At 67.9% G+C, this 41,338-nt stretch carries 41 protein-coding genes and 2 pseudogenes (1 of these 43 cut by a window edge); 16 read left to right on the plus strand and 27 right to left on the minus strand.

The features are described 5' to 3' along the window. Together SKC42_RS01760 and SKC42_RS01765 are read right to left on the minus strand one after the other, a co-directional pair. Window positions 1–707: the 5' portion of an ABC transporter permease gene (locus SKC42_RS01760; RefSeq protein ID WP_330962588.1), read on the minus strand. The gene continues 82 nt to the left of window position 1, outside the view; only the first 707 of its 789 coding nucleotides appear in the window; the start codon lies at window positions 705–707; its stop codon lies beyond the left edge, outside the window. Then, window positions 704–1,375 (minus strand): ABC transporter ATP-binding protein, encoded by a 672-nt coding sequence (locus tag SKC42_RS01765; RefSeq protein WP_330962589.1) that lies wholly within the window; start codon window positions 1,373–1,375, stop codon window positions 704–706. Before SKC42_RS01765 ends, SKC42_RS01760 begins: the two co-directional genes overlap by 4 nt. Before the next feature lie 108 nt (window positions 1,376–1,483). On the opposite strand from SKC42_RS01765, the gene SKC42_RS01770 reads away from it, so the two are divergent. From SKC42_RS01770 to SKC42_RS01780, 3 genes are all read left to right on the plus strand, one after another. Then, complete coding sequence (locus SKC42_RS01770) at window positions 1,484–1,648, plus strand: hypothetical protein (RefSeq protein WP_142280413.1); 165 nt, start codon at window positions 1,484–1,486, stop codon at window positions 1,646–1,648. Then, window positions 1,649–3,142: an alpha,alpha-trehalose-phosphate synthase (UDP-forming) gene (locus SKC42_RS01775; protein ID WP_330962590.1), complete on the plus strand. Its 1,494-nt coding sequence runs from the start codon at window positions 1,649–1,651 to the stop codon at window positions 3,140–3,142. It abuts the gene before it with no gap. Window positions 3,143–3,208: 66 nt separating this feature from the next. Next, window positions 3,209–3,784 (plus strand): hypothetical protein, encoded by a 576-nt coding sequence (locus tag SKC42_RS01780; RefSeq protein WP_330962591.1) that lies wholly within the window; start codon window positions 3,209–3,211, stop codon window positions 3,782–3,784. A gap of 7 nt (window positions 3,785–3,791) precedes the next feature. Here SKC42_RS01780 and SKC42_RS01785 read toward each other — a convergent pair whose 3' ends face one another. The 12 genes from SKC42_RS01785 to SKC42_RS01840 form a co-directional block, all read right to left on the minus strand. Next, the gene (locus SKC42_RS01785) at window positions 3,792–4,283 is read right to left on the minus strand and encodes a mammalian cell entry protein (protein ID WP_330962592.1); all 492 of its coding nucleotides are present in this window, start codon (window positions 4,281–4,283) and stop codon (window positions 3,792–3,794) included. After that, a complete protein-coding gene (locus SKC42_RS01790) occupies window positions 4,283–4,999 on the minus strand; it encodes a mammalian cell entry protein (RefSeq protein ID WP_330962593.1) in 717 nt (238 codons plus the stop codon). Before SKC42_RS01790 ends, SKC42_RS01785 begins: the two co-directional genes overlap by 1 nt. Beyond that, entirely contained in the window at window positions 4,999–6,720 is a 1,722-nt protein-coding gene (locus tag SKC42_RS01795; protein ID WP_330962594.1) for a virulence factor Mce family protein, read from the minus strand. Before SKC42_RS01795 ends, SKC42_RS01790 begins: the two co-directional genes overlap by 1 nt. After that, on the minus strand, window positions 6,717–7,901 hold the full coding sequence (locus tag SKC42_RS01800) for a virulence factor Mce family protein (protein ID WP_330962595.1): 1,185 nt from the start codon (window positions 7,899–7,901) through the stop codon (window positions 6,717–6,719). Before SKC42_RS01800 ends, SKC42_RS01795 begins: the two co-directional genes overlap by 4 nt. Continuing rightward, window positions 7,898–9,325: a virulence factor Mce family protein gene (locus SKC42_RS01805; protein WP_330962649.1), complete on the minus strand. Its 1,428-nt coding sequence runs from the start codon at window positions 9,323–9,325 to the stop codon at window positions 7,898–7,900. The genes SKC42_RS01800 and SKC42_RS01805 overlap by 4 nt, the downstream gene beginning before the upstream one ends. Beyond that, the gene (locus SKC42_RS01810) at window positions 9,322–10,386 is read right to left on the minus strand and encodes a virulence factor Mce family protein (protein ID WP_330962596.1); all 1,065 of its coding nucleotides are present in this window, start codon (window positions 10,384–10,386) and stop codon (window positions 9,322–9,324) included. The genes SKC42_RS01805 and SKC42_RS01810 overlap by 4 nt, the downstream gene beginning before the upstream one ends. Continuing rightward, complete coding sequence (locus SKC42_RS01815; RefSeq protein ID WP_330962597.1) at window positions 10,376–11,428, minus strand: MCE family protein; 1,053 nt, start codon at window positions 11,426–11,428, stop codon at window positions 10,376–10,378. The genes SKC42_RS01810 and SKC42_RS01815 overlap by 11 nt, the downstream gene beginning before the upstream one ends. After that, window positions 11,428–12,630, minus strand: coding sequence for an MCE family protein (locus SKC42_RS01820; RefSeq protein WP_330962598.1), 1,203 nt, complete (start codon window positions 12,628–12,630; stop codon window positions 11,428–11,430). Before SKC42_RS01820 ends, SKC42_RS01815 begins: the two co-directional genes overlap by 1 nt. Before the next feature lie 20 nt (window positions 12,631–12,650). Continuing rightward, window positions 12,651–13,493, minus strand: coding sequence for an MlaE family ABC transporter permease (locus SKC42_RS01825; protein ID WP_085253863.1), 843 nt, complete (start codon window positions 13,491–13,493; stop codon window positions 12,651–12,653). 17 nt (window positions 13,494–13,510) lie between these two features. Then, the gene (locus SKC42_RS01830) at window positions 13,511–14,275 is read right to left on the minus strand and encodes an MlaE family ABC transporter permease (protein WP_085253862.1); all 765 of its coding nucleotides are present in this window, start codon (window positions 14,273–14,275) and stop codon (window positions 13,511–13,513) included. A gap of 235 nt (window positions 14,276–14,510) precedes the next feature. Next, entirely contained in the window at window positions 14,511–15,425 is a 915-nt protein-coding gene (locus SKC42_RS01835; RefSeq protein ID WP_330962599.1) for a 3-oxoacyl-ACP reductase, read from the minus strand. Between the two features lie 37 nt (window positions 15,426–15,462). Further along, window positions 15,463–15,654 carry a ferredoxin gene (locus tag SKC42_RS01840; RefSeq protein WP_085253860.1) on the minus strand — a complete coding sequence of 64 codons (192 nt, stop codon included), beginning with the start codon at window positions 15,652–15,654 and terminating at the stop codon, window positions 15,463–15,465. A gap of 192 nt (window positions 15,655–15,846) precedes the next feature. Between SKC42_RS01840 and SKC42_RS01845 the strand changes: the two genes are divergently transcribed. The 4 genes and pseudogenes from SKC42_RS01845 to SKC42_RS01860 all read left to right on the plus strand — a co-directional run bounded on the left by SKC42_RS01845 (window position 15,847) and on the right by SKC42_RS01860 (window position 20,376). Next, entirely contained in the window at window positions 15,847–17,028 is a 1,182-nt protein-coding gene (locus SKC42_RS01845) for an acyl-CoA dehydrogenase (RefSeq protein ID WP_330962600.1), read from the plus strand. Between the two features lie 37 nt (window positions 17,029–17,065). Next, window positions 17,066–18,163: an acyl-CoA dehydrogenase family protein gene (locus SKC42_RS01850; RefSeq protein ID WP_330962601.1), complete on the plus strand. Its 1,098-nt coding sequence runs from the start codon at window positions 17,066–17,068 to the stop codon at window positions 18,161–18,163. A 5-nt stretch (window positions 18,164–18,168) separates the two neighbouring features. Beyond that, complete coding sequence (gene fadD17 / locus SKC42_RS01855; protein WP_330962602.1) at window positions 18,169–19,683, plus strand: long-chain-fatty-acid--CoA ligase FadD17; 1,515 nt, start codon at window positions 18,169–18,171, stop codon at window positions 19,681–19,683. Window positions 19,684–19,687: 4 nt separating this feature from the next. Next, window positions 19,688–20,376 (plus strand): annotated as a pseudogene (locus SKC42_RS01860) (hypothetical protein). Here the strand turns inward: SKC42_RS01860 and SKC42_RS01865 are convergent. From SKC42_RS01865 to SKC42_RS01880, 4 genes are read right to left on the minus strand one after another with little or no spacing between them, the layout of a single operon-like run. After that, window positions 20,362–21,912 (minus strand): acetolactate synthase large subunit, encoded by a 1,551-nt coding sequence (locus tag SKC42_RS01865; protein WP_330962603.1) that lies wholly within the window; start codon window positions 21,910–21,912, stop codon window positions 20,362–20,364. The pseudogene SKC42_RS01860 and the gene SKC42_RS01865 sit on opposite strands and share 15 nt — an antisense overlap. Then, on the minus strand, window positions 21,909–22,733 hold the full coding sequence (locus tag SKC42_RS01870; protein WP_330962604.1) for an amidohydrolase family protein: 825 nt from the start codon (window positions 22,731–22,733) through the stop codon (window positions 21,909–21,911). The genes SKC42_RS01865 and SKC42_RS01870 overlap by 4 nt, the downstream gene beginning before the upstream one ends. Window positions 22,734–22,762: 29 nt before the next feature. After that, the gene (locus tag SKC42_RS01875; protein ID WP_330962605.1) at window positions 22,763–23,530 is read right to left on the minus strand and encodes a fructosamine kinase family protein; all 768 of its coding nucleotides are present in this window, start codon (window positions 23,528–23,530) and stop codon (window positions 22,763–22,765) included. Beyond that, window positions 23,527–25,179: an acyl-CoA synthetase gene (locus tag SKC42_RS01880; protein WP_330962606.1), complete on the minus strand. Its 1,653-nt coding sequence runs from the start codon at window positions 25,177–25,179 to the stop codon at window positions 23,527–23,529. The genes SKC42_RS01875 and SKC42_RS01880 overlap by 4 nt, the downstream gene beginning before the upstream one ends. A 65-nt stretch (window positions 25,180–25,244) precedes the next feature. On the opposite strand from SKC42_RS01880, the gene SKC42_RS01885 reads away from it, so the two are divergent. Both SKC42_RS01885 and SKC42_RS01890 read left to right on the plus strand, forming a co-directional pair. Then, on the plus strand, window positions 25,245–26,078 hold the full coding sequence (locus tag SKC42_RS01885) for a crotonase/enoyl-CoA hydratase family protein (RefSeq protein WP_330962607.1): 834 nt from the start codon (window positions 25,245–25,247) through the stop codon (window positions 26,076–26,078). Between the two features lie 102 nt (window positions 26,079–26,180). Continuing rightward, window positions 26,181–27,041, plus strand: coding sequence for a hypothetical protein (locus tag SKC42_RS01890; RefSeq protein ID WP_330962608.1), 861 nt, complete (start codon window positions 26,181–26,183; stop codon window positions 27,039–27,041). A gap of 36 nt (window positions 27,042–27,077) precedes the next feature. Here SKC42_RS01890 and SKC42_RS01895 read toward each other — a convergent pair whose 3' ends face one another. Next, window positions 27,078–28,298 carry a cytochrome P450 gene (locus tag SKC42_RS01895; RefSeq protein ID WP_330962609.1) on the minus strand — a complete coding sequence of 407 codons (1,221 nt, stop codon included), beginning with the start codon at window positions 28,296–28,298 and terminating at the stop codon, window positions 27,078–27,080. 37 nt (window positions 28,299–28,335) lie between these two features. Between SKC42_RS01895 and SKC42_RS01900 the strand changes: the two genes are divergently transcribed. Next, window positions 28,336–29,058 (plus strand): acetoacetate decarboxylase family protein, encoded by a 723-nt coding sequence (locus SKC42_RS01900; protein WP_330962610.1) that lies wholly within the window; start codon window positions 28,336–28,338, stop codon window positions 29,056–29,058. A gap of 60 nt (window positions 29,059–29,118) precedes the next feature. Here SKC42_RS01900 and SKC42_RS01905 read toward each other — a convergent pair whose 3' ends face one another. Then, window positions 29,119–30,150 carry an LLM class F420-dependent oxidoreductase gene (locus SKC42_RS01905; protein WP_330962611.1) on the minus strand — a complete coding sequence of 344 codons (1,032 nt, stop codon included), beginning with the start codon at window positions 30,148–30,150 and terminating at the stop codon, window positions 29,119–29,121. A gap of 71 nt (window positions 30,151–30,221) precedes the next feature. On the opposite strand from SKC42_RS01905, the gene SKC42_RS01910 reads away from it, so the two are divergent. From SKC42_RS01910 to SKC42_RS01925, 4 genes are read left to right on the plus strand one after another with little or no spacing between them, the layout of a single operon-like run. Further along, the gene (locus SKC42_RS01910; protein WP_330962612.1) at window positions 30,222–31,217 is read left to right on the plus strand and encodes a Zn-ribbon domain-containing OB-fold protein; all 996 of its coding nucleotides are present in this window, start codon (window positions 30,222–30,224) and stop codon (window positions 31,215–31,217) included. A 15-nt stretch (window positions 31,218–31,232) separates the two neighbouring features. Then, the gene (locus tag SKC42_RS01915; RefSeq protein ID WP_330962613.1) at window positions 31,233–32,297 is read left to right on the plus strand and encodes a thiolase domain-containing protein; all 1,065 of its coding nucleotides are present in this window, start codon (window positions 31,233–31,235) and stop codon (window positions 32,295–32,297) included. Next, window positions 32,297–33,496: a thiolase domain-containing protein gene (locus tag SKC42_RS01920; protein ID WP_330962614.1), complete on the plus strand. Its 1,200-nt coding sequence runs from the start codon at window positions 32,297–32,299 to the stop codon at window positions 33,494–33,496. The genes SKC42_RS01915 and SKC42_RS01920 overlap by 1 nt, the downstream gene beginning before the upstream one ends. Beyond that, on the plus strand, window positions 33,493–33,900 hold the full coding sequence (locus SKC42_RS01925) for a nuclear transport factor 2 family protein (RefSeq protein ID WP_330962615.1): 408 nt from the start codon (window positions 33,493–33,495) through the stop codon (window positions 33,898–33,900). Before SKC42_RS01920 ends, SKC42_RS01925 begins: the two co-directional genes overlap by 4 nt. Window positions 33,901–33,929: 29 nt before the next feature. On the opposite strand, the gene SKC42_RS01930 is transcribed toward SKC42_RS01925, so the two are convergent. Continuing rightward, window positions 33,930–34,454 (minus strand): gamma carbonic anhydrase family protein, encoded by a 525-nt coding sequence (locus tag SKC42_RS01930; protein ID WP_330962616.1) that lies wholly within the window; start codon window positions 34,452–34,454, stop codon window positions 33,930–33,932. Between the two features lie 112 nt (window positions 34,455–34,566). Between SKC42_RS01930 and SKC42_RS01935 the strand changes: the two genes are divergently transcribed. Beyond that, window positions 34,567–35,727, plus strand: a complete 1,161-nt coding sequence (locus SKC42_RS01935) for a Rieske 2Fe-2S domain-containing protein (protein ID WP_330962617.1) — start codon at window positions 34,567–34,569, stop codon at window positions 35,725–35,727. Window positions 35,728–35,732: 5 nt separating this feature from the next. Further along, on the plus strand, window positions 35,733–36,188 hold the full coding sequence (locus SKC42_RS01940; RefSeq protein WP_330962618.1) for a hypothetical protein: 456 nt from the start codon (window positions 35,733–35,735) through the stop codon (window positions 36,186–36,188). Window position 36,189: 1 nt separating this feature from the next. Here SKC42_RS01940 and SKC42_RS01945 read toward each other — a convergent pair whose 3' ends face one another. From SKC42_RS01945 to SKC42_RS01970, 6 genes and pseudogenes are all read right to left on the minus strand, one after another. After that, a complete protein-coding gene (locus SKC42_RS01945; protein ID WP_330962619.1) occupies window positions 36,190–37,335 on the minus strand; it encodes a sulfotransferase family protein in 1,146 nt (381 codons plus the stop codon). Continuing rightward, entirely contained in the window at window positions 37,335–38,117 is a 783-nt protein-coding gene (locus SKC42_RS01950; protein ID WP_330962620.1) for an SDR family oxidoreductase, read from the minus strand. The genes SKC42_RS01945 and SKC42_RS01950 overlap by 1 nt, the downstream gene beginning before the upstream one ends. Continuing rightward, on the minus strand, window positions 38,114–39,241 hold the full coding sequence (locus tag SKC42_RS01955) for a hypothetical protein (protein ID WP_330962621.1): 1,128 nt from the start codon (window positions 39,239–39,241) through the stop codon (window positions 38,114–38,116). Before SKC42_RS01955 ends, SKC42_RS01950 begins: the two co-directional genes overlap by 4 nt. A gap of 88 nt (window positions 39,242–39,329) precedes the next feature. Next, on the minus strand, window positions 39,330–39,635 hold the full coding sequence (locus SKC42_RS01960) for a hypothetical protein (protein WP_330962622.1): 306 nt from the start codon (window positions 39,633–39,635) through the stop codon (window positions 39,330–39,332). Window positions 39,636–39,685: 50 nt separating this feature from the next. Continuing rightward, on the minus strand, window positions 39,686–40,879 hold the full coding sequence (locus tag SKC42_RS01965) for a PPE family protein (RefSeq protein ID WP_330962623.1): 1,194 nt from the start codon (window positions 40,877–40,879) through the stop codon (window positions 39,686–39,688). Window positions 40,880–41,005: 126 nt separating this feature from the next. Next, window positions 41,006–41,338 (minus strand): annotated as a pseudogene (locus SKC42_RS01970) (4-hydroxy-2-oxovalerate aldolase); the annotation flags it as partial.

Genomic DNA, 41,338 nt, shown 5'->3' on the forward strand with positions numbered 1-41,338 from the left:
ATGACGACGGTGGTCGCGGCGACCGAACCCAGGATGAGGAACATGACGACGGCCTGGACCAGCACGGCCTGGACGGGGTGCACGCCCGCCAGGATCAGCCCGGTCATCGCGCCGGGCAGGAAGACCAGCCCGGTGGCTTTGGTGGTCTCGATCTGCGGGGATATCGCCGAGCGCAGCGCGGTCCGCAGGTAGGGAGCGGCCGCCTGCCGGGACGTCTGCCCGAGGGCGAGGCGGGCCTCGACCTCGGCGCGCTTGTCGCGCAGCTCGTCGACCAGCCGGCGGGCCACCAGCACGGCGGCGGTCATCGAATTGCCGATCATCATCCCGGCGATCGGCACCAGGGTGCGCGCTTGCAGCGGGAACACCCGCATCCCGAAGATCACGCCCAACGTGAGCACCGCCGCGGCCGCGAACGCGGCCACCGCCAGCGGCGCCAGCCGGGGGACTTCCGGCGCGCGCCGACGGGCCACATCCCCGGCATAGGCGACCATGCCGGCCACCCACACCCAGGACCACCACAGCGAGCGGCCGGGCGCGAACAGCAGCGTCAATGCCCCACCGACGAGCAGCAGCTGGGCAAGCGCGCGGGCCGCCGCCCACACCAGCTGCCGCTCCAAACCCAGCCGCTGCCACAATGAAATCGCCGCAGCGGCGGCCACGAGGACGAGCGACGTGGCCAGCCCCAGCCAGCCCACCTGGGCATTCATCGGGGACCCGGCCTGGGCGCGACGGGCGCGAGCCCGAGGCCGCGCCCCCGCGCGATGCGCAGGACGCGGTCGGCGGCGCGCTCCACCTGGGCCGAGTCATGGGTGACCCACAGCGCGGGAATCCCTTCCGCGGCAAGGTCGCGCACCGCCCGCTCGATCACCGTGGCCGCTTCCGCGTCGACGGCGGAGGTGGGTTCGTCCAGGAGCAGCACCTGCGGCCGGGCCAACAGCGTGCGGGCCAGGCACATGCGCTGCGCCTCCCCGCCCGACAGCGCGGCGGCGTCGCGCTCCAGCCATGCGCCGGTCAGCGCGACCCGCGCGAGCGTCTCCCGCATGCGCACGTCGGACGCACCGGGATCGGCGGCCCGCAGGTTTTCGGCCACCGTGCCGGGAAACGGCGTGGGCCGCTGGAAGCACATGCCGACCTGGCGCCGCAGCCGCAATGGGTCGGTCGAGGCGATCTCGGCGCCCCGGAACAGGACGCGCCCGCTCGTCGGCACCTCCAGGCGATTGCACAACCGCAGCAGGGTCGACTTGCCCGATCCCGACGGTCCGAAGATCGCCGTCACACCGCGGCCGGGAATGGCGGCGGTGAGCCCGTCGAGGGCCCGGACCCCGTCCCGTTCGACGGCCACGTCGACGAACTCGAACACCAACTCCTCGTCCACTAACCGTCCATCCTGCACCACACGGCCGACGGGCGCCGCCGGCCCGGGACGACGCGTTTGCTGGTGAGACGGCTGCGACCGCCCGAAACCGTCGCCTACAGTTGTGTCATGGCAACGAAATCTGACCCGGCGGAAATCGGCGACGTGGAGCCGGTGGCCGACAGCACCGCAAGCCAGGCGAGGCGAGTAGTCGCGGCGTACGCGAACGACGCCGACGAATGCCGCGTGTTCCTGTCCATGCTCGGTATTGGACCGGCGAAGCTCGACACCTAAATGGCTCCCGGGGGCGGGCAACAACCGAAGACTTCCCGCTTCGGGAATTCGGACTTCGTGGTGGTCGCCAATCGATTGCCCGTGGATCAGGAGCGGCTTCCGGACGGCACCACCGCCTGGAAGCGCAGCCCGGGTGGGCTGGTCACGGCCCTGGAACCGCTGCTGCGCCGCCGGCGAGGGGCCTGGGTCGGCTGGGCGGGCGTCCCGGACAACCGGCCCGAACACGAGCTCGACGAGGACGACGAGCCCATCGTCCAGGACGACCTGGAGCTGCGCCCGGTGCGGTTGTCCGCCGATGACATCAGTCAGTACTACGAGGGCTTCTCCAATGCCACCCTGTGGCCGCTATACCACGACGTCATCGTCAAACCGCTCTACCACCGCGACTGGTGGGAGCGCTACGTCGAGGTCAACCGCCGCTTCGCCGAGGCCACCTCGCGCGCGGCCGCCGAGGGCGCGACGGTCTGGGTGCAGGACTACCAGCTGCAGCTGGTGCCCAAGATGCTGCGCGAGCTGCGCCCCGACCTGATCATCGGGTTCTTCCTGCACATCCCTTTCCCGCCGGTCGAGCTGTTCATGCAGCTGCCGTGGCGCACCGAGATCGTCGAGGGGCTGCTCGGCGCCGACCTGGTCGGGTTCCATCTGGCCGGCGGCGCCCAGAATTTCCTGTTTCTGTCCCGCCGGCTGATCGGCGTCAACACGTCGCGAGGATCGGTCGGCGTGCGCTCACGGTTCGGTGAGGTCGAGCTCGGGGACCGCACCGTCCGCGTGGGCGCGTTCCCGATATCCATCGACTCTGCCGACCTGGATGCGAAAGCCCGCCACCGTGACATCCGGCGCCGGGCCCGCGAGATCCGGGCCGAGCTGGGCAACCCCCGCAAGATCCTGCTCGGCGTCGACCGGCTCGACTACACCAAGGGCATCGATGTGCGGCTGAAGGCGTTCTCGGAGCTGCTGGCCGAGGGGCGCGCCAAACGCGACGACACCGTGCTGATCCAGCTGGCCACCCCAAGCCGCGAACGGGTGGAGAGCTACCAGCTCCTGCGCAGCGAGATCGAGCGCGAGGTGGGTCATATCAACGGCGAGTACGCCGAGGTCGGTCACCCGGTGGTGCACTACCTGCATCGCCCGGTGCCGCGCAACGAGCTCATCGCGTTCTTCGTCGCCGCCGACGTCATGCTGGTAACCCCGCTGCGCGACGGGATGAACCTGGTCGCCAAGGAATACGTTGCCTGCCGCAGCGATCTGGGTGGCGCGCTCGTCCTGAGCGAATTCACCGGCGCCGCAGCCGAACTCCGAACGGCCTACCTGGTCAACCCGCACGACACCGAAGGTGTCAAGGATGCGATCGAGGCGGCGCTCAACCAGACCGAGGAGGACGGTCGGCGACGGATGCGGTCGCTACGGCGCCAGGTGCTCGCCCACGACGTCGACCGCTGGGCGCGGGCGTTCCTCGACGCGCTCGCGGACTCGCGGCCGGATGGCGCCGAATAGCTCCGACCCCATGGTGTTACGACCCGATCGCTGTGATACTCGATGCAGCGAGAAGGGAGGAAGGCCATGATCCGTCGCAGGCTGGCCGCCGGTGCGGGCATCTTCTCGGTGGCCGCGCTGGGCTTCGCGCTGGAGTCGGGCGACCCGGCCAGCGCCGTCGCGCCACCGGCCGATGGCGTGTACACCTTCAACCAGCCGGGTGTTTCCGGGGTGACGTGGCAGGTGACCGCCCTCTGTGACCAAGTCAACGGAAGCCGTTACTACAAGGACTATTCCAACCCGGACATCATGGCCGACTTCTGCTCGTTGAACGTGGCGAGCTTCACGGACGAACGCATCACTCGCCAAGACAAGCTGCAGAACTTCAGCGGGAGAGCCCGCCTGGTCAGCGGGCTGTGGACCTTCAAGGTGGACATCGCCGACGGCCTCTCCTGCCCGAACGGCGGCACCGGGTCCTCCACCGAGACCTTCGCGTTCGACAACGAGACGATGGCGGGCACGCATACCTCGCTACACGGCGCCGTCTGCGGCCTGCAGCCGGCGATGAGCAAGCAGCCCTTCTCGTTGCAGCTGAACGGCCCGCCGCCCAGCCCTGTTCAGCGTTATCCGTTGCAGTGCAACGACATCGCTATCTGTTACTGATCGGCCGTCAGATCGGCGTGATGTAGTTGATCAGCCATTGCTTGCCGATCTTCTTGAAATCCACACGCAGCCGGCTGCCGTCGTAGAGGGGCTGGCGGGACTTGTCGGTGACCGTCCGGTTCATGTAGACCATCACCGACGCCGAATCGCGCTGGGCACTCATGACTCCGACACCGACGACGCTGGCCTGGACCACCACTTCCCGCTTCTTCGCCTCCGGAATGATCTGCGTGTTGGCGCTGCGCTGGAATTCCTGGCGATAGCCGGGCGTCAGCAGCGGATACGCGGCGGCCAGGCTGCGCTCGACGGTCTGGTAGTCGTAGGCGAACACTCTGGGGATGTCGTCGGCCGCCTTGCCGGGCAGCACCGCCCGCGCGGCCTGCTCGTCGCGGGTCACCACCCGGTCCCAGTAGAACCACCCGGCCGCCGCCGACAGCCCGACGATGCCGGCCACTATCAGGACGCCCGCCATGGCGATCAGCAAGCGCCACAAGCGCATCAGTTGCCCCCGTCCGGGTACTTCAGGTCGTAACCGGTCATCCGCCCGGACTCGTCTTCGTGCACGATGACGCGCAGCCGATACGGCATGGACGGCTTGTTGACCCCGTCGATGTCAGCCACCGTGACGCGCACGGACACCAGCACTGAGGCGTTGTCGGCTACCGAGTCGATGCCCTCCAGCGCGGCGCCGTTGACGACCGCCTCGGAGGTCGCGTTGGTGGAACGGAACAGGCTCTTGAGGTTCTCGATGTTGTTGTTGGCGCCCAGCATCCCGCGCAGCGGTCCGCTGGTGCCGTTGTAAAACCGGTTCACGCTGTCGTCGACGTTGTCCTGCTTGTAGCTGAACATGTTGACCACCGTTTGCGTGGCGGTGTCGACGAAGCGCTGGTCGCGCGCTTGCTCGGCGTCGGCGTGCCGTTGCTGGCCGACGAGCACGACCACGCAGGCGGCCAGCGCGCCGATCACGAGTAGGCCGGCGGCGAACGCGATCGAGGCGACAAGGGTGCGGTGGGGCCGGCGGCGTGGCGGCGGCTTGAGCGGCTGTCCGCCCATGGCGGACTTGGCCGAGGGCTTGGCCGCCGGTTTGGGCGCGACGTCCACGGCGATCGTCGGGGCTTCGGCGGGCTCGGCCTTGGCCGGGCCCGCCGCACGTGAGGCCCGGCGACGGACGCGCTGCGTCGTCGCGGCCTGTTCCGTCACCGCTTGGTCGGTCACTACATGGGCCTTGGATCAAGCATCAGGTCCACCCAATTCTCGGCACTCGACGCGCCACTCGCGCCGGCCGCGAAAATACCAGTGCCGCCTGCCGGGTCCCTGAACGCTCCGGTGCTCTGGTCGTAGGTGGTGTAGGCCGGCCCGCTGGCCTGCGGCTGGGGGCCGGGCGGCGGTCCCCACGGTTTTTCGGGTCCCGGGCCCGCCGGCGGCGGGTTGATGCCCTCCGGCGGCGCCGGCGGCGGCAGCCACTTCGGATACGGAAGCTGAGGCGGGACCGGCGGGTAATTCGGCGGCATCCACGACGGGTTGCCCGGCGGGGGCCCGCTGTCGTTCGGCGGCGGGGGGTCGTAAGCCGGCTGGTGTGGCGCCGGCCCTGGACCCGGCACCACCCCGGGCGGGGGCGGCCCGGCGATAGGCGTGCCCGGATCCGGATCGGCGCCCGGCGGGATGTACGGGAACTTGTTGGGCGGCAACACGTTCAGCCCGTTCGTCACCGGCGTGTCGTAGGGCACCGGCGGACCACGCCATGGGTTGCGGCCGATCGGCACGTATCCCTTCGGATCGCGGCAGAGCTGGATCGTCGGCGCCCGCTTGCCCGGGAATTCCTGACACGGATAGTTGCGCGCGCCGCGTACGGTGCTCGGGTCGTTCTGCGCGACCTTGCAGTACATGTCCCGCGGGAGCTCCCGCAGGGTCTCGTCGGCGGGCGTGCGCATCATGGGCGGCGGTAGGAAGCCCACGGCGCACGGCGGCGGGTCGTTCAGGTCGAGCTTGAAGTCCAGCTTGGCGCCCTCGTCCTGCGGCACGCCGCCGGCGGCCGTACTGATGGCGGCGAACAGAGCCGGCAGCACCACCAGCAACTGTTCGATCGACTTGTGGTAGATGACGCCCACCCGGCCGAGGTTGGCCAGGCTGGCGGCCAGGGCGGGGAAGGCCGGGCGGATGCCGGAGAACGCGGTGCTGGCCTCGTCGGCCGCGCCCGGCGCGATGGACAGCGTCGACCGCAGCTGCGGGTCGGCCTGATGGACCTCGGAGGTGAACCGCGCCAGCCCGTCCGACAACGACTTGATGTCGGCGCCGGCGCGGATCTGGGCCTGCAGGAATGGACCGGCCTGGTCGATCAGCTGCGAGATCTGCGGATAGTTCGCGTTTGCCTCGTCCACCAGCAGCCGCGCCGACTCGAACAGCCGGGCGAGCTCGGGGCCCGACCCGTTGGCCGCGGCGAACGTCTCGTGCAGCAGCTCGCGCAGCTTCGTGTCCCCCAGGCTGTTGACCAGCGCCTCGGCGCGCTTCAAGAGGTCGGCGACGTCCTGGCCGATCCGGGTGTTCTGCCGATCGATCCGGAAGCCGTTGTGCAGCTTGCCCGTTGCGGGCAGCGCGGGCGGCACCAGATCGATGTACTGCTCGCCGACCGCCGACACGCTCTTGACGGTGGCGGTGACGTTCGAGGGAATGGGGGTGCCGCTGTTGAGCCGCATCGTGGCGGTGACCCCGTTGGGGTTGAGGCCCACCGACTCGACCCGGCCCACCGCAACGCCGCGATAGGTGACGTTGGCGTTCTGGTAGAGCCCGCCACCCGCCACGAAATCGGCGGTGCCGGCGTAGGTTCCGAGGCCGAACGTGGCGGGCAGCCGCAGATAAAAGATCGCCATCAGAGCCAGTGTGACCGCGGTGATCACCGCGAAGACGGAGAGCTGGATGCGGGTGAGTTTGTCGATCATCGCGCCGCCCCCTGTTGCGGCGCTTCGGAACCCGAGGCCGTGCCCGGGGGAATCTTGAACGGGTCGGCGGCCTGTCCCGACAGGTTCGCGAGTTCGCCCGTCAGGAAGTCGGGCGGGTTCAAGATCTCGTTCATGTGCATCATGTTCGGGTCGAGCGCGTAGGACGTGGTGAAGAACGTCTCACCGATCCGGCGCAGGGTGAGGTCGAACGTGGTGAACACGTTCAGGTAGTCCCCGCGCACGGCCTGTTTGATGCCGAAGTTCGGGAACGGGAATGTCAGCAGCAACTGCAGTGACGTGACGAAGTTCTTGCGATTGTCGTTGAGGGCCTTGACGACCGAATACAGGTCCTTCATGTCTTCGGCGAAATCCACCTTGGTCTTGGCGAGGACGCGGGAGGTCACCAGCGCCAGCCGCTTGAGGGCGGAGAACGCTTCGACGATGTGGTCGCGGTTCTTGTTGAGCACCCGGATCGCTTCGGGCAGCGTGTCCAGGGCCCGGCCCAGGTTGTCCCTGTCGCGCGCCAGCGTGGCCGAGAATCGATTCAGCCCGTCGACCGCGTCGATGATGTCGTTGACCTGTTGGTTGAGCCCGCCGGTCAGCTCGGCCAGCCGCGGCATCAGGTCGACGAACTGGTCCTGCCGGCCCGCGACGGCCTGATAGGTCTCGTCGGTGATCTCCTCGAGCGCGCCGACGTTGCCCTTGTTCACCACGACGCCGAGGGCCGAGAGCACTTCCTCGGTGGTGGGATACCGGCCGGTGCGCGATTCGGGGATCTTCGAACCGTCGGTGAGCTTGCCGGTGGCCGGCTTGCCCTTCGGGCGGGCGAGGTCGATGTGCATCGAACCCAGCAGCGAGGTCTGGGCCACCGTCGCCGTCGCGTTGGCCGGCAGGTCGACATTCTTGTTCAACGCCAATTTCACTGCGGCATAGAAGGATCCGTCGGCCCGCTGCTCGGCCGCGATGCCGGCCACGCTGCCCACGGTGACGTCGTCGACCATGACCGGCGAGTTCTGCGGCAGCGTAGCCACGTCCGGCAGTTCGACCGTGACCGAAAAGGCGCCGCCGCCATGGCCGGCGGTGCCGGGCATGGCCAGCGAGTTCAGCCCGCTGAATTGGCAGCCTGCCAGCAGCGCGCCCGCGGCCGTCAACACGCCGCAGCGCAACCAGACTCGGGTCATCCGCCGCCCTCCTGATCGGGCGGCGCGGGCGGGCCGGGTGCCGCGTTGGGCGGCGGCCCCGGCAACGGTCCGAACGCCGGGTTCGGGCCGGGGACCGCGCCCGCGGGTGGCGGACCGGGCGGCGGCCCGGGTTGCGGCGCCGACGGGACCAGCAGGGCCTGCAGGTCGGTGGGGTTCTGCGCGGGCGGCGGCTGCGAGCCCTTCGCGGGGATCCAGGTCAGCTGCGGGATCGGGGTGGCCGCCTTGGCTTGCGTCTCGGGCGTGTCGTAGATGATCTGGCCCTTGTACGCGGTGATCGTGTTGAGCGGGTGGAACATCACCGGCGGATAGTTCACCGCCAGCCGGCGCAGCACCGGGCCGAGGCGCTCGCGGCAGAGCTCGGCGCGCTTGTAATAGTCAGGAGCCCTCGTGCCGGCGGCGGTCTCGAACGATCCGCCGCAGATGAACTGCACCGGATTGGCGAACTCGGGTATCGACAACAAGCCATTCAGGGTGCCCTGCGCGGGGTCGTAGATATTGTAGAAGTTGGCGATGCCGGGGCCCGCCACGTGCAACACCTGCTCGATGTTCTCGCTCTGATCGCTCAGCGTCTGCGCGAAGTCGTTGAGCTGGTTGACCGTATCGATCAGCGTGGAGTTGTTCTCGTGCAGGAAACCGCGGATGTCCGACAGCGCCGTGTTCAGCGTGCCGAGCGTGTTGTCGAGGTGGCGCGAGCTGTCGGCGAGCACCTGCGAGACCGAGGCCACGTTGCCGGCGAACTGCACGATCTGCTCGTTGCTCTTCGACAGCGCATTGACCAGAACCTGCAGGTTCTTGACCGTGCCGAAGATGTCGCTGCGCGAATCACCGAGGCGGCCGGCCACCTGGGAGAGTTCGCGAAGCGCGTTGTGGAACGAGTCGCCCTTGCCGTCGAACGTGTCCGCGGCCTGGTTGATCGCCGCCCCCAGCGGTCCCTGCATCGATCCGGTCGTCGGGCCGAGCTGAACGGCCAGCTGGGTGAGCGCCTCCTTCACCTCGTCCCATTCGACGGGGACCGCGGTGCGGGCGAGGTCGATGCTGCCACCGTCGGGCAGGGCCGGCCCCCCGGTGTATGCGGGCGTGAGCTGAATGAAACGCGCGGCCACCAGGTTTGGCGAGATGATGACAGCCTTCGCGTCCTTCGGGATCTTGACGTCCTTGGACACCGACATGGTGATCTTGACGTCCGACGGCCGCGGGTCGATGGTGTCGATCGAACCGACCGGCACCCCGAGGACCCGCACCTCGTCCCCGGGGTAGAGCCCGACGGCGGAGGTGAAGTAGCCGACGACCTTCCGGTTGTTGCCTTGGGACGTCAGGACATACACGCCCCCCACCAGCACCGCGACGAGAGCGATGATAGTGGCGTAGCGCAGCCCCCTGCTGCCGGCGACCCTTCTTATCATGGCGATTTCGGCCTGATGATCCATCGCTCCTGGATCAGCCCGCGCAGGTAGTCGGCGAGGCTGGCCGGCAACTTGCCCGGCTGATAGAAGAAGTCGAACATCGTCGCGAGCAACGGCGCCGGGATCACGCCGTAGACGTTGACGTTGAACCCGGGACCGGAACCGACCACCTCGCCCAGCTCGGTGGCGTAGGTCGGCAGCCGTTTGAGCGCCTCGGTGATGTAGTCGCGCCGCTGGTTGAGGTTGTCCAGCACCGAGTTCAGCTTGGACAGGGCCGGGCCGAATTCCTTCCGGTTGTCGGCCACGAAGCCGGAGATCTGGGCCGAGAGGCCGTCGATGCCCGAGATCAACTGGCCCAGCGCGGCGCGGCGCTCGTCGAGCGCGGCGAACAATTCGTTGCCGTCGTCGACCAGCTTGTTGACCTGCTCCGCGCGCTGCGCCAACACCGAGGTCACCGACTTCGCGTGCAACAGCAGGCCCTGCAGGGCCTCGTCGCGCCGATTCAGCGTCCGCGACAGCGACGTCACGCCGTCCAGGGCGCCACGAAGCTCCGGGGTGGCGTCGTGCAGGGTGTCGGTGAGGACGTTGAGGGCCTGCTCGAATTGCGGCTTGTTCAGGTTGTTCGCGTTGTTGCCGAGGTCCTCGAGCGCGCCGGCCAGGGTGTAGGGGGTGGTGGTGCGGCTGAGTGGAATGGTGGTGGCCCGGCCGCCGCCCGCCGGGGTCACGGAGATCGAGCGCTCCCCGAGGATGGTGTCGGTGCGAATGGCGGCCAGCGACTGGTCACCGATCACGACGCGCCGGTCGACGTTGAAGGTGACCTTCGCGCTGTCGCCGGCCAGGCTCACCGACTGCACCTTGCCGACCTTGAAGCCGGAGACGTACACGGAGTTGCCGCCCTTGATGCCGCCGGCGTCGCTGAAGTAGGCCTCGTAGGTCTTGCCTTGGGGAAAGAACGGCAGGCTGGCATAGCCGAACGCGGTGAGCACGACGCAGACCACCAGCACCACGCCGAAGATGCCGGTGCGCAGCGGGTCGCGTTCGCGCTTCGGGTTATTTGGCAAAAGCGCACCTCCCCTTGCTCGGGTCGACCTGGCCGCCGAAAGGTATCAGGATGTCGCCGCCCGCCGGGCCGTTGATCTTGATCGACACGGTGCAGAAATAGATGTTGAAGAACGAGCCATAGGCGCCGAGCGCCGCCAGCCGGAGGTAGTCCTCGCCCAACTGCTCGACGTCGTTGTTGACCTCGGCCTTGCGGTTGTCCAATTCGGTCGCGAGCGGACGGGTGTTTTCGATGACGCCCTGCAGCGGCCGTCGCGAATTCTTCAGCAGCTCCGTCAGATCCGTCGTCGTCGAGGCCAGTGGGGGGATCGCGCCCGCGATGTCGTCCTTGTTCTTGGCCAGCCCGGTGATGAGTTGCTGCAGCTGGTCGACGCTGGCCGAGAACTGCGCGCTCTTCTGGTCGATGGTGCCCAGCACCGAGTTCAGGTTGGTGATCGCGTCACCGATCAGCTGATCGCGCTGGCCCAGCGCCGTCGAGAAGGCACTGGTGTTGGACAGCACGTCGGACAGCGCACCACCCTGGCCCTGCAACAGCTGGATGACGGCGCTGCTGATCGTGTTGACCTTGTCCGCGTCGAGGCCCTTGACCACCGGCCGCAGGCCGCCCAACAGGGCATCGAGGTCCAGCGCGGGCTGGGTGTGCTGCGAGTTGATGGTGCCGCCCGCCGGCAGCTTGCGAAGTTCCCCGGGGCCCGACGTGATCTCCAGGTACCGGTCGCCGACGAGGTTTTCGTAGCGGATCACCGCCCGCGTCGACGAATACAGCGTGTAGCGCCGGTCGACGCCGAACTTCACGTCGATGGTGTTGTCCTGGTTGAGCTTGATCCCCGCCACGGCGCCCACCGGCACGCCCGCGATACGCACCTTCTGGCCGGACTTCAGCTTGGACACGTCGGTGAAGGTGGCGTGGTAGGTGTTCTCCGCGCCGAAGCGGAAGTCGCCGAAGACGATCACCAGGCCCGCGGCGACCACGAGCATCGCCACCGCGAACGCGCTGACCTTGATCACCATCGACCGGTGCGAAGGCATTCCCGCGGCCGCCATCAGAAGTCGTCCCTCTCCGCGAACGAGCCGTGGAACAGGAACTGCAGCGTCGAGGGCGCGTCGAACTGCAATTCGGTGAACGGCTCGTACGGAATGTTCGCGTTGTCGGTCACCAGGAACGGCGCGCGGTAGAACGAGCCGCCGTACTGTTTGGTTGGAATGTCGGGCAGCCCGCGACAGTTCGGGCCCCCGGAGGCGTTGACGATCGGCAGCGACTCCGGATAGGTGTAGGCCGGGGCGCCCAGAACGAAGCTCGACGACGTGAACAGGCCCGCCTTGCGGACGCCCAGCAGGGGCGCGAATTCCTTGATCCCGCGCTCGATCCCGGCGAACAGGCAGCCGAGTTCCGGCGAATAGTCGTGAGCCACCTTAAGCGGTGCGCGCAGCCGGTTGATGGTGTCGACGAAGTTCTGCTCGGCGGGCTCCACGGTCTCATAGGCGTTGTTCGCCAGCCCGATCGTGGCCAGCAACGTGTCGTTGAGGTTGTTCTTCTGGTCGATGACGGTGCGGTTAATCGTGGGCAGGTTGTCGATGACGGTGGTGAGGTCGGGCGCGGCGTCCGCGTAGTTGTTGGTCACGATTGCCGTCTTGCGGAAGTCCTCCTGCAACGCGGGGAGCTTGGGATTCGCCTGGCGCGCAAGCGTATTGAGGCCGGCGAGGACGCCGCCCAGGTCGTCGCCGTGCCCGCGCAGCCCCTCGGCCAGCGCGCTCAGCGTTCCGTTGAGCTCCACCGGGTCGATCTTGTGCAGCAGGTCGATCAGCGACTGGAACAGCGTGTTGACCTCCAGCGCCACCGCCGAGGCCGCGATGTGCGCGTCCGGGCGCAGCGAGGTTGGCGAAGGCGTCTGCGGCGGAATGAATTCCACCGACTTGGCGCCGAAGATGGTGTTGCCGGCGATGCGCACCGTCGCGTTGGACGGGATGAAGTGCATGTCGTCGCTGCTGATCGCCAGCGTCAGCCGAGCCTGGTCGGCGGCGTAGTCGATGGCCTCGACCTTTCCGACCTGGATGCCCCGGTACTTGACCTTGGCGCCCTTGTCCATCACCAGGCCCGCGCGAGGGGCCGACACGGTGACGGTGTCGACCGACGCGAAAGCCGCTGTGTAGGAAAGGTAAGTGAGGACGGCGAATGCCACGAGAACACTGGCCAGCAGCGCAGCCGCCAGCCGGACACTCGTACGTCGCGATTCCCCGTCCGCCATGTCTTTTTAGGTGCCCCCCTTCACCCGGAGAGGTTGAAGTTACCGGACGCCCCGTACACAGCGAGCGAGATGAACAAAGTAATGACGACGACGACGATCAGCGACGTCCGCACGGCCTGGCCCACGGCGATGCCGACGCCGATCGGCCCGCCGCTGGCGTTATAGCCGTAGTAGGTGTGGATCAGCATCACGGCGATGGACATCACGATGGCCTGCAGGAAGGACCACAGCAGGTCGGACGGGATGAGAAACGTATTGAAGTAGTGGTCGTAAAGGCCCTTGGACTGACCGTTGATGTAAACCGTCGTGAAGCGCGCCGCGAAGAAGGCCGCGAGCACGGACAACGAGTAGAGCGGGATGATCGCGACAAGACCGGCGATCAGCCGGGTGGAGACCAGATAGGAAACCGAGTGCACCGCCATGCATTCCACGGCGTCGATCTCCTCGGACACCCGCATGGCCCCCAGCTGTGCGGTGGCGCCGGCGCCGATGGTCGCCGCCAGCGCGATGCCCGCGATCACCGGGGCGACGACGCGAACGTTGAGGAAGGCCGACAGGAATCCGGTCAGCGCCTCGATGCCGATATTGCCCAGGGACGAATAGCCCTGCACGGCGATGACGCCGCCGGAGGCCAGGGTCAGGAAGGCCGCGACGCCGACGGTGCCGCCGATCATGACCAGAGCCCCGGCGCCCAGGGTCATCTCGGCGATGTTGCGGATCGTCTCCTTGCGGTACCGGGTGAGCGCGTTGGGGATGTAGCGCAGGGTCTCGCCGAAAAACAGTGCCTGTTCGCCGAAGTCGTCGACCGGGCCCTGTAACTTGGAGACCGCGTTGCGCAGCCGGTAAGTGAGGTCATAGCTCATCGCGGTTCACGCCCTCATCACTTGGCCGTGACCCGGACACCCACGGCCGTCATCACGACGTTGATGACGAACAGGCAGATGAACGCGTAGACGACAGTTTCGTTGACGGCGTTGCCGACGCCTTTGGGGCCGCCCTTGACGGTCAGGCCGCGGTAGCAGCCGACCAGCCCCGCCATCACGCCGAACAGCAGCGCTTTGATCTCGGCGAGGACGAGTTCGCGCAGCCCGGTGAGCACGGTCAGCCCGTTGATGAACGCACCCGGGTTCACGCCCTGGAGGAAGACGGAGAAGACGTAGCCGCCGGACAGGCCGATCGCACAGACCAGGCCGTTGAGCAGCAGGGCGACGACGGTGGACGCCAGCACGCGCGGCACGACGAGCCGTTGGATGGGGTCGATGCCAAGCACCCGCATGGCGTCGATCTCTTCGCGAATCGTGCGCGCACCGAGGTCGGCGCAGATCGCGGTCGCGCCCGCTCCGGCCACCACGAGCACGGTCACCACCGGACCCAGCTGGGTGATCGTGCCGAATGCCGTTCCCGCGCCGGACAAGTCGGCGGCACCGATCTCGCGGAGCAGGATGTTCAGGGTGAACGCCACGAGGACGGTGAACGGGATGGACACCAGCAGGGTCGGCACCAGCGATACCCGGGCGATCATCCAGGTCTGTTCCAGGAACTCCCCGAATTGGAACGGCCGGCGGAACGCCGCACGGCCGGTGTCGATCATCATTTCGAAGAACCCGCCGACAGCACGGGCGGGAACCGCGAGTTGCTCGATCAACTCGGCACCCCCCTCTGCTGCTCGCGGCGAAGCCTATGTGTCGCCTCTTCGTTGCCTTCGGTCGCTCGCGGCTCGGTGTGAGCCGGATCATATTAACTCAGATGGACTTCACGGTGTCAATGAACAGTAGTTCCGTATCGAAAGCGTTAATTTAGCAGGTCAGGACCATTGTGTCGTTACCGATCTGACACACGTTCTACCTGAGATTCCCCTTCGGTCAGGTGTCGGTAGGCCGCTATTGCTCCATCAGACTCACGGCGGAAAAGTTCGCTTCGGGGTCGCGCCCAGCAAAGTATTTCTGCAACGTCGCGCTCAGTTGCGCCGGCTCCCACGCCGCCCCCTCGGCGCTGAACTTGTGCTCGACCGTCGGCGCCGCGACGAGCGTCACTTGAGGACCATAGACGATGAACACCTGACCGTTGACCTCGGCCGATGCCGGGGACGACAGGAACTGCACGAGATTGACCACGTGTTCGGGTGATAGCGGGTCGACTTGGCCCTCGACCACCTGCGGCGCCGCCCCGAAGACGTCGGCCGTCATCGCGGTGCGTGCCCGCGGGCAGATCGCATTGGCGCAGACGCCGTAGCGGCCCAGAGCGCGCGCGGCGGTGAGGGTCAGCGAGATGATCCCGGCCTTGGCGGCGCCGTAGTTGGCCTGGCCCACCGGCCCCACCAGCCCCGCCTCGGACGCCGTGTTGACGATCCGGCCGTATATCGATCCACCGGCGTCCTTGGCCTTGGCGCGCCAGTACGTTGCCGCGTTGCGGGTGAGCAGGAAGTGGCCGCGCAGGTGCACGGCGATCACCTGGTCCCACTCCTCGTCGGACATGTTGAACAGCATGCGGTCGCGGGTGATCCCGGCATTGTTGACCACGATGTCCAGCCCGCCGAGCCCGTCGGCGGTGGAGACCAGCTCGTCGGCGGTCGACCGCTGGCTGATGTCACCGGCCACGGCGACCGCTTTCGAACCGGCGGCGTTGATCTCGTCGATGACGTCGGAGCCGTCGAGGCCGGCGGCCATGTCGTTGATGACGACCGTCGCCCCGAGCCGGGCCAGTCCGAGCGCTTCGGCCCGGCCCAGCCCGGCGGCCGCACCGGTCACCACCGCGACCTTTCCGGACAGATCGGTCGCGTTCGTGCTGCTAGTCAATTTATGAATACCTCTAGTCTGTAGGTGCCGCCGCGCTCTAGTCCTGACGCAGCAGAGCCGCGCGCGGGCATTCGGCGATTGCCTGCTCGGCCAACTGCTCCTGGTCCGCGGGGATGGGGTCGAGTTTCACGACCGCGTAGTCCTCGTCGTCCAGGTCGAAGATATCCGGCGCGATCCCCAGGCACACCGCATTCCCTTCGCACCGGTCACGATCCACGATCACGCGCACAGCACCCTCCTAGAAGATGGCCGTCTCGTTCCGTCAGTATGCAGGTCCACCATAGGGCCACGAAGCCGCTGTGGAAACGGTCGCTGGATTCACAGACTAGAACGTGTTACAACCGGGAAGGCGAACGGGTAGCCGTTGGTTGCGTTGCGGCTTGCGACGTGTAACGAACCGAATTCTCGAAGGACGGCCGAAATGCGCATCAGTTACACCCCCGAGCAGGAGGAGCTGCGTCGCGAGCTGCGGTCGTACTTCACCACGCTGATGACCGCGGAGCGCCGCGAGGCGCTGAGCTCGACGCAGGGCGAGATCGGCGTCGGCAACGTGTACCGCGAGACCGTCGCCCAGATGGGCAAGGACGGCTGGCTGACCCTCAACTGGCCCAAGGAGTACGGCGGCCAGGACCGTTCCCCGATGGACTCGCTGATCTTCACCGACGAGGCCGCCATCGCCGGGGCCCCGGTGCCGTTTCTGACGATCAACAGCGTCGCGCCGACGATCATGGCCTTCGGCACCGACGAACAGAAGAAGTTCTTCCTGCCCAAGATCGCGGCCGGGGACCTGCACTTCTCGATCGGGTACTCCGAGCCCGGAGCCGGCACCGACCTGGCCAACCTGCGCACCTCCGCGGTCCGCGACGGCAACGACTACGTCATCAATGGCCAGAAGATGTGGACGAGCCTGATCCAGTACGCCGACTGGGTCTGGCTGGCGGTGCGGACCAACCCGGAGGCCAAGAAACACCGCGGCATCTCGATGCTCGTGGTGCCGACGACCGCCGAGGGCTTCTCCTGGACACCCGTGCACACCATGGCCGGCCCGGACACCAGCGCGACCTACTATTCCGACGTTCGGGTGCCGGTGACCAACCTGATCGGCGAGGAGAACGGCGGCTGGAAGCTGGTGACCAACCAGCTCAACCACGAGCGGGTCGCCCTGGTGTCCGCGCAGCCGATCATCGTTGCCCTGCGCGAGGTCCGCGAATGGGCGCAACACACGAAGGACGCCAGCGGGGCACGGCTCATCGACTCGGAGTGGGTTCAGATCAACCTGGCCCGCGTGCACGCCAAGGCCGAAGTCCTCAAGCTGATCAACTGGGAGCTCGCGTCGGCGGCGAGCGAGAATCTGTCGCCGGCGGACGCCTCGGCGGCCAAGGTGTTCGGCACCGAACTGGCCACCGAGGCCTACCGGCTGCTGATGGAGGTGCTCGGCACGGCCGCGACGGTGCGTCAGGACTCACCGGGCGCGCTGCTGCGCGGCCGCGTCGAGCGGATGCACCGCGCCTGCCTCATCCTGACCTTCGGCGGTGGCACCAACGAGGTGCAGCGCGACATCATCGGCATGGTGGCGTTGGGGCTGCCGCGAGCCAACCGCTGAACCTCTTCTTCCGACGCTCCCCCTAAGGACCGACACCATGGATTTCACCACCACCGAAGCCGCGAACGACCTCGGAAACCTGGTCGACAGCATTGTCGATGCGGTATGCACGCCGGAGCATCAGCGCGAGCTGGACGGCCTGGAGCACCGCTTCGACCGCGACCTGTGGCGCAAGCTCGTCGCCGCCGACATCCTCACCAGTGCCTCGCCCGCGTCGCTGGGCGGTGACGGTTTCGGAGTCCTCGAACAGGTGGCCGTGCTGGTCGCGCTCGGCCACCGGCTGGCCGCGGTGCCCTACCTGGAATCGGTGGTGCTGGGCGCCGGCGCCCTGGCCCGGTTCGGCTCCGAGGAGCTGCAGCAGGGTTGGGGCGCGCCCGCGGTCGCTGGCGAAAAGATCCTGGCCGTGGCGCTTCTGGGCGAGATGGGCGAGGGCCCGGTGCAGGCCGCGCGCGCCGGTGACGGCTACCGGCTCACGGGCACCCGCACCCAGGCCGGGTACGGCCCCGTGGCCGACGCCTACCTGGTTCCGGCCGAGACCGATTCCGGCACGGCCGTTTTCCTCGTCTCCGCCGACGACCCGAGTGTGTCGATGACGGCGATGGAGACCACCGGTCTGGGCAGCGTCGGGCACTTGACGCTGGAAGGCGCCGAGGTGAGCGGAAGCCGCCTGCTGGGCGGACCCGAGGTCGTCCTGTGGCTCGACACCCTGGCCGCCCTGGGCCGCAGCGCATTTCAATTGGGGGTGCTCGAACGGGGCCTGCAGCTGACCGCCGAGTACGCCCGGGAGCGCGAGCAATTCGACCGCCCGATCGGCAGTTTCCAGGCGGTGTCCCAACGCCTGGCCGACGGATACATCGATGTCAAAGGCCTGCGGCTGACGCTGACTCAGGCGGCTTGGCGCGTCTCCGAGGACATCCCCGCCGAGATCGACGTGGCGAGTGCGGCGTTCTGGGCCGCCGATGCGGGACATCGGGTCGCGCACACCATCGTGCACGTGCACGGCGGCGTCGGGGTCGACACCGATCACCCGGTACACCGCTATTTCCTGGCCGCCAAGGAGGCGGAGTTCGCGTTGGGCGGTGCGACCGGCCAGCTGCGACGCATAGGCCGCGAACTGGCGGACACTCCCGCTTAGCCATCGTGCTTAGCGGGGCAACCGACCTCACGGTCACCGACCTGCTGGCGCCGCTGGTCGGAATCGGCGACCGCGGGATCCATTTCGAGGACTCCTTCACCAGTTGGCGCGACCATATCCGGCACGGCGCGGCTATCGCGGCGACGCTGCGCGAGCGTCTCGACCCGTCCAGACCGCCGCACGTCGGCGTGCTGCTGGAGAACACGCCCTTCTTCTCCGCGATGCTGGTGGCGGCGGGGATGTCGGGGATCGTGCCCGTGGGGCTCAACCCCGTACGCCGCGGCGCCGCGCTGGCCCGTGACATTGCCCGCGCCGATTGCCAATTGGTGCTGGCCGACTCGAATTCGGCGGCGCCACTGGACGAAATCGGACACTTGAACGTGGATTCCCTCGAGTGGGCCGACCAGCTGGCCGGACACCGCGACGCCGACGTTCGTTTTCGGTCCGCTTCGCCCGCGGACCTGTTCATGCTGATCTTCACGTCGGGCACCAGCGGTGAACCCAAGGCGGTGAAGGTCAGCCACGGCAAGGTGGCGGTCGCCGGGGCGGCGATGGCGCAGCGCTTCCAGCTCGGGCGCGACGACGTCTGCTACGTGTCGATGCCGCTGTTCCATTCCAACGCCGTGTTGGTCGGGTGGTCGGTGGCGGCGGCGTGTCAGGGCTCAATGGCGTTGCGGCGCAGGTTCTCCGCATCCAATTTCCTGGTGGACGTCCGCCGCTACGGCGCCACTTACGCGAACTACGTCGGCAAACCCCTGTCGTATGTGCTTGCCACGCCCGAGCGGCCGGACGACGCGGACAACCCGCTGCGGGCGGTGTACGGCAACGAGGGCGTGCCCGGCGACATCGAGCGCTTCGGGCGCAGGTTCGGATGCGTGGTTCAGGACGGCTTCGGGTCGACGGAGGGGGGTGTGGCGATCGCACGCACGCCCGACACCCCGCCGGGCGCGTTGGGACCACTGCCCGAGGGCATCGACATCGTCGACCCCGACTCCGGAAAACGGTGTCCCCCCGGCGTCGTCGGTGAACTGGTGAACGTCGCCGGTCCGGGCCGCTTCGAGGGCTACTACAACGACGCGGCGGCAGAGGCCGAGCGCATGGCCGGCGGGATCTACCACAGCGGTGACCTGGCCTACAGCGATGACGCGGGGTATGCGTATTTCGCTGGACGGCTGGGCGATTGGATGCGGGTCGACGGCGAGAACCTGGGTGCGGCGCCGATCGAAACGGTGTTGCTGCGGTTTCCCGACGTAAGTGAAGTCACGGTCTACCCGGTGCCCGATCCCGTCGTCGGCGACCGGGTCATGGCCGCCTTCGTGATGGCGCCGGGCCGGCAATTCGACGCGGAGAAGTTCCACGCCTTCCTCGCCGAGCAACCGGACTTGGGGCCCAAGCAGTGGCCGTCGTACGTGCGGGTGAGCGCGCAGCTCCCCCGGACGGCCACGTTCAAGGTACTCAAGCGTCAGTTGTCGGCCGAGGGCATCGGCGGCGACGACCCGGTCTGGCCGATCGGCCGGTAGGTCCGTGGCGAGTCGACTCGACGCCGGCTTCAGGCGAATTCGCGCTGGCGCCCCCACGGGCGCCGCGATTGTGGTCCCGGGTGGGGCCGTGCGCACCTTGGGCCTGTGGTCCTGCGGCGTTGCCTGGTCGACCATCAAGGTCCCCCTCGCAATTGCCGCATTGCGGAGTGACCGCCCGCGCGCAATCGACCTGGCGACCGCCGCCATCGCCGAATCCGATAATCCGGCATCCGAACGATGTGGACCCAACTCGGCGTACCCGTCGACGCCGCACAACTGGTGCGGGCCGTTCTCGTCGATTCGGGCGACACGGACACGGTGGTCGAATGCCGGCGGCTGCGCCGCGAGTTCACCCCGTTCGGCCAGACCCTCTGGCCGCTGCGCCGCCAAGCGCAATTCGCCGCCCGATTACCCGACCTCGAGGGCGCCGGCCCCGTCCTCGAACTGATGCGCAACCTCGCCGCGGCCCACCGCTGGGGCCTGGCCGCCAAAGGCCTTGCCGCCAAGGGCGGTTGGGGTCCAGGCACCGACGGGAGCTATCTGGTCCGGCAATTCGCCGTCCTACCAACCTCGGCCGGGCACGCCGGCGTCGCACTGGCGGCGCAGGCGGACTCCTTCGAGGCGGGAGTCGACGCGGTCAACGCGATGGCCGACTGGCTCGTCGGCCATCTCCCGGCGCTAACCGAACAGTGATGGCACCACCGCGTCGATCAGGTGGGGGCCAGGCTCGGCAAGAGCGTGACGCAACGCGTCGGCGAACTCCTCGGCGGTCGTGACGCGGCGCCCGGGAACGCCCATGCCCTCGGCGATCTTCACGAAGTCCATTGCCGGCCTGGACAAATCGAGAAGGTCGAGCGCCTTCGGGCCGGGAGCGGAGCCGGCCCCGACGCGCTGCAGCTCCACCCGCAGAATGTCGTAGGCACCGTTGTCATACAGCACAGTCGTCACGTTGAGGTTCTCCCGCGCCTGGGTCCACAACCCGGAGATGGTGTACATGGCTGAGCCGTCGGATTCCAGGCAGAGCACCGGCCGGTCCGGGGCCGCGACGGCGGCGCCGACCGCCGCCGGGATGCCGTAGCCGATCGCCCCGCCGGTCAGCGTCAGCCAGTCGTGAGCCGGCGACCCGGCGGTGGCCTGCGCGAGCAGCAGGCCGGACGTGTTCGACTCGTCGACGACGATCGCGCCCTCCGGCAGGAGCGCGCCGATCACCTGGGCCGCGGACGCGGAGGTGAGCGCGCCGGTCGGCAACTCCGGGCGCGACGCGGCCGCCACCGGCGCCTCGGTGCCGGGCGCCACCTCGTCGGCCACCGTGACCAGAGCGGCCGTGGCGCCGCTGGTTTCGGCGAGGACGTGCACCTCGCACCCCGCCGGCACGAGGTCGCTGGCCATGCCGGGATAGGCGAAGAACGAGACCGGCGACTTCGCTCCGGCCAGCACCAGGTGCTTGGCGCCGTCCAGTTGGGCGGTGGCCGCCTCGGCGAAGTAGCCGAGCCGCTCGATGGCGGGAACACCAGCCCCACGCTCCAGCCGCGTCGGGAACGTCTCGCACAACAGCCGCGCGCCCGTCGCCTCCGCGATCCGCGCGGCCGCCGCCAGACCCGGTCCGCGGGTCGCGTCCCCCCCGACCAGGATCAACGTCGGCTCTCCCGAGCGCAGCACCTCTGCCACTTCTACGGTCAGCGTCGAGTCGGCCTCCGGAGGCCGACCGGACGGGGTCGGCGCGGGTTGCGCCCCGTCGGTCCACGACACGTCCGCGGGCAGGATCAGCGTGGAGATCTTCAAGCCGGACCGGCTGGCGGCGATCGCGTCCGCCGCGTCGGCGCCGACCTCGGCGGTTTCCTCGGTCCTGCGCATCCAGCCCGACACAGTCCCCGCCACTGCGTCGATGTCGGATTCCAGTGGGGCGTCGTACTGCTTGTGATAGGTGGCGTGGTCGCCGACGACCACCACCATGGGCACCCGGGCGCGGCGCGCGTTGTGCAGGTTGGCCAACCCGTTACCCAGGCCGGGGCCAAGGTGCAGTAGCACCGCCGCCGGCCGGTCCGCCATGCGGGCATAACCATCCGCCGCGCCGGTGGCGACACCCTCGAAAAGCGTTAGCACGCCGCGCATCCCCGGCACGGCGTCGAGGGCCGCCACGAAATGCATTTCCGATGTGCCCGGGTTGGCGAAGCACACGTCGACGCCGCCGTCGACCAGGGTGTTGAGCAGGGCCTGAGCACCGTTCACTTGTTTACCTCCACTCGAAATACACGTTCGGCGTTGCGGTGCAGGAAATCGTCCCGGGCCTCCTCGCTGAGCCCCAGTTCGCCCAGCCCGGCCAGGGCGTGCGCATGGGCGATCATCGGATAATTGGTGCCGAACAGGACTTTGCGTTGGCCGGTAGGGGTTTTCATGAAGCTCACCAGCTCGTGCGGGAGCCGCCGGGTGGTGTACGCCGAGGTATCGATGTAGACGTTCTCGTGCTTGCGGGCGACGGCGACCATTTCCTCGGTCCACGGATAGCCGACGTGCCCGCAGACGATCACCAGTTCCGGGAAGTCCAGGGCGACCTGGTCGATGTAGGGAATCGGGCGCCCGGTCTCCGAGGGCCGCAGCGGTCCGGTGTGACCGACCTGCGTGCAGAACGGGACGCCCGACTCGACACACTCGGCAAACAGCGGGTAGTAGCGCCGGTCGGTCGGTGGCGCATCCCACAACCAGGGCACCACCCGCAGTCCCAGGAAGCCGCCGCGAACGCGGCGCCTCAACTCCCGGACCGCCTCCATCGGGCGGTCGAGGTCGACGCTAGCGAGCCCGCCAAACCGGCTGGGATGCTGGGCAATCCACTGGGCGACCTCGTCGTTGGACACGAGGTCCTGCCCGAAGGGACCGCACCACGCACTGAGCAGCCCGAAGCCGACGCCGGCGGCGTCCATCGACGCCACGGTCGCATCGATTCCGACGTCGCCGTCGGGCATCGACCCGCCGGTCCAGCGCCGCAGGGACGCGAGCATGGGGCTGCGCAGGAACCGCGCAGTCGGATGCTGCATCCACACGTCGATCGTCATCGCAATTCGACTGTAGACGCCGGCGGGGGTCAGGCGGCCAGCGCGGCGCGGGCCGCGGCGCGCGCCCGCCGCGCGTACCCACGGCCGAACAGCACGACGTGCGCGAGCAACGGGAACAGTTGATGCAGCCCCACGCGGTCACGCCAGCCCGGCCGCAGCGGCGCCACCTGCTGGTATCCGCCAAGGACGTCACCGTAGTGCGGACAGCCGAACAGCGCCAACATCGCCAGGTCGGTCTCGCGGTGACCGGCGTGCGCGGCCGGGTCGATCAGCACCGCCCCGTCGGGGGTCCATATCACGTTGCCGCTCCACAGGTCGCCGTGCAGCCGGGCCGGCGGATCGTCGTCGTCGAAGTCACCGGCACGGCAGCGGTCGGCGACCGCGTCGATCGCGTCGCGGGTCGCGGCGTCGAGGCGCGCGGCGGCGAGTTCGGCCATCGGGGCCAGCCGCTCGTCGGCGTAGAACTCGCCCCACCCTCTGCACCGGCGCAGCGACATCGGCAACGGCTGCAACAGCGGCCCGAAGAACCCGGGACCGTCCCATCCGTCGGGCCCGGCGCCGAACGCCGGCGCGCCCGCCTCGTGGGTGACGGCCAATCGGCTACCGAACGCCCATGCCGCCTCCGCCGTGGGAGTGACCGAATCGAGCCGCCGCAGCGTCAGGCTCGTCGCATCGACCGACACCACGGGCGCGCACGGCACGCCGCCGTCGACGGCCGAAAGCCATTGCAGACCGGCCGCTTCCCAGGCGAAGTAGCCGTCGGGTGCGGACGGGTGCTGCTTGACGAACTCACTCAAGCGGTGACGTGGGCGGCGTGCACGTCGTCCGCGGGCCGCACCTCGGTCTGTTCCTTGGCCCAGCGGTAGTCGGGCTTGCCGGCCGGCGAGCGCTTCACCTCGTCGACGAGCCAAAGGCTACGGGGCACCTTGTATCCCGCGATCTCGGAGCGCACGAAGCGGTCCAGCTCCGCCAGCGATGGCCGGGCCCCGGGGCGGGGCGCCACGACGGCGGCCACGTGCTGCCCGTAACGCGGGTCGGGCACCCCGACCACCAAAGCGTCGAAGACGTCCGGGTGACCCTTGAGCGCCGCCTCGACCTCCTCCGGGTAGACCTTCTCGCCGCCACTGTTGATCGACACCGAGCCGCGCCCGAGCATGGTGACGGTGCCGTCCTCCTCGACCAGGGCGTAGTCGCCGGGAATGGCGTAACGCACGCCGTTGAAGGTCTTGAACGTCTCGGCGGTCTTCTTCTCGTCCTTGTAATAGCCGACCGGGATGTTGCCCTTCTTGGCGATCAGGCCGCGCACGCCCGAGCCGGGCTGCACTTCGTTGCCCTCCTCGTCGAGGACGACCGTGCGGTGGTCGATGCTCACCCGCGGGCCGCCGGCGTGCGGCGCGTCCTTGGCGACGATGCTGGTGCCGCCGAAGCCGGTCTCCGACGAGCCGATCGAGTCGGTGATGACCCGGTTGGGTAGCAGGTCGAGCAGCTTCTCCTTGATGCTCGGCGAGAACAACGCCGCCGTGCTGGCCAGCAGGAACAACGACGAGAGGTCGTAGCCATGGTCGGTGTCGAGCGCGTCGAGCAGCGGCCGCGCCATGGCGTCGCCCGTGAAGAACAGCAGATTAACCTTGTGTTCGTGGATCGTGCGCCACACCTCTTCGGCGTTGAATTCCGGTGCCAGCACGGTCGTCTGGCCCGAGAAGATAGACATCCAGGTCGCGGATTGGGTGGCGCCGTGGATCATCGGCGGAATCGGATAGCGGATCATCGGCGGGTTCGCGGCGGCTCCCTTGGCCAGGTCGTACTCGTCCTCGATGAATTGGCCTGTGGCGAAGTCGGTTCCGCCGAAGAGCACGCGGTAGATGTCCTCGTGGCGCCACATGACTCCCTTGGGGAATCCGGTGGTGCCGCCGGTGTAGAGCAGATAGATGTCGTCGGCGCTGCGCTCGCCCAGCAGGTCGTGGAAGTCGCGCTCGGGCGAGCCCTGCGCGATCGCCGAGTAGAACTCGACGCCGCCGTAGCGCTGATAGTCGTTGTCGGAGCCGTCCTCGATGACCAGGACCGTCTTGACGTTCGGGGTGTCGGGCAGGACGTTGGCGACGCGGTCCGAGTACTGCCGCTCGTGGACCAGCGCCACCATGTCGGAGTTTTCGAACAGGTAGCGAAGCTCGCCCTCGACGTAGCGGTAGTTGACGTTCACCAGGATGGCGCCGGCCTTGACGATGCCGAGCATCGCGATCACGATCTCGATGCGGTTACGGCAGTACAGCCCGACCTTGTCGTCCTTCTTGACCCCCTGGTCGATCAGGTAGTGCGCGAAGCGATTGGCCTTATCCTCCAGCTCGGCGTAGGTCAACTTCTCGTCGCCGCAGATCAGGGCAACACGGTCAGGCACAGCGTCGATGGCGTGCTCGGCAAGATCGGCAATATTCAGGGCCACGGCCACCAAATTAGAACGTGTTACATTTCTTGACAAGCTCACCCCCCTACGTCGACCGAAAGGCGGTAGCCGTGGCATCGCAGAATGGTGAGGTCCCAGCAAACGAGCATTCCGGCCCCTCTGAAGCAGACGCGCTGGTGGAACAGCGCGGTCACACCCTCATCGTCACGTTGAACCGGCCGCACGCCCGCAACGCCCTGAGCACCGAAATGATGGAAATCATGGTGCAGGCCTGGGACCGCGTCGACAACGATCCCGACATTCGCTGCTGCATCCTGACCGGCGCCGGTGGCTACTTCTGCGCAGGCATGGACCTCAAGGCGGCGACGAAACGGCCACCCGGTGATTCCTTTAGGGACGGCAGCTACGACCCGTCGCGAATCGACGCGTTGCTCAAGGGCCGCCGGCTCACCAAACCGCTGATCGCCGCCGTCGAGGGCCCCGCCATCGCGGGGGGTACCGAGATCCTGCAGGGCACCGACATCCGGGTCGCCGGCGAGAGCGCCAAGTTCGGCATCTCGGAGGCCAAATGGAGCCTGTACCCGATGGGCGGGTCGGCCGTGCGCCTGGTGCGGCAGATCCCGTACACGGTGGCGTGCGACCTGCTCTTGACCGGCCGTCACATCACCGCCGCGGAGGCCAAGGAGATCGGCCTGATCGGGTACCTCGTGCCCGACGGCCAGGCCCTGACCAAGGCGCTGGAGATTGCCTCGCTGATCGAGAACAACGGCCCGCTGGCCGTGCAGGCGATCCTGCGGGCCATACGCGAGACCGAGGGCATGCACGAGAACGACGCGTTCAAGATCGACACCCAGATCGGCATCAAGGTGTTTCTGTCCGACGACGCCAAGGAAGGCCCGCGGGCGTTCGCGGAGAAGCGCAAGCCCAACTTCCAGAACAAATAGGCCGATCGCCGAGCGTGTAATTGTTGCGATTTTTCGTCCCATAATTCGCACTGAGTGCACGTTCGGCGCGATTGTCGGTGGGCAGCGCGACACTCCGCTGCCATGGAACCGTTCATCGGGAGTGAGGCCGTCGCGTCCGGGGACCTGACGCCTTACGCGCTGCGCAGCCGCTTCGTCGCGGTACACCCCGACGTCTATCTGCCGGCCGGCATCCAGCTCACCGCTCAATCCCGTGCCCGCGCCGCATGGTTGTGGTCGCGGCGGCGCGGAATTGTGGCGGGTCGGTCCGCCTCGGCGCTGCACGGCGCGAAGTGGATCGACGATCGCGCGTCCGCGGAGTTGCTCTACGCCTATCGCCGTCCGCCGGCCGGCATCACGACTTGGTCCGATCAGGTGGCCGAGGACGAGTTCACGCGCATTACCGGCATCTGTGTGACGACCCCGGAACGCACCGCCCTCGATCTCGCATGCCGTTATCCCGTTGGCAGAGCAGTCGCAGCTATCGACGCGCTGGCTCGCGTGAGCAATCTCAAGGTGGCCGAAGTCAAGACCCTGGCCGAACGTCACCGTGGACGTCGCGGTATCAGGCGGGCCCGGGCTGCCCTGGATCTGGTGGATCCCGGCGCCGCGTCGCCCCGCGAGACATGGCTGCGGCTTTTGCTCGTCGAGGCCGGTTATCCGCGACCGCAGACGCAGCTTCCCGTCTACGGCGAATACGGGGAACTCGTGGCGATCCTGGACATGGGCTGGGAGGCCGTCAGAATCGCCTTGGAGTACGAAGGCGATCACCATCGGGTTGACCGCCGGCAGTTCAACCGGGATATCGCCCGCTACGAAGCGCTGTCGGATCTCGGATGGAAGGCAATCCGGGTCACGCTCGCGGACACGCGAGGTGGCATCTTGGCGCGGGTTGCGGCAGCGTGGTCACGCCGAACGTGCACTCAGCGCGCAAAACCAGCGTGAATCTCGCAGTGCGTACACGCTCGGCGGTAAGGGTGACTACCCCGCCGGGGCGGTCGGTGTGAACACCACCGGCATCGACTCGAGGCCGCTGACGAAGTTCGCCGGGCGCAAGGGCAGCGCCGAATCGTCGGCGGCCAACCGCAGGTCGGGCAGCCGTTGCAGCACCCGCGTCGTCATCAGCGACAATTCCAGGCGCGCCAGCTGGTTTCCCAGGCAGAAGTGCGTGCCGAAGCCGAAGGCCATGTGGCTGTTCGGGTTTCGGTGGATATTGAAGCTCTCCGGCTGATCGAAGACGGCCTCGTCGAAGTTGGCCGACTCGAACAGCAGCATGATCTTCTCGCCCCCGCGTAGGGCGGTCCCGTGCAAGTCGGTGTCCGCCGTGAGCGTCCGGCACATGTTCTTCACCGGCGACGTCCAGCGCAGCATCTCCTCGATGGCGCCGGGAAGCAGCGCGGGGTCACGCCGCAGGGCGTCCCACTGGTCGCGATGCCGCAGCAGCTGTTCCGTCCCACCGCTGAGCGTGTGCCGCGTGGTCTCGTCGCCGCCGATCAGGATCAGCAGCGTCTCCATGACGATCTCGTCGTCGGACATCCGCCGCCCCTCCACCTCGGCGTTGACGAGGATGGAGAACAGGTCGTCGGTCGGCTCCGCGCGCCGCTTGGTGATGATGTCCATCGTGAACGCGGTGTAAGCGGCGAAGGCCTCCATCACCGTCTGGAATTCGGCCGAGGCCGGGTCGATGTGCGAGCTCAACCCGCAGACCAGGTCGTCGGACCACTTCAACAGCATCCCGCGTTCCTCGGGAAGCACACCGAGCATGTCGCCGATGACCGCCATGGGCAGCGGCGCGGCGATGTCGCGGACGAAGTCGCACTCCCCCCGCTCGCACACCGCGTCGATCAGCGTGTCGCAGAGCCGCTCGATGGACGGCTCCTTCTCCTTCACCCGCTTGCGCGTGAAGCCGGCGTTGACGAGTTTGCGCCGCAACACGTGTGCGGGATCGTCCATGTCGATCATGTACGGCATACCTGGCTGGTCGGGGCGGATGCCGCCGGTGTTGGAGAACAGCTCCGGGTTCCGCTCCGCGTCCAGGATCGCCTGATAGGTCGTCGCACCTGCCAGGCCGTTGCGGTCCCGGAACACCGGCTGATTGGCCCGCATCCACCGATACGCCTCCCGAGCCTTGCGGCCGTCGGCATAGAAGTGGCCGTCCGTCAGGTCGATGTCCAAGATCGTGTCCGGGATGGTCGACGTCATCTATCTAGCCTCCTGAGAGCGGATTACAGTGACCGGCATGCCTGATTCACAACACATCATCGCCGGGACGGTCCTCACCATGCCGGTGCGGATCCGGAAGGCGGACGTCCACACCGCGATGTTCTCGGTGGATGCCCAAGCGGCGCAACGACTCATCGACTACAGCGGGCTGAAGGTCTGCCAACACCGCCCGGGCCGCGCGGTGGTCAACCTGATGCTGGCCCGCTACGTCGACGGCGACCTGGGGCAGTACCACGAATTCGGCACGTGCGTGATGGTGAACCCCCCGGGCTCGGATGCGCGCGGCCTTCGCGCGCTCGGTGCGGCCGCGGCCTTCATTCACCACCTGCCGGTGGACCAGAGCTTCACACTCGAGGCCGGACGCACCATCTGGGGATTCCCAAAGATCATGGCGGACTTCAGCATTCGCGAGAACGGGCGGTTCGGGTTCGACGTCAGCGCCGACGGTGCGCACATCGCGGGCATCGACTTCGCCCGCGGGCTGCCCGTGCCGTCGCTGTTCACGTCGCGCGCGCAGGTGCTCAAGACCTACACCTTCGCCGAGGGCACCACCCGGGAGGTGCCGTGGGAGATGCGGATCAGCGGGATGCGGGGCCGGCCGGGCGGCGCGACGGTGCGGCTGGGTGAGCACCCCTATGCCAAGGAGCTGGCGTCGCTGGGCCTGCCGAAGCGGGCGATGGTCTCCGGGTCGGTCGGCCACGTCGAGATGTCCTTCGGTGACGCCCACCCGATCGGCTGACCGGCCGGTATCGGTCATCCGGCCAATCTAGAACGCGTTCTATGTTGTGGCAAGGACGGGTCAGATCAGCGTCGCCAGCTCTCGGACCTGCTCCGCACTGCGTCCGGAGACCACCATCGTGGTGACCCCGGCGGCCTCCCACACCTTGATCTGCTTACGCACGTAGTCCAGGTCGCCGACGATCGCGGCGTCGTCGACCACCTCGTCGGGGATGATCTCGGCGGCCTTGTCCTTCTGGTTGGACCGGAACAGCGCGGTGACCTCGTCGACCACCTCGGCATAGCCCATCCGGCGATAGACGTCGGCGTGGAAGTTGGTGTCCTCCGCGCCCATGCCCCCCATGTACAGCGCCAGATAGGGCTTCATGGCCGCGAAGGCGGCGGCGCGGTCCTCGGTGATGACGATGTTGGCGGTGGCGCAGATCTCGAAGTCCTCGCGGCTGCGGCGCGCCCCGGGCCGGGCGAATCCCTCGTCCAACCATTCGTTGTAGGTGTCGGCCATCCGCGGGGTGTAGAAGATCGGCAGCCAGCCGTCACAGATCTCGGCGGCCAGCGCGACGTTCTTGGGCCCCTCGGCGCCCAGGAATACCGGGATGGCGGCACGCAACGGATGGGTGATCGGCTTGAGCGGCTTACCGAGTCCCGTTGTCCCCGTGCCGCTCAACGGCAGCGGGTAGTGGGGCCCCTCGCTGGTGACCGGCTTCTCCCGCGCCCACACCTGGCGGAGGATGTCGATGTATTCGCGCGTCCGCGCCAGCGGCTTCGGGAAGCGCTGGCCGTACCAGCCTTCGACCACCTGCGGGCCGGACACCCCAAGCCCGAGGATGTGCCGGCCACCCGAGAGGTGGTCGAGGGTCAGCGCGGCCATGGCACACGCGGTCGGCGTGCGGGCGGACAGCTGCACCACCGAGGTGCCCAGCCGCAGCCGGCGCGTCGACGATCCCCACCACGCCAGCGTCGTGTAGGCGTCGGATCCCCACGCCTCGGCGGTGAACACGGCGTCGAAGCCGGCTTCTTCCGCGGCGGTGACGAGTTCCCCGTGATTCTCGGGCGGCTGCGCGCCCCAGTACCCCAGCTGCAACCCCAGCTTCATGATCTCCGCCTTTCCCGGCCGCATCCGAACCGATGTTGAATCCGTTCTTAGAACCTGTTCTACTCGATGGCGTGACAGTCAGCTCAAGCAGCCCGACCTTGATCAATCACCGCGAGCCACCACTTTCAGCGCCGCTGACGTTGTCCTTCGACTACACCCGTTCGGTGGGACCCACGCTCGGCAAGTTCTTCACCGCGCTGCGTGACCGCCACGTCCTGGGCGTACGCGGATCCGATGGCCGAGTGCACGTCCCGCCTGCGGAATATGACCCGGTCACCTATGAGCCGCTGGGCGAGATGGTACCGGTCTCCAGCGTCGGCACCGTAGCCTCCTGGAGCTGGCAAGCCGAGCCGCTGGAGGGCCAGCCGCTGGACCGCCCGTTCGCCTGGGCCCTGATCAAGCTCGACGGCGCCGACACGCTGCTGATGCACGCCGTCGACGCCGGCAGCCCGGAGGCGATCCGCATCGGTAGCCGCGTGCACGTGCACTGGGCCGACGAGCCGGTGGGTGCGATCACCGACATCGCGTACTTCGCGCTGGGCGGGGAGGCCGAACCGGTCGCCGAATCCTCGGGAAACGAGAAGGACCCGGTCACGATGATCGTCACGCCGATCTCGATGACCATCCAGCACACCGCATCCCACGAGGAAAGCGCCTACCTGCGGGCCATCGCCGAGGGCAAGCTGCTGGGCGCGAAGACGGGCGAACACGGGAAGGTGTACTTCCCGCCGCACGGCGCCGATCCGGCGACCGGTCAGCCCACCACCGAGTTCGTCGAGCTGCCGGACAAGGGCACGGTGACGACGTTCGCGATCATCAACATCCCGTTCCAGGGTCAGCGCATCAAGCCGCCCTATGTGGCCGCCTACGTCTTGCTCGACGGGGCCGACATCCCCTTCCTGCACCTGGTGGCCGACGTCGACGCGCACGAGGTGCGGATGGGCATGCGCGTGGAGGCGGTCTGGCGGCCCCGCGAGCAATGGGGCTTCGGCATCGACAACATCGAGTACTTCCGGCCGACCGGGGAACCCGACGCCGACTACGACACCTACAAGCACCACCTGTAAAGGGCTTAGGAACACATGAGCGCTCGCAACGTTGCGGTCGTCGGCTTTGCCCACGCCCCCCACGTACGCCGCACCGACGGCACCACCAACGGCGTCGAGATGCTGATGCCGTGCTTCGCCCAGCTCTACTCCGACCTCGGAATCAGCAAGGCGGACATCGGCTTCTGGTGCTCGGGATCGTCCGATTACCTTGCCGGACGCGCATTCTCGTTCATCTCGGCGATCGACTCGATCGGCGCCGTGCCGCCGATCAACGAGTCTCACGTCGAGATGGACGCGGCCTGGGCCCTGTACGAGGCCTACATCAAGATCCTGACCGGCGAGGTCGACACCGCTTTGGTGTACGGCTTCGGCAAGTCGTCTGCCGGGGTGCTGCGCCGCATCCTGTCGCGGCAGACCGACCCTTATACCGTCGCCCCGCTGTGGCCCGACTCGGTGTCGATGGCCGCGTTGCAGGCCCGCATCGGCCTCGAGTCCGATCTGTGGAGTTACGAGCAGATGGCGCGCGTGGCGCTGGAGTCCCTGGCGGCCGCCGCCCGGGTGGACTCGGTGGAGCCGGCGGTCAGCATCGACGACCTGCTCGACCGCCCGTTTTTCGCCGACCCGTTGCGACGCCACGACATCGCACCGATCACCGACGGCGCGGCCGCGATCGTGCTGGCCGCCGACGGCCGGGCGCGCGAACTCCGCGACAACCCGGCCTGGATCACCGGGATCGAGCACCGCATCGAATCCCCGTCGCTGGGCGTGCGGAATCTCACCGAGTCGCCGTCGACCACGGCGGCGACCAAGGCGGCCACCGGCGGCCACATCCGCAACGTCGACGTGGCCGAGATCCACGCGCCGTTTACGCACCAGCACCTGATCATCGCGGAGGCAATCCGGCTTCCCGGGGCGGCGAAGGTCAACCCGTCCGGCGGCGCCTTGTCGGCCAATCCGATGTTCGTGGCCGGGCTGGAGCGCATCGGATTTGCGGCGCAACATATCTGGAACGGATCGGCGGGACGGGTGCTCGCGCACGCCACCAGCGGGCCTGCGCTGCAACAGAACCTGGTCGCGGTGATGGAAGGGACGAACTGATGGCCGGCGCGGGCACACACCTTGCCGCGGTACTCGGTACCGGGCAGACCAAGTACGTGGCTAAGCGCCAGGACGTTTCGATGAACGGGATGGTTCGCGAGGCGATCGACCGGGCGCTGGCCGACTCGGGATCCACATTCGACGACATCGACGCCGTCGTTGTCGGTAAGGCGCCGGACTTCTTCGAGGGCGTCATGATGCCCGAGCTGTTCATGGCCGACGCCATGGGGGCGACGGGCAAGCCGCTGATCCGGGTGCACACCGCCGGGTCCGTCGGCGGGTCGACCGGGGTGGTGGCCGCCAGCCTGGTGCAGTCGGGCAGGTACCGGCGCGTGCTGGCGATGGCCTGGGAGAAGCAGTCGGAGTCCAACGCCATGTGGGCGTTGTCGATTCCGGTTCCCTTCATCAAGCCGGTCGGCGCCGGCGCGGGCGGCTATTTCGCCCCGCACGTGCGGTCGTACATCCGCCGGTCAGGCGCACCGCTGAACATCGGCGCCATGGTCGCGGTCAAGGACCGGCTCAACGGGGCCCGCAATCCGCTGGCCCACCTGCACCAGCCCGACATCACCCTGGAGAAGGTGATGGGGTCGCCCATGCTGTGGGACCCGATCCGGTACGACGAAACCTGCCCGTCGTCCGACGGCGCGGCCGCCGTCGTCATCGGTGACGAGGAGAGCGCCGAAGCCCTTCTGGCGCAGGGCAATCCGGTGGCGTGGATTCACGCTACCGCGCTGCGCACCGAGCCGCTGCAGTTCTCCGGGCGCGACCAAGTCAGTCCGCAGGCCGGCCGCGACGCGGCCGCCGCGCTCTGGAAGGCCGCCGGCATCAAGAGTCCCATCGACGAGATCGACGCCGCCGAGATCTACGTGCCGTTCTCCTGGTTCGAGCCGATGTGGTTGGAGAACCTCGGTTTTGCGGCCGAGGGTGAGGGTTGGAAGCTCACCGAGGCCGGCGAGACGAGGATCGGCGGACGGCTGCCGGTGAACCCGTCCGGCGGGGTGTTGTCGTCGAACCCGATCGGTGCATCCGGGCTGATCCGCTTCGCGGAGGCCGCGATCCAGGTGATGGGCAAGGGCGGCGATCACCAGGTCCCCGGCGCCCGAAAGGCGCTGGGCCATGCCTACGGCGGCGGCTCGCAGTACTACTCCATGTGGGTGGTCGGGGCGGACAAGCCCACTCCCGAGAGGGTCGGCGCGTGAGCGAGCACCCCGCGCACGAGGCCGGCCGCCGGTCGCGCGAGGCCGTGATGGCGCGCGACAAGGAGGCGTGGCTGGCGGTGTTCGCCGACGACGCCGTCGTCGAGGACCCCATCGGACCGTCGGCGTTCGACCCGGAGGGCAAGGGTCACCGGGGCCGCGACGCGATCGCGGCCTTCTGGGACAAGGCCATCGCCCCCACCACCCGGATCGAGTTCGTCTTCCGCGACACCTACCAGTGCGGCAACGAGGAAGCCAACGTGGGCCACATCCTCATCACCACGGGCGACTACCAGGTCACGACGGAGGGCGTGTTCACCTACAAGGCGGACGACGACGGGAAGATGGTCGCCCTACGCGCCTACTGGGAGATGGATCGCGCGGCCGCCAGCGCGCGGCACGTCTGACCGGAAGACGCCGCAGGCCCCCAGGCCGGCTAGATCGGCTCGAGCCCGGCGATGTGGCGCTGCGCCAGATCCCGGTACGCCTGCGGGTTGAGGTTGACCCACATCTCCGCGCCGGTCCCGGCGACGGGTCCCTTCACCTGGGCCGGTGCGCCCACGGCCAGCATCCCGGCGGGAATCTGCGTGCCGGCGGTCACCAGCGAGTGCGCCGCGATCAAGCTGCGCGCGCCGATCACCGCGCCGTCGAGGACGGTCGCGTGGTTGGCGATCAGGGCCTCCGGACCCACGTGGACGCCGTGGATGACGCAGAGGTGCGCGACCGTCGCGCCGGGACCGATGTCGACCGGGATGCCGGGCGGCGCGTGCAACAGCGACCCGTCCTGGACGTTGGCCCCCTCGCGCACCACGATCGGCCCGTAATCGCCCCGCAGCACGGCGTTGAACCAGACCGACGCTCCGGCCTCGACCGTGACGTCACCGACCAGCGTGGCGGTCGGGGCGACGAACGCGGTGGGGTCCACCCGCGGCGATCGGCCCTCGAAAGAAAACAGCGGCATCGCTTTAGATATACCCGCAGCCCGCATTTGACGTGGCCAGACCCGCCGTCGTTGCGCCACCGACGCTCAAAACTGTAACGTGTTCTAGTTAGAGACGACTTGGAGGTGACTGGTGAGTACCGACACCAAGGCGGTCGGCATCCGGGAGATCGATCCCGGCGCATTGCCGACCAGGTACGCCCGGGGCTGGCATTGCCTGGGTGTCGCGAAGGACTTCCAGGACGGCAAGCCGCACGCCGTGCAGGCGTTCGGCACCAAGCTGGTGGTCTTCGCCGATTCCGAGGGCAAACTCAAGGTGCTGGACGCCTACTGCCGACACATGGGTGGTGACCTGTCGGAAGGCACCATCAAAGGCGACGAGGTCGCGTGCCCGTTCCACGACTGGCGGTGGGGCGGCGACGGACGCTGCAAGCTGGTGCCGTACGCCAAGCGCACGCCCAAGACGGCGCGCACCCGGGCGTGGACGACCGACGTCCGGGGCGGCCTGTTGTTCGTCTGGCACGACCACGAGGGCAACCCGCCGGACCCCGCGGTTCAAATCCCCGATATACCCGAGGCGCACAGCGACGAATGGACCGAATGGCGCTGGAACCGCATCCTCATCGAGGGTTCCAACTGCCGTGACATCATCGACAACGTCACCGACATGGCCCACTTCTTCTACATCCACTTCGGCCTGCCGACGTACTTCAAGAACGTGTTCGAGGGCCATATCGCCTCGCAGTACCTGCACAACGTCGGTCGGCCCGACGTGAACGACCTGGGCACATCGTACGGAGAAGCCCACCTGGATTCCGAAGCGTCGTACTTCGGGCCGTCGTTCATGATCAACTGGCTGCACAACAGCTACGGCGGCTACAAGGCCGAGTCGATCCTGATCAACTGCCACTACCCGGTCACGCAGGACTCGTTCGTGCTGCAGTGGGGAGTCATCGTCGAAAAGCCCAAGGGCATGGACGAAGCGATGACCGACAAGCTGTCCCGCGTGTTCACCGAGGGCGTCAGCAAGGGCTTCCTTCAGGACGTCGAGATCTGGAGGCACAAGACCCGAATCGACAACCCGTTGCTGGTCGAGGAGGACGGCGCCGTCTATCAGCTGCGCCGCTGGTATCAACAGTTCTACGTCGACGTCGCCGACATCGAGCCGGAAATGGTGCAGCGCTTCGAGATCGAGGTGGACACCACCCGCGCCAACGAGTACTGGAACGCCGAGGTGGCGGAGAACCTGAAGGCCGCCAAGGACTCCGAAGACGTCCCCGCGGAACAACACTGACGCCCATGCCCGACGATCAGCCGGCGGTTCCCGACGTCGATCGGTTAGCCCGGTCGATGCTGTTGCTGCACGGCGATCAGCACGACCACGACGAGCGGCCGGTCAGTCCGGAAGGTAACGGCGGATCCTGGTCGAAGTCACGGGATTTCAGCAATGATCCGCGGCGGGCCGCGGCCGTCGCCGAAGCCAGCCGCGCCGACCGCGAGCGCTATCTGAGCTCCGGCCTGATGCCGGTGGATTGCCGGTTCTGCCACGCCACCGTCACCGTGCGCAGGCTCGGCCCGGGCCACACCGCCGTGCAGTGGAATACCGAAGCGTGGCAACGCTGTGCGCACTTCACCGAGGTGCGCAACTCCGGCGGTGACACGGCTCGCACGCGGTCGTGCCCGAAATTGAGCGACAGCATCGAGCACGCCGTCGCCGAAGGCTATCTTAGCGAGCCGATTTCCGGGGACGACTGATCTACAGCCCGGCGAAGCGCTCCTTGACCGCATCGACGGTCAGCCCGTAATCGGCCAGCGAATACTTGTGCTTCGGGGCCCGCGCGCCGGTCTGGCTCTCGGCGTGGCTGTCCGCCATGGCCTTTCGCGCTTCGTCGGTCAGGTCCATGCCGAAGTGGCGGTACACGCCGGCGACCGTCCCGAGCGGGTCAGCGATCAGGTCGTGGTAGTCGACGTCGCAGAACTGGGCGGAGTCGTATTTGGCGCGTGCGGTGTTGAACAGCTGCAGCCCGCGCGACCACGTCTCCACGGCGTCGGCACCGATCTGGGCTCCGGAGAAGGTCGTGGACCATCCTTCGGCGGTGTGCTGGGCCAGCGAACACATCGAGGCCATGATGGTTTCCACCGGCCGGTGGGTCTGGATCACCAACGCATCCGGATACGTCGCCATCAACGCGTCGAGCGCGAACAGATGGCTGGGATTCTTCAGCACCCAACGCTTTTCGGCGTCGTTTAAGCCGATCAGCTGAAGGTTGCGGCGGTGCCGCTGATACGACGGCGTCCAGTCCTGCCGCGACAACCACTGCGAATAAGTGGGCAGGTGCGAAAGCGTCTCGTAGGACACCGAATGCAGCGACTGCCGCAGCAGCTGCCAGCACTCCTCCAGCTCGTAGGCGGCCATGAAGTGCAGGCCGGTGTACTCGGGATTCTCGGCATGAGCCTTTTCGAACTGCGCGTTCAGCTGGCTGTACCACGGATTGGAGTCCCAGGTGTCGCGCGGCGGCCGGGGCTGCGGAAACTCCGCCAGCCACAGATGCAGGCCCTGATGCACCGGGTCCGCGCCCAGCAGGCGGTGCAGGATCGTGGTGCCGGTGCGCGGCAACCCGGTCACGAAGATCGGCCGCACGATGCCGACGTTGGCGTGCTGCGGATACTGCTTCCAGGCGGACTCCGAGAACAGCCTGGCCACCAGCGCCCCGCGCAGGAAGAACCGATTCATCTTGCTGCCGAACTCGGTGAGGCCCGCGTCGCGCCGGTAGGACTCCAACAACACCCCGAGGGCTTCGCGATAGTTGTCGTCGTCGACGCCGAAATCGTCGAGCCCGACCAGCTTGGTCGCCGACGCGTGTAGGTCCTCGACGGTGCCAACGTCGGTGCGCTGTGCCATCAGGTGTGGTACTCCCCGCAGTTGACGTCCAGGGTCTGCCCGGTGATGCCGCTGGACAGGTCACTGGCCATGAACAGGATTGCCGAAGCCACCTCGTCCTCGGTGGGCAGCCGCTTGAGGTCGGAGTTCGCGGCCGTGGCCGCGTAGATCTGGTCCGCGGTGGTGCCGTACTTGCCGGCCTGGTGGTTGAAGTAGCCCTGCAACGTCTCACCCCAAATATAGCCGGGCGCAACCGAATTCACGCGAATCCCCTGCTCGCCTAGCTCGGTGGCCAGCGAATGCGACATAGCCAGCAGCGCGGACTTGGCCATCTTGTAGGCGCCGTACTTGGCCTGCGAGTGCCGGAGCACCATGGAGTTGACGTTGACAATCGAGCCCTTCGACTCGGCCAGCGCCTCGGTGAAGCCCTGAATCAGCCGCAGCGCGCCCAGCGCGCTGAGCTCGATCGCGTCGCGAATGTGTTGGAAGCTGGTGCCGGAGAACGGCTTCAGCGACGGTACCCGGAAGGCGTTGTTGATCAGCACGTCAACCTTGCCGTAGGCCTCCAGGGTGGCGGCCACCAGGTTGCTCACCTGGTTGTCGTCGGTGATGTCGGCGCGCACGGTCGTCGCGCGGCCGCCGATGTCGGCGATCTGCTTGGCGACGTCGTCCAGTCGTTCCGGCGTGCGGGCCGCCAGCACCAGGTCGGCGCCTTCCCGCGTGCATCGGTGCGCCAGCGTCGTGCCCAGGCCCGGGCCCACGCCGCTGATCACCACAACCTTGCCGTCGAGCAGCTTCGTCATCCCAGCATCCTTGCTTGAATTTGTTGGTGGCGCAGTATAATTCGCTCGCGCCAGTCGTCCTCGGAGATCTTGTTGTGGTCGAAATAGGGCAATGCGGCCGGCACCTGGTCGATGTCGACCACCTCGACCGTCGGACCGTCGACCTCGGTGAGCTCCCGCGACACCCGCTGCCAGCGGAACTGCAGGAAGCCCTTCCGGTGGCCCAGCGTTTCCGCCCAGTTGGTCACTCCAGGATTCTGGTCGGCGACCACGATCCTGACCTTGCCGTCCGGATCCTGTTGCGCCTGGGTGTTGTTCAGCGAGGTCTGGTGGTTGATGTAGTCGAGCGAGATGTACCAGAGGCTGCCCAGCTGGAAGCCAAGGTAGGGGGCGTCCGAGACCGGGATCGTGATCACCATCGCCTGGTCGGGCCGCAGGTCGAAGTGCCCCACCGACGAGTACTGGGTGGCCAGGCCGCCCGGAGTCAGTCGCGGCGGCACCATGGTGTTGACGGGCAGGTCCAGGTAGAACCACTGCGGGAACTGTAGCCACGTCTTGACTCGTTGCACCAGCTGCTTTGCAGCTGTGGCGTAACGCTTTTCGATTAGCTCACGGGTCAGCGGCGGCGGCGCGGTGCCGGCGGTGTCCAGCCGGGAGATCGCCAGCGTGCCGCGCTGGGCCGACCAGTCGCCATAGACCTCGCGGATCACCAGCTGTCCGGGGCCGGTCGGCCGGACCCGCCACTCGAAGCTGCCGTCCTCGCCGATCTCGAGCTCGCGGTCGTCGAACGCCGCCTGGCTGACGGGCACGAAGTCGTCGGTGTATTCACCGCCGAGCAGCTGGAAGCTCAGGTCGGTGGTGGTACCGCGCACGCCCGTGACCACGTAGTCGTGGTTGGCGTGCACCCGGGTCCCGAAGTAGAGGGTGTCCGGGTTGTCGAGCCCCATCTTGGTGAAGGGCCCGGTCCCGGATTGCAAGAAGGGATGGTCGCGGTCGTAATCGAACGCCAGGTGCATGCACCCGACGACGCAACCCGCCAGGTACTGCAGCCCTTCGAGCAGGTCTGCTTCGGTCTCGATGAACGGCGCGGCAGCGATGAGCTGCTCGGCCTCGGCGATGGCGCCCGTAAGGGGATCAGAGAACACGCCTAGACGCTAGAACGTGTTCTACTTTTTCGTCAACAATGAGCGTTTGCGCGCGTCGCCGATGCCCCGGCTGAACGACGCCGGCTCGCTAGGGCGCGCACTGCTGCGACACGTCGATCAGGTGCTGCCGCACGTCGGGGTGCCGGTTCAGGTAGTCGATGACGTTGCTGCCGCCGCCCTCCGCCTGGGACTTGGACTGCAGCTGCTGCTTGATGTCCGGATGACGGGTCAGGTACGAGTTGATGGATTGACCCACGGTTTGACTCGGGTCGCACTGCGGGGCCGCGGTGGCCACCGGCAGCGCCAGCACCGCAGAGGCGGTGACGCTCAGCAGACCGCCGGCGAGGACCCCGTAGAGCCCGCGGCGATAGGGGTTGGCGATTGTCACGGTCATGGAATCGAGGTTACCCGCGTTAGCAGATGCCCTACCGGGCGACGAAGCGCTTACTGGGCCCGGCGGTGCGGTTCCGCCGCCTCGTCCGCCGGCAGGGCGAGAGCCACCCTCTCGCCCTCCGCCTGCTCCCGGCTCTGGGCGGCGCGCGCCTCCTTCGGAGACTCGGCAGCCGCCGGTGCGGCCGAAGCCGACGTCGAGGTGAGCGGCGTCGCCGCGGCCGGCACGGCCTCCTCGATTTCGATGACCTCCGCGACCGCGGCCTCCTCGACCACCGGCGCTTCCGCCTCGGGGGCCGGTGCCGCCGGGGCCTGCGCCGCCGGGGCCATGCCCTCGGACGTCGACGACCGGCCGGCGGCCGCGGCCATCACGGCCGACATACCCGCGGCTCCGATGAAGCCCGGGCTTCCGCCCATGCCGCTGACCGGGCCGACGCTGCCACCGGCGAGGGCGCCGGTGCCGGCGGCGGCTGTCACGCCTGGGGCAGCGCCTGAGGTGTCGATCGGGGCGGCGGTCCCTGCGGTGCTTGCCGTGCCTGCGGTGCTGATTGCCGCCCCGCTGGCCGCGGCCCCACCGCCGTAGCCGCCGGCGCCGCCAGGGGCCGCGGAGGCGGTGCTGCTGTCACCGCCGCCACCGCCACCGCTGGCACCGCCCGCTGCGCCGGCCCCGCCCGCGTACGCATTGCTTCCGCCGCCGATCGCCGGCATCCCCGGCATCGTTGGCAGAGCCGGCAGGCTGGCCTGCCCCGACAGGAGCTGGCCGGCGGCCGCGGACGCCCCGCCGTGGTAGCCGATCATCGCGGCCACGTCTTGGGCCCACATCTCCGCATAGTTGAACTCGGTCGCCGCGATCGCGGGCCAGTTCTGGCCGAACAGATTGGACATCACCAATTGGAAGAGGCCGTTGCGGTTGGCCTCGACCTCCAGGGGGTGCACCGTGGCGGCCAGCGCCGACTCGAACGCACTGGCCACCGCAGTGGCCTGCGACGCCGCCCCGGCCGCCTGGGCCGCGGCCGCGCTCAACCACCCGGCGTACGGCGCGGCGGCCGCGGCCATCGCCTGCGCAGCGGCTCCCTGCCACGCCTGCCCGGCCAGCGTCGACGTCACCGACGTGAACGACTGCGCGGCCGTAGCCAGCTCGGAAGCCAAACCGTTCCAGGCGGCCGCCGCCTCCAGCATCGGGCCTACACCGGCACCCGAGTACATCAGCAGCGAGTTGATCTCCGGCGGCAACGTCAAAAAACTCATCGGTTCCCCCAGCGGCGACTGCAATGGATGAACAAAAACGTAACGCTAAGTCACACGAGATTTCGCGCTTTAGGTCAAACTCAAAATATATGAGGCTCAGATCACACGCGAGCCCCCGGGCGGGATCTATTGCGCGGCGACCGCACCGCTTTGTTGCTCGCGTTTGATTTCGAGGGCGATGTCGATGAGTTGGTCTTCTTGGCCGCCGATGAGTTTGCGTTGGCCGGCGCGGTGGAGGAGTTGGTGGGCGGGTACGCCGTAGCGTTCGGATTGGCGGATGGCGTGTTTGAGGAAGCTGGAGTAGACCCCGGAGTAGCCCATGATCAGGGCGTTGCGGTCGAGCAGGCATTCGGTGGGCATGGTTGGGGCGACGACTTCTTCGGCGGCATCAGCGATGTCGAAGAAGTCGATCCCGGTCTTGACGCCGATCTTGTCGAACACCCCGATGAGTGCTTCGAC

Origin of the sequence: Mycobacterium sp. 050134 (assembly GCF_036409085.1) — a bacterium.
GTDB lineage: Bacteria > Actinomycetota > Actinomycetes > Mycobacteriales > Mycobacteriaceae > Mycobacterium.

Bases quoted from the DNA above. Each gene is read 5' to 3' on its own strand.
- SKC42_RS01805 (WP_330962649.1), bottom strand. From the start codon at position 9,325: ATGATAAGAAGGGTCGCCGGCAGCAGGGGGCTGCGCTACGCCACTATC.
- SKC42_RS01845 (WP_330962600.1), top strand. From the start codon at position 15,847: ATGCGCATCAGTTACACCCCCGAGCAGGAGGAGCTGCGTCGCGAGCTG.
- SKC42_RS01770 (WP_142280413.1), top strand. From the start codon at position 1,484: ATGGCAACGAAATCTGACCCGGCGGAAATCGGCGACGTGGAGCCGGTG.
- SKC42_RS01825 (WP_085253863.1), bottom strand. From the start codon at position 13,493: ATGAGCTATGACCTCACTTACCGGCTGCGCAACGCGGTCTCCAAGTTA.
- SKC42_RS01815 (WP_330962597.1), bottom strand. From the start codon at position 11,428: ATGGCGGCCGCGGGAATGCCTTCGCACCGGTCGATGGTGATCAAGGTC.
- SKC42_RS01870 (WP_330962604.1), bottom strand. From the start codon at position 22,733: ATGACGATCGACGTGTGGATGCAGCATCCGACTGCGCGGTTCCTGCGC.
- SKC42_RS01795 (WP_330962594.1), bottom strand. From the start codon at position 6,720: ATGATCGACAAACTCACCCGCATCCAGCTCTCCGTCTTCGCGGTGATC.
- SKC42_RS01895 (WP_330962609.1), bottom strand. From the start codon at position 28,298: ATGACGTCGACCATCCCGGACACGATCTTGGACATCGACCTGACGGAC.
- SKC42_RS01920 (WP_330962614.1), top strand. From the start codon at position 32,297: ATGGCCGGCGCGGGCACACACCTTGCCGCGGTACTCGGTACCGGGCAG.
- SKC42_RS01785 (WP_330962592.1), bottom strand. From the start codon at position 4,283: ATGCGCTTGTGGCGCTTGCTGATCGCCATGGCGGGCGTCCTGATAGTG.
- SKC42_RS01945 (WP_330962619.1), bottom strand. From the start codon at position 37,335: ATGGCACAGCGCACCGACGTTGGCACCGTCGAGGACCTACACGCGTCG.
- SKC42_RS01965 (WP_330962623.1), bottom strand. From the start codon at position 40,879: ATGAGTTTTTTGACGTTGCCGCCGGAGATCAACTCGCTGCTGATGTAC.
- SKC42_RS01780 (WP_330962591.1), top strand. From the start codon at position 3,209: ATGATCCGTCGCAGGCTGGCCGCCGGTGCGGGCATCTTCTCGGTGGCC.
- SKC42_RS01890 (WP_330962608.1), top strand. From the start codon at position 26,181: ATGGAACCGTTCATCGGGAGTGAGGCCGTCGCGTCCGGGGACCTGACG.
- SKC42_RS01775 (WP_330962590.1), top strand. From the start codon at position 1,649: ATGGCTCCCGGGGGCGGGCAACAACCGAAGACTTCCCGCTTCGGGAAT.
- SKC42_RS01950 (WP_330962620.1), bottom strand. From the start codon at position 38,117: ATGACGAAGCTGCTCGACGGCAAGGTTGTGGTGATCAGCGGCGTGGGC.
- SKC42_RS01915 (WP_330962613.1), top strand. From the start codon at position 31,233: ATGAGCGCTCGCAACGTTGCGGTCGTCGGCTTTGCCCACGCCCCCCAC.
- SKC42_RS01905 (WP_330962611.1), bottom strand. From the start codon at position 30,150: ATGAAGCTGGGGTTGCAGCTGGGGTACTGGGGCGCGCAGCCGCCCGAG.
- SKC42_RS01800 (WP_330962595.1), bottom strand. From the start codon at position 7,901: ATGACCCGAGTCTGGTTGCGCTGCGGCGTGTTGACGGCCGCGGGCGCG.
- SKC42_RS01820 (WP_330962598.1), bottom strand. From the start codon at position 12,630: ATGGCGGACGGGGAATCGCGACGTACGAGTGTCCGGCTGGCGGCTGCG.
- SKC42_RS01960 (WP_330962622.1), bottom strand. From the start codon at position 39,635: ATGACCGTGACAATCGCCAACCCCTATCGCCGCGGGCTCTACGGGGTC.
- SKC42_RS01930 (WP_330962616.1), bottom strand. From the start codon at position 34,454: ATGCCGCTGTTTTCTTTCGAGGGCCGATCGCCGCGGGTGGACCCCACC.
- SKC42_RS01900 (WP_330962610.1), top strand. From the start codon at position 28,336: ATGCCTGATTCACAACACATCATCGCCGGGACGGTCCTCACCATGCCG.
- SKC42_RS01940 (WP_330962618.1), top strand. From the start codon at position 35,733: ATGCCCGACGATCAGCCGGCGGTTCCCGACGTCGATCGGTTAGCCCGG.
- SKC42_RS01850 (WP_330962601.1), top strand. From the start codon at position 17,066: ATGGATTTCACCACCACCGAAGCCGCGAACGACCTCGGAAACCTGGTC.